Below are 56,252 nucleotides of genomic sequence, written 5' to 3' on the forward strand. Positions count from 1 at the left end.
ATCCACCCAATCTGTCTGGGTGGCCTCGTTTTCGCCCGTCGCTATGGCCTCGTTTTCAAGCGTCGCCGACACAACGTAGACGCCGTCTGGCGGTAGTGCGCGCAGGATCGTCCGGCGTGCTCAGAGGTTGGCTCGTCACGCGTGTCTGTTCGGCCGCCGTGGGAGGCCGCTCCTCGCTTGGCCGTCCTTGCGCGCCCCACGGGCGTCGGGTCCGCACCAGCACCGCCGGGGTCATGAGACCCGGGCGGTGCCTTCTGGAAGCTGCCGCGCGGCTCGGGGAGTTGCCGCGTCGGCAGGGATCAGCGCAGCGTAGTTCTGCGCCGAGGATCAAGAGGACGTCTCGTGCGGGAGGTTCGCCCTCGGCAGTGGAGACTTCAGGGTCGTGGCGACGACGTCGAAGGCTTGCTCGATCGCAGTCCCGGCCGCAACCAATGGTCGTAGTCGGTTCGCCAACTTGGCCGATCCGAGCGTGACGGCGGCACTCAAGCGGCCTTCAGCGCTGGCGTAGACGGTGACGTGAGCCTCGTTCCCAGTCGACCCTAGAGCAATCTCTCGGTCTTGATATGGGTGTGCAGACCCGAGAACGCTAATGGCTTTGCCATAGAGCCAGGTCGAGTAGCCCCCGTTGGGTTCGCAGGGACCAGGGTCGCCGGACAGCTGGAGGTCGTAACTGATGGAGCGAGCGGCGTGAGCTCCCTGCGCCAAGGCGTGGCCCCAGTGCTCGATGCGCGGGTGACCGTTGATACGGGCTAAGTCCCCCGCGGCGTAGACTCCCGCAGCGCCCACACTGCGCAGACGATTGTCGACTAGGACGCCGTCATCCAGATTCAGCGAAGTTCGGCGCAGCCAACCCACCTCGGGTTCAACTCCCAGAGCTTCGATCACGAGGTCCACCGCCAACTTGGTACCGTCGCTCAGTGCGAGAGCGATGCCATCGCCTGATGCCTCGAGTGCGTCGATGCGAGCTTCGAAGACGCCGGCGAGTTGTTCCTTGTGTCGCGCCTGTACCCAGGCTGCAATGGTGGTGCCGAAGTGCCGAGACATGGGGTTCGCCGCCGCGCCTATCAAGAAGACGTCGTGCCCCGAGGCCTTGAGTGCATCGGCGGTTTCGGAACCAAGCAGGCTCGCGCCAGCGATGCCCACTCGAGCGCGACGCGCGTGCTTGTTGCCGACCGTAGCCAAGATTCGTCGGACCCGTTCCGAGTCTTCGTAAGTGCGGAGGGGAGTGACGCGGTCGCACAGATCGACGTCGTCGATGTTCAGTTCGCGGCCCGGCAGTTGACGCGGACGCGCTCCTGTGGCGATGAGAACAGCGTTGTAAGACAGGTGGGTGCCGCCTCGGAGGACCACGGTGCGGCGTTCGGTGTCAAGTCGTTCGGCGCGGCCGTTGAGCAGGCTGGTGCGGGGATCGCTAGGCAGCGCGGAACGCACTGAGTCGAGCGTGGCGTCTCCTTGCAGCAGGCTCTTGTTCACCGTGGTCCGGTTGTACGGAACTGTGTCCTCACCATGCACGAGCGTCAGATCGCCGTCGAAGCCGAGCCTTCGCAGCTCGGTCGCGGCAGCCGTGCCTGCTGCGCCAGCGCCTACGATGACGACCGATAGTGCGCTCACGAGACTGCTCGTTCGCAAAAGGTGTGGGCCGCGCGCACAAGGATCGTCGGTAGCGCGGATCGTGTGCACGGCTGGGGTGCGGAGGTCATGGGGTTTCCTTAGATCGGTGCCTTGGGAGGGGCCGGTCCCTTCCTGTGCAAACGGCAGAAAGGGACCGGCGGGCGTGCTCAGCTAGCGGCCAACTGATAGCCGGCTTCCTCGATGGCATCCTTGATCAGCGCCGGGTCGATGTTCCCGTCTGAGGTGACGGTGAGGTGGCCCGTTGCGAGCTCGACGTCGACGTCCTGGACGCCGGAAACCTGGCGGACTTCCTCAGTTACCGTCATCGCGCAGCTGTTGCACGTCATGCCGACCACGGTGAAGTTGCTGTTGATCATGAATTCTTCCTGTTCTATTGCGGGATGGATGGGCTTGCGCGGGTACGGCCTGCGCCGAACGCGGCGTTGTAAACGCTGCTGTTGTCCCAGGGACTTGCGGACCCCGACTTGCTGTCGGCCGAGATCTTGACCGTGCCTAATGTGATGGCTCACCGTCACCGGTCGGACTCGTGGGCCGGTCGGCTACTGGCGTAAAAGCAACGGTCAAGGGCGCTACTGTCCTGGCGCTGTCCGAGGGCTGTCGTGATGCGGGAGTGCGGGGCGGTTGGATACCTGGCCATCAGAGAGCCACGACGCTCGTTCCATACGCTCCACGGTCAGCTCCACCACCACGTGCGCTCCACCCCGACGGGGCATCGCTGGTGCACAACGTGCGCTATTGAGCGCGACAGCGGCGGGACAGGAGCCGGAAAGGCTGCCCGGGCAACCTCGCAGGATCGGCTGCATCATCGCGCCGCCAAACACTGAAAGAGAGGAAACCCATGTCTTCCACCGCAAAAGCCGCGGGAATCATTGGCAACAGGCGCTGGCTAGCGCTGGGGCTAATTGCCGCGGCTCAGTTCATGGTCATCATGGACACGTCCATCATCGGGGTGGCGCTGCCAGAAATGCAGCAAGACCTCGGCTTCGACCCGCAAAACCTCAGCTGGGTCTTCAACGCATATGTCGTCGCCTTCGGCGGCCTTCTGCTGCTCGGCGGACGTCTCTCCGACCTACTTGGAGCTCGCCGCATCTTCAACATCGGTTGGGTCATCCTCGCCGTTGGTTCACTGGTTGCCGGCCTAGCTGACACCGCCACCGTCGAGATCGTCGGCCGGGCCGTGCAGGGTGCCGGCGCAGCGCTGATCGCACCGTCGGCGCTAACCCTGCTGTTCACCATCTTTGGTGCCAACCCCAAGGAGCTCACCAAGGCCTTAGCCCTCTACGGGGCAGCCGCACCCGCCGGAGGAACCGCTGGCGTCTTCCTCGGCGGTGTCCTCACCGAGTACGCCAGTTGGCCGTGGGTCTTCTTCATCAATGTGCCATTGGCGATCGGAGTGCTGGTCATGTCTTCGGCAGTCATGCCCGCTGGTGCCAGAAGCCGGGGCAGCATCGACTTCGTGGGTGCCGGCACGGTAACAGCCGGAATCGCGGCCGTGGTCTATGCCGTCGTGCAGGCACCGGAGGCAGGCTGGACGGCCCCGTCCACCCTGATCCCCGCCGTCGCCGGAGTCGCGCTGCTCGGAGCCTTCGTGGCTCGGCAGGCTCGCCTGCGGGAGCCGCTGATGCGCTTGGGGATCTTCCGTGCCCCCGACCTGGCCGCGGCCAACGTGGCGCAACTCCTGCTCGGCGCTGCGTGGATCCCGATGTTCTTCTTCATCAATTTGTATCTGCAGCAGGTGTTGGGGCTCGGCGCTTTCGCTAGCGGCGCGGCGCTGCTTCCACTCACGCTTACCATCATGGTCGGCATGATCGCGGTCGCTCCGCGTCTCATGGCGAACTTTGGCAGCAAAGCAACGACTGTCGCGGGCTTGGCCACACTCACTGTTGGTCTGGTGTGGCTCGCCTTCATCAGTCCCGACGGCTCATTTTCCGTCGACGTGCTCCCCGCCACCCTGGTCACGGCAGCCGGCATGGCGATGGCGTTCATCCCTTCCCTAGGCACTGCGCTCTCAGCGGCTGCTCCTGCAGAAGGTGGGCTTGCTGCGGGCATCGTCAATACCAGCTACCAGATTGGGTCCGCGCTCGGCTTGGCCGCCATGACCGCGGTCGCCGCCGCGTACGGGGCGGATCAGATCGGCAACCCCGCCGCTCTCACCAACGGTTTCTCCGCCGGCCTGTGGGGAGCCGCTGCCATCGCGGGTGCCGGAGCGCTCATTGCGGCGCTGACGCTGCGGTCTACCAACCCCGCGGCTTCTGCCGCCGAGGAAGTGAGCGTGGCAGCGAATTGACCCGCGTCGAGCCCCGTCTGCCCACTGTGGCGGTCGGGGCTCGAGGCGTGGATGCCCAAATTCGACCGTCGCAGAGGTGCGCACTCTGATCCTCTTCGTCGACGGTATGCGCTGTGAATGATGCGTGAGCCAGGCCACTGTGTTGGTCCGAGATGTCGAAAGTGTCTAGGCAGCAACGGCCAACGCCACGTCCGGGCTTTTCACAGTCCGCGGCACGATGGGCGACACAGAAATCGTGGTGTCGCTGCGCAATAGCACCTTCACCCCCGACTCATCGCCGAGAATCCCAGGCCAAAGTTCTGAACTCGACGCCAGCCCTGTTGGGCCCTGGGCGATCCGGTCGTGAGGACTCGCGCTTCTTGGGTCGTGGCGGTGCGCAAGCAATCCGTCCCCCCAGTATCTCGACCGCAGCCGATGCGAGGAAAGTCAACCCGACCTCTGCGAACTCGAAGTCCGGACAGTGCCCGGACAGCCGTCAGCAAGCCGAGGTGCGCAGAGTCAGTACAACAACCAATCGCACCGGGCGAACCCGTGACACCCGCCTCGAAGGAAGACCAATGCCAGTCCCCCTCATCGTTGGCTACGGCAGCGACCCGGGCCGCGCGTCTCCGTAGTGATCCGCACGCCCCACGGAACCACCCCATCCCCGGCGCAAGCTGTTCGAGCCGAGCAGCAGCGCCAACTCTGGCTCCCTGCCGCTCGCGACTAGGCACCCTGATCCCGACGGGCTGAACGACGCGGGGTCACGACTCCGCTCAGAACACGGGATACCTCAAACCCCACGCAGCATCTCTAGTAGAAGGAGGACGTCATGAGCGTCCGAAGCAGCCTCGTCACCGCACAACCGCTCGGTGCTCCTCCCACGAACCCCAAACGGATCGCTCGCGTCGCGGGTCTCTTCTACCTAGCCGTGGCGATCACAGGTGGGTTTTCCGAGGGCTACTTGGGGCCCTCTCTCTACGTCCGCGGAGATGCCGCCGCCACCGCAGGGAATCTGGCAGCCGACCCCGGGCTGGTCAGCCTTGGGGTAGTCGCTCATCTTGCGGATGCGGTCTTCTTCGTTCTGACTGCTGTCACTCTCTACGTGCTGCTCAGCCACGTCGGCAAGTACGCGGCACGCCTCATGGTGCTTCCTGTGGTGATTGCGGCCGGCCTGAAGGCGATGAGTACCGTCTTTATGTTCGTTGCCCTGCAAGTCGCAACCACCGACACCTACATGGTGGCATTCGGTGACGGCGAGACGGACGCACTTGCGCTGCTCCTGTTGGAGATCGAGCACTACGGCATCCGCGCCGCCCAGGTCTTCTTCGCGTTGTGGTTGACGCCCCTGGGTTATCTCGCCTACCGATCTCGACTATTCCCCAAGCCGCTCGGAATCCTCCTTATCGCAGCGACGGTCAGCTACCTGGCAGACGTCGTCATCGCTTTCCTGTCCCCCGAACTGGCCGAGCAGATCCACGTGTTCTTCACAATCGTCCCTGCCATTGCGGAGATCTGGATGCTCCTCTACCTGCTGACCATCGGGGTCCGCAGCAAGCGAACTACGTCGCACCGGCAAGTCCGAGATGCGGATCCGATACCAAAGTGAGGTGAGCTGGTCCTTCTTGACCTTCGTTCCTTGGTGGTTGTGAGCCATGACGCGCACGGCCATGTCGACGGTTGGGCCTGGAGGCGACGGCCAGGGATGTTGGATCCGGTACCGAAGGCAAACCCGCCACTCAGGTTGGACGAAGCGCCACTAGATCAATGCCTAGCAATTAGCGCGCGACCAGGCCATAACTACAGGCCAAGCGCTCCGGCAACCAAGCGGTAGCCGCCTCCGGCTACCGTGTAAACATCCTGTTAAATGGCCATAAAGCGGATGAGCTGGCCGATACGCCGGGTTCTGTCTTGTGCGCCGCGTTGCCGCTGCGCACCGTGCGGCCATCCATCTAGGCCCTGGATTGCTCCAGGGCTCCAGCAGCCTACCCAGATGCTCGGACGGGCCGCCCTCAAACGCATCCTGTTCGGCCTTGCTCCGGGTGGGGTTTACCGTGCCGCTCCTGTCACCAGTCGCGCGGTGAGCTCTTACCTCACCCTTTCACCCTTACCGCCCGACGCCTTGCGACGCCGGGAGGCGGTTTGCTTTCTGTGGCACTTTCCCGCGGGTCACCCCGGGTGGCCGTTAGCCATCACCCTGCCCTGCGGAGCCCGGACGTTCCTCGGCGCCCCGAGGGGCGACGCGGCCGCCTGGCCAGCTCATCCGCGGCTCCAGACTACCCTCACGGTGGCCGCGAGCCCCGCCGCACTCGATTGCTCTCCGACGGACCGGACCAACTGAGCGCGCGCTCCGCACATTCCGTTCGCTCGCGGGGGCCGGGCTCAGTTGATCCGGCCACTAGACGCAGCGCGGCGCGCGCCGCCCCCGTACCCTGGTGCGCGTGCTGATCCTGCTTCCTCCCTCCGAAGGCAAGACCGCGCCCGCGCAGGGCTCCCCCGTCGATCTGGAGGCGCTCGCCCACCCCGCCCTCGCATCGGCCAGGCGGCGCGTGGGCGACACGCTCGCCAAGGTGAGCGATCAGCGCAACGGGCTCGACGTGCTCGGCGTGGGGCCCGGACTCGCCGACGACGTCGCGCGCAACCGCACCCTCTGGGTGAACCCGGCCGATGCAGCCGCACGGGTGTACTCGGGAGTGCTCTACGACGCCGCCGACATGGGCGCGTGGGGAGACGCCGAGCTGAGCCGGGCCGCGGAGCGCGTGCGCATCATCTCCGCACTGTGGGGCGCGGTCTCCCCCGCCGACCCGATACCCGCTTACCGGCTGTCGATGTCGACGAGCCTGGGGCGCATCGGCCCGCTCGCGTCCTACTGGCGCAAGCACCTCGCGGAGGAGCTCTCCCACCTGGCAGACGGGCGGCTCGTAGTCGACTGCCGCAGCTCCTCGTACGTCGCGGCATGGCGGCCCACCGGCGCAGAGCACGTCGCGGTGCGTGTGGAGCGCGAACTGGGCGGACAGCGGACCGTGGTCAGCCACATGGCCAAGCACACACGTGGGCTTCTCGCTGGAGCGCTGGCGACGGCCGATGCGGTCCCCGAGTCCGCGGCGGACCTCGCCGATGCGGCGCGCGCCATCGACGGGGTTGTCGACGTGACGCTCGGCGTGCGGGAGATCACGCTCGTCGTCGCTGGTTGAGCGCCGCACGTGTCACTCTTGGTCCTATGACGGATCAGAGCCAGCTGTTCCCCGGCAAGCACTTCATCTCGACCACGCTCGACGCGCTCGAGACCAAGACCGCGATGAGCGGCGGTCTCGCCCGCGTCTACGTGATGCGCGCCGCCATGGCCGGCATGCTGATCGGCGTCATGTACCTCACGTACTACGCGGTCATCGCGGCATTCGAGGGCATCGGCGACGGCGACCTCGTGATGGTGGGACGGATGGTCGGGGCGTTCGTGTTCGGCTTCGCACTCATCTTCATCTACTACAGCAAGTCCGAGCTGCTCACCTCGAACATGATGATCGTGTCGATCGGCGCGTACTACCGCCGCACCACGGCCATGAAATCGATTCGCATCCTGGCGCTGTGCTACGCCGGCAACATCATCGGCGGGCTCGCGATCGCCCTCATGGTGGCGGGATCGAGCATCGCCAGCGGCGCCGTCGGCACGGAGATGTCCAACTCCGTCGATCACAAGCTCGACTACGTCGCCGGCGGCATCGCGGGCTGGGGCGACCTGTTCTTCCGTGCGGTGCTCTGCAACTTCATGATCAACCTCGCGATGCTGATGGTCTACAACGGCCGCATCAAGGATGACCTCACGCAGTCCCTAGCGATGATCATGAGCGTGTTCGTGTTCGCATTCGTGGGGTTCGAGCACTCGGTCGCTAACACCGTCCTGTTCTCGATCGTGGCGCTCCAGGGCGGCATCGACATGGGGCTCGCGCTCGGCAACCTCGGGATAGTGCTGTTGGGCAACTTCATCGGCGGTGGCGTGCTGATCGGCTGGTACTACGCGTATGCGAACGACGATCGCAAGTTCCTGAGCAAGCACCCGCAGGGCGGCGGCGCCCCCACCTGATCAGTCGGTGGGCACCCCGATGGCCAGCACGTGCCGTGAGGAAATGGTGCCATCCGGGAGCACGCGCAGCTGCAGGAGCGTGATGGACGCGGGCGACGGCCACAGGTGCATCCAGGAATCGGCAGGGACGCCGAGGGACAGCGCGACCGCGGACTTGATCGCGACGGCGTGAGAGGTCACCGCCCATGCGCGCGGCACGTCCTTGCCCTCCGCACACTGACGCGCATGATCGGCGGCGGCCTCGACCAGGAACTCGTCGAACCGCGCGCCTACCTGCGGGATCGCCTCGCCGCCAGGCGCAGGGATCTCGCCGGACATCCAGCGGTGGAGGGCCTCCCCTTCGTGGTCCTCGATCTCGTCGGCGCTCAAGCCCTCCCACTCGCCGAAGTCGATCTCGCGGACGCGGACCTCGGTCTCGACGTGCGCGCCGATGCGCCTGCCAATCGCGGCAGCGGTCTCTTGGGTTCGCGCCATCGGCGAGGCCAGCACGCGGGTCACCTGGGGCACGCGCTCCCACGAGCGACGGCCGATGCGGTAGACGGCATCGGCCGCCTTCGCGGCCTGGATGCGGCCCTGGGAGTTCAGTGGCGGACCCTCCTGACTGGAGCCCGACAGCGCGTGGGACGCCGTCATGTCGGTCACGCCGTGGCGCACCAGCACCAGTGTCAGGGGGCTGACGAGCCCGTCCGGCGTGATCTCGAACAGCGACTTCCCGCTGGTCGCCTCCGCCGTCACTGGGCCGCCTTGCGCACCAGAATCGTGCCGCACTCCTCGCAGCGAACCACCTGATCGGGCGCTGCACGCTCGATGACCTTGATGTCGCTGGGATTGAGGCTCATGTGGCAGCCGCCGCACGTCGTTCCGGTCAGCACCGCAGCGCCGATGCCGCCGTTGTGCGCGCGGACCCTCTCGTAGAGCGTCACGAGCGCCGGGTCCAGACCCTCGGCCGCGGCTGCACGTTCGGCCTCCGCCTCCGCGATCTCCGCGTCGAGCGCCCGCACCGCGACGTTGCGTTCATGCTCGAGTTCGCGCACACGCTTGGTGAGGTCCTCGCGTTCGGCCTTCACCCGGGAGTGGGCCTCCTCAGCGACCTCGAGTCGCTCCATTGCCTCGAGCTCGACGTCCTCGAGATCCGACTGTCGCCGCCCGAGCAGCTCAAGCTCCCCCTGCAGTGCCTGCAGGTCCTTCGCGTTCGAACTTCCGGACTCCAGCCGCGCGCGGTCACGATCGGCGCGGCCACGCACCGCCTGGACGTCGTCCTCGGCCTTGGTGACCTCGCGCCGCAGGTCCGTGACCTCGGCGCCGCGAGCGATGGCCTCGTCGTCGAGAACCGTGTCCCTCGCGGATAGCTCGGCCAGCTGGGCGTGGACGGGCAGGTGGTCGCGCTTGTGGCGAGCCTGCTGAATGCGCAGATCAGCGTCTTGAACGTCGAGCAGTCGCTGTTGGTCGGCGACGGGTGCGGTGGGCACGAAGGGTCCTCCGGAAAGGGTCAGGCGCCGTAGCGCGCGGTCCATGGGTCGGTGTTCAGGGTGCTCACCACGGTGTCGACCGCGGCGGCATCGGCGACGTGCTCGGCAGCGCTCTTGAGCCACGCCCACTCTGACGCGTAATGCGACACGTCGATCAGGTAGGGGCGGCCGTCGCCGAGTTCGGCGAGCTCTCGCGCATCCGATGCGGGGTGGTGGCGCAGGTCCGCCGTGACGTAGGCGTCGGCACCTGAGGCGCGGGCCGCTTCGAGGAAAGAATCTCCCGAACCGCCGACGACGGCGACCGTCGTCACGATCCCTGCGGGATCTCCCGCAACACGCACGCCGTGTTGGGTGGGAGGCAGGGATTCGGCCACCTGCTGAGCGAACTCGGACAGCGTGGTGGGCCCAGGAAGCATGCCGATGCGCCCGGTGCCCTGCGCCGCGTCGCCTGCCGAGGGCAACAGCGGCACCGACGAGTCGATGCCAAGCGCCTCCGCCAGCGCATCGCACACGCCCCCGGCTGCCGCATCGGCGTTGGTGTGGGCGTTGTAGAGCGCGATGCCGCTGCTGATCAGCCGGTGCACCACAGCGCCCTTAGTGCTCGTCGTGGGGACGCCGGTGACCCCGCGCAGCAACAACGGGTGGTGGGTGACGAGCAGCTGCGCTCCCACCTCGATCGCCTCGTCGACCACCGCGAGGGTGGGGTCGACGGCGAACAGCACGCGGGTCACCTCGGCGCCCGGGTCGCCCACGGACAGTCCGTTGACGTCCCAGTCCTCGGCGAGTGCGAGCGGAAAACGCAGTTCCAGGATCTCGGCGATCTCGGCCACAGTGGTCATGGGGACACGGTACCGGGCAGTGGGGCGTGGGGCGCACGTGAAAGCCGCGTCAAGCCTTCCGCCCCGCTACGTGGCACCGTGCTGAGTGGCACCATCGCCTCGAGGGGCGTGACCGGTGCGCGAATCGGCGGCCGAGAGCGCATCGATCTTGGCCTCCAGCCGTGCGATGCGCTCGGTGAGCTCATCGTGTCGACCCTCGTCCTGCCGCTCCTGCTCACGCTCTTCCTCGCCCGTGGTCTTGGAGACAAACCACGCTGCGACAGAGGCCGTCACCACTCCGATCAGCGCGATCCCCACGAGCATCATCGCTACCGCGACCACGCGGCCCGTGACGCTGACGGGCGACAGATCGCCGTAACCCACTGTCGTCACCGTGACGATGGCCCACCACAGTGCGTCGCCGAACGTGTTGATGGCGGAGTCCGCCTCGCGTTCGGCCGCGAGTACAGCGACCGAGCCGATCCACAGCAGCAGCACGACGGAGATCACCACCGCCTGCATGGTCTTCACCCGTCCGCGAGCGCTGGAGAACGCGGCGCCCTGAGTGAACGCTGTCAGGACCTTGAGCGGCCGCGCCGCCGGGACCAACACCGCGATCACATCGAGCGGGTGCGTCCACAGATACCGCCACGACTTCTTGGAGATCACCGTGCGGATCACGATGTCCACGATGAACACCAGCCAGATCCACCACTGCACTGCCAGCAGAGCATTCTCAACTGCGGATGGCAGGGAGTACTCGAAGATGATGCGACCCGACCACACCAGCAGGAAGGCCATGGCCAGCGCCGCCATCCAGCTGTCGGTCCGCTTGGCGTACGCGTCGTACCTCGCGCCCATCGGCTCGGCCATGGAGTCGGTCCCCTCTGTGGACTAATCGGTGGGCCCAGTCGGCCTCGACCGGTGCCACCTGGGCCGGCGGCATGGGTGGTGCGACACCGCCCCTGCGCGGGACACATCATCCCAGCACGCCACGATCGTACAGCGGGTGCCTCCGTCCACTGCGGGTCTCCTGTTGCGACCGCTTCGTCCCGATTTTAGGGTGAGAGAGGCACCGCCCTGGGCAGTGCCTCCAGGCCCGCGCCGCCGGCGCCGGGCGTCACTACGAAAGGAGACTCGACATGGCAACCGGTGAAACTGGATTCGACGACGTCACCTTCGACCTCATCTCCGTGCAGTACCACTCCCTCAAGGCTGGCCACGACTACGGCCAGTACGTCCGCGACGCTCGCAACGCGGGCAAAGAGGAGATCGCGAAATTCTTCGAGCAGGTGATGGCGCAGGACTCCGAGCGCGCCCACCAGTGCCACGAGTTCCTGCAGGAGTTGGGCGGCACGGACAACACGGCGCCGCAGGGCGGCTGACCGCAGCGCCACCGGCTCCCGTCGGGAACCGCCGCGGAGACGGCCTGTCGAATTCGCCCGTCATCCTGTGGTGGGCCCTGCCGGACTCGAACCGACGACACCTGCGGTGTAAACGCAGTGCTCTAACCAACTGAGCTAAGGGCCCGCGCCCCCATTGTGGCGCATCGGCGCGCGGAGGGGTTCAGCCCGTCCGCGCACTGCTTCTTCTACTTCAGGTCGGCGATGGCGGCACGGTAGTCGTCGACATCGCGTGCCTCCCCCGTGGAGTTCACCACGGACCAGGCTACGGTGCCCGATCCATCGATCAAGAAGGTGCCTCGCGTCGCCAGGCCCTTCGAGTCGTTGAACACGCCGTAAGCGGTCGCTGCCTGGCCGTGCGGCCAGAAGTCGCTCAGCAGCGGTGCCGTGTATCCATGCGAGTCGGCCCACGCCTTGAGCGTGTAGATCGAGTCGCACGAGACCACGACGACCGCGAGGTCGCGGCCCTCGGTGAGATCTGGCGCGTCCCTGAGGTCCACGAGCTCGTTGGTGCAGACGTCGGAGAACGCGAATGGGACGAACACCAGCAGCACCGGAGTGCCGCGGTAGTCGCTGAGCGTCACCCGGCGGCCATGTTGGTCGGTGAGCGTGAAGTCGGGGGCCTCGCTGCCAGCGAGGGGACCTGTCACTTGGACCGGCCCTTCTCCACCAGTTGCGTGCACGACCACCCTTCGCCCGCCATGAAGGTCGAGGTTGCATGCAGTCCTGCTACGGAGGACGACTCTTGAATGTCCCCGGGCAGCACGTGCCCTGTCGTCCCGGCCTTGGGGGTCAGCAGCCAGACCGTGCCCCCGTCGTCCAGGAGTGCCTGGACGTCCATGAGCAGGTCGGCGAGGTCGTCGTCCCCGTCTCGGAACCACAGGAGGACGCCGTCGGTGACGTCGCCGAAGTCTTCGTCGACGAGCTCCTCGCCCGTCGCGTCCGAGATGGCGGCGCGCAGAGCTTCGTCCGCATCGTCGTCGTAGCCGAACTCCTGTAGGACCGTGCCGCGCTCGAGTCCGAATCGGTCAATGATCCCAGTGTCCACGGTGCGTGCACCGTCTTCTGTCGCCACGGTGGCGATGCTCCCTTCAGTTGCTGCTGCGCGCGAACACGCGCTCACGGCTCACAGTACGGCCCGCCGACAGATGGTGGCAACGCCTGGTAGCCGGAGCACCGCCGCGAGCGGCAGGGAGCCAGCGTGACATTCGGTCAAGAAATGACCAGAATGGCGGGAGCGGCGGCACACCCGCCCTCACCCATGCGGCATCGGCGCACTACCCCGCGCCCAACAGAAAGGTCACCGGTGGCATCACACGGCGAGCTTGACAACGACCCCAGCGAGACCGGCGAATGGCTCGAGTCTCTCGATGGACTCATCGAGACTGGGGGTGAGTCGCGCGCCGAGTACATGCTCGACCGAATGGTGGAGCACGCGGCGGCCAAGCAGCTGTCCGTGCCGCTCAGCCTGAACACGCCGTATGTCAACACGATTCACGTCGCGAACGAGCCCGAGTTCCCCGGCGATGAGGACACCGAGCGCCGCTACCGCGGATGGATTCGCTGGAACGCCGCCGTCATGGTCACTCGTGCGCAGGCGGGCGATAAGGGCGTGGGCGGACACATCTCCTCCTATGCGTCCGTCGCGACGCTGTACGAGGTTGGCCTCAACCACTTCTTCCGCGGCAAGGACCACCCGGGCGGCGGAGACCATGTGTACTTCCAGGGCCACGCCGCTCCCGGCGTCTACGCCCGCGGGTACCTGGAGGGCCGGCTGTCCGAGGAGGACCTGGACTCGTTCCGCCAGGAGAAGTCCGCCGCCGGCCGCGGCCTCCCGTCCTATCCCCACCCGCGCCTCATGCCCGAGCTGTGGGAGTTCCCCACCGTGTCGATGGGCCTCGGCCCCGCATCGGCCATCTATCAGGCGTGGACGAACCGTTACCTCGACCTGCGCGGCATCAAGGACACCTCTCAGCAGCACGTGTGGGCATATCTCGGCGACGGTGAGATGGACGAGCCCGAATCTCGCGGCATGCTCCAGCTCGCCGCCAACCAGGGGCTCGACAACCTCACCTTCGTGGTCAACTGCAACCTGCAGCGCCTCGACGGACCGGTGCGGGGCAATGGCAAGATCATCCAGGAGCTCGAAGCGTACTTCCGCGGAGCGGGCTGGAACGTCCTCAAGGTGGTGTGGGGCCGCAACTGGGACCCGCTGCTCACCCGCGACGAGGACGGCGCCCTCGTCAACCTCATGAACACCGTCCCCGACGGCGACTTCCAGACCTTCCGCGCCGAGTCCGGCGCCTTCATCCGCGACCAGTTCTTTGGCGGCGACCCGCGCGCCAAGGAGCTCGTCAAGGACATGACGGATGACGAGATCTGGGCGCTCAAGCGCGGCGGACACGACTACCGCAAGCTCTACGCCGCCTACCTCAAGGCCACCGCCGGCGCGAACGGCAAGCCCACCGTCATCCTCGCGAAGACCATCAAGGGTTACGGCCTGGGCGCGAACTTCGCCTCTCGCAACTCGACGCACCAGATGAAGAAGCTGGCCGCCGCAGACCTCAAGGTGCTGCGCGACACGTTCGATATCCCGTTCACGGACGAGCAGCTCGAGGAAGACCCGTACCAGCCCCCGTACTACCACCCCGGAATGGACGACCCGGCGATCAAGTACATGCTGGGTCGCCGCAAGGAACTGGGCGGGTTCGTGCCCGAGCGGCGCGACCCCAAGAAGCAGATCGACATGCCGGACGACAAGGCGTACGAGCTGCTCGCGAAGGGCTCGGGCAAGCAGCAGATCGCCACCACCATGGCGTTCGTGCGGCTGTTCAAGGACCTGGTCAAGGACAAGAACTTCGGGCACCGGCTCGTGCCGATCATCCCCGACGAGGCGCGCACGTTCGGCCTCGACTCGATCTTCCCGTCAGCGAAGATCTTCAACACCCGGGGACAAAACTACCTGCCCGTCGACCGTGAGCTCATGCTCAGCTACAAGGAGTCCGAGTCCGGGCAGATCATGCACACGGGCATCAACGAGGCCGGCTCCGCAGCGGCCTTCCAGGCGGTAGGCACGTCCTACGCCACGCACGGTGAGCCGCTGATCCCGTTCTACGTCTTCTACTCGATGTTCGGCTTCCAGCGCACGGGAGACCAGTTCTGGGCCGCGGGCGACCAGATGACCCGCGGGTTCATCATCGGCGCTACGGCAGGCCGCACCACGCTGGCTGGCGAGGGCCTCCAGCATGGGGACGGGCACTCCCCGATCCTGGCCGCGACGAACACCGCGGTGGTGCAGTACGACCCCGCCTTCGGCTACGAGATTCGCCACATCGTCAAGGACGGCATCGAGCGGATGTACGGCCCCGACACCAGCCGGGACCCGAACGTCATGTACTACCTCACGGTGTACAACGAGCCGATCCAGCACCCGAAGGAGCCCGAGAACCTGGACGTGGAGGGCCTGCTCAAGGGCATCTACAAGTTCGCGGAGGCGCCCGAGGGCGACGGGCCCGAGGCGCAGATTCTCGCCTCCGGCGTGGCCGTGCCGTGGGCGCTCGAGGCGCAGGAGTTGCTCGCAGCCCACTACGGCGTGCGCGCCACCGTGTGGTCGGTGACGTCGTGGAACGAGCTTCGCCGCGACGCGTTGGACGCGGACCAGCGCGAGTTCCTCTACCCCGACGAGGAGCCGCGCGTGCCGTACATCACGAGCAAGCTCCAGGATTCGAAGGGTCCGTTCGTCGCGACCACGGACTTCGACCACCTCATCCCGGATCAGATCCGGGCGTGGGTGCCCGGGGACTACGCGACGCTCGGTGCCGACGGGTTCGGCTTCTCGGACACGCGTGCCGCTGCCCGCCGCTTCTACAAGATCGACGGGCCGTCCACGGCGGTGCGCGTTCTCCAGCAGCTCGCGAAGCGGGGCGAGATCGATCGCGGCCTCGTGAAGGACGCGATCGACCGCTATGAGCTCCACGACGTCACCAAGGGGACGTCCGGCAACGCTGGCGGAGACGCTTAAGCCAAGAGGCGACTGAACACATCAGGTGACGGCCGATGCGCGGGTGAACCGCGCATCGGCCGTCGCCTTGTCACTGCGGGTCAAGTAGCGCGCGGGCCGTCGGGCTCGTCCTCACCGCTCGCGTCCGCGGATCCCGCGGGGTCCTCCGGGTCCGCGGGCTCGCCCGTCTGCACGGGCTCATCGGCGGGCACGGGCTCATCCGCCGGTGCCGGCGCGTCAGGTGCTGACTCCCCCTCCACCTGGTCGACGCCCTCACGTTCCTCGAGCGGCGTCTCATCCTCGACCACCGCATCGTCTTGGGCGGGAGCCTCGGCGGGATCGGCGGCGTCGTGACCCTCCACTGCGGTCGATTCGTCGGTGCTCGGCGCCGCGTACGGCGAGCGCGCGAGCCCGTCCTGCTCATGGGGCGGCTCGCCGGTCTCCGAGGGCCGTGCCGCCTGCGCGGCTTGGTCGCGCCCGGCACTCGCGTGATCGGATGAGGCCGCAGAGCGCTCGCCAGGTGAGCGTTCTGCGGGTGCCGTCCGCTCGCGACCACCATCGGTGCCCGCGGAACCGGCACGGCTGCCGTCCTTGTCCTCGGCTTTGGCGCCGCCACCGGCGGACGCCTCGGAGTCGGGCGCCGCTTGCCGGCGTGGCTGGGACGGCGGCGAGGTCGATGTGCCGCCCGGGATGGCCGAGGTACCGACCATTGCCAGCGTGGCATCCGAATCGCTGATGGAGCGGCGCACGACAGCGGCGAGCACGATGATCGTCAGCAGCACCAGGGTGAGCAGGACCCACAGAAGGATCAACAGCAGCCCGTCGAACGTGCCGGTGGGCTCGACCCGCACGTACGCATCGCCCGTGCACTCCCCCGCGTCGGTGTCGACCGTGGCGGCAAGGTGGTACGTACCGGTGAGGAGCATGCCAGAGGCGTCCTCGATCTGTTCCAGCTGGCTCTCCACGGAGGTCTCGCCGCTCCACTCGGTGAGTTCGGGCGCCTCGGCGAACGTGGCGTTGCGCAGCGGGATCGCAAATCCTCCCACCATCATCGACAGTTGCGCGTCCGCGCTGGTGACCGCGCCCTCGGTGGTGGTGGTCCACGCGACGGTGTCCGTGGTCGTGACCCGGAACGGATCGATCGTGGTGGTGTCCTCGGGACCTACCGCCTCCGTCTCGAGCGAGGACGTCGCGGTGGCAAGGCAGCCCGACGTCACCGAGCCGCCTCGCATGACCTCCGGAATCCCCGTCAGCGCGACGCCGCCGAGCACAGCGCCGATCACGATGACGGTCACCAATCGCGCCTTGGCGATCGCCATGCGCTGTGTGAGCAGCGCCGCCACCAGAATGATCGACAAGCCGACGATTCCGAGCAGCGGGAGCCGGTCGGGCGCCACCACCCCCAACGCCGTCAGCAACGCCATGGAGATGAGGCCGAGGAGCAGCCCCAGCAAGGCGCCCACCAGGGGCTTCGGTCTGGCTTCTGTCATGGTGACGCTCCTTTACGGGTCTGGTCTCACGCTAACGCCAACCCCGACGCGGGGCCACTGTTCGCGGCCGCAGTGTCGCAGCTTGGCTGACAACCTTGGTAGCAATTCACAACGCACCGACCGATTGACGGCAATCTCAAGGCCCGGATGCAGGCGAAGAGCGCGCCGGCCTTGTGCCTGGCCCACAAAGCCGCTCTATGCTGGCGGGATGTCAACCACGCAGGCCCGTGCCGAGACCTTGCGCCGGCTCAGGGCCGCGACGGGGCGCCTCGCGACCGCGGCGCTGACCACCCTCGACTCCGACTACGCATGGTTCAGATCGCTGCCCGCCCAAGAACGGTCGTGGGTCGGCACCGTGGCACAGGCCGGAATCGACTCCTTCGTGTCCTGGTACGCGGATCCCCAGCACAGCCAGCGCAGCGCGACCGAGGTGTTCGCCGCGGCCCCGACGGAGCTCACCAGGTCGGTGTCGTTGCAGCACACCCTGAGCGTGGTCCGCACCGTGGTGCGCGTGGTCGAGAGTCACTCGGACGAGTTCGCCTCTCCAGGTGCCGAGCGCGACGTCCGGGAGGCGATCCTCATCTACTCCAGGGAGATCGCCTTCAGCGCGGCCGAGGTCTACGCCCGCGCTGCGGAGACACGTGGGGCTTGGGACGCGCGGCTCGAGGCGTTGGTCGTGGACGCGCTGGTGCGGGGCGAGGTCGATGAGGGGCTGCCGTCCCGCGCGGCGGCGCTCGGCTGGAAGCCCGGTCCCACCCTGGTCATGGTGGGGCTGACTGACGGCACGCTCGGCGAGGTCCAGTCCGCGGAGCTCAGGCGCACCATCCGCCGCGCGGCCCCCGGCGCGCTCGTCGGCATCCATGGTGACGACCTCGTGGTGATTGCGCGTTCGGATGACGATCATGGCGCCCTCACCGCTCATCTCATCGGCAGCTTCGGCCCCGGCCCCGTCGTCATCGGGCCTGCTGCTATCACCCTCGTCGAGGTCGCTCGCGCGACGCGCGCGGCGCTCGCGGGCGTCGTGGCCGCCCCCGCCTGGTCGATCGCACCGCGCCCGGTCAGCGCGGACGACCTGCTGCCCGAGCGGGTACTCGTGGGAGACACGATGGCGCGAGAACGGCTCGTCGCCATTGCGTATGACCCCATCGTCCGCGCCGGCGGTGCGCTCGCCGATACGATCGCGACGTATCTGGACTGTGGGCGTTCGCTCGAGCTCGCCGCACGCACCATGTTCGTCCACCCCAACACCGTCCGCTACCGTCTCAAGAAGGTCGCGCAGATTACCGGGTGGGACGTGCTCTCCACTCGCGACGCCCACGTGCTCGACACCGCGTTCGCTCTGGGCCGGCTTCGGGACTCGACCCACAAACCTTTGTAGCAAACCTACAAATCCCGGACCCCGAAACGGTGACTCACACCCCCGTGCCGACCGGTCGGATAGGAGATGCTAGACACATGATCGCCGTTCTCTTCCCCGGACAAGGCGCCCAAACGCCCGGGATGCTCACGCCCTGGCTCGCTCTTCCCGGCGTGGCCTCACACCTGCGCGAATTGTCGAATGCCACAGACACGGACCTCATCGCGCACGGCACCAGCTCGGATGCGGACACCATTCGCGACACTGCCATCGCGCAGCCCCTGCTGGTCGCCGCGGGCCTCGCCACCGCACGCGAGGCCTTGGGAGACACCATCCCGGGCCTGGTGGCCGGCCACAGCGTCGGCGAGCTGGGCGCTGCTGCCCTCGCCGGTGTGATCGACGACGCCGAGGCGATGCGGCTCGTCGCAGTGCGCGGCCGCGCCATGGCCGCGGCCGCTGCCGCCGCCGAGCCGACCTCGATGGCCGCCGTGCTCGGCGGAGTCGAGGAGGACGTCCTGGACCGGCTCGACCAGCTGGGCCTCACTCCCGCGAACATCAACGGCGGCGGACAGATCGTCGCTGCGGGTGCGCGAGCCGGCATCGAGGCGCTCGTCGCCGACCCTCCCGCCCGGACACGCGTGATCGCGCTGCAGGTCGCCGGCGCCTTCCACACCTCCTATATGCAGCCCGCCGTGGCCGCGCTTGCCGAGGCCACCGCATTCGCCGAACCGCGGGACCCTAAACTCAAGCTCCTCACCAACGCGGACGGGACCGAGGTCACGACCGGGCACGACGCCCTCGACCGCATCGTCGCTCAGGTCGCCAATCCAGTCCGGTGGGACCTCTGCCAGGCGCGTATGCTCGAACTCGGCGTGACCGCGATACTGGAGGTCGCGCCTGGCGGCGTCCTCACGGGCCTTGCGAAGCGCTCTCTCAAGGGAGTGCCCGCGGTCGCGCTCAAGACGCCCGACGACCTCCCCGCCGCACGAGAGCTCTTGGAGCAGCACGCGTGACAACACTGAACATTCGCCGTGGACCCGAGTTCACGCGCATCCTCGGGCTAGGCGTCGCGCGCGGCGAGACAGCCGTCCCCAACGAAGACATCATCGAGCCGATCAACTCCTCCGACGAGTGGATCCGCAAAATGACCGGGATCGTCACCCGCGTGCGCGCGAACCGCGAGACCTCCGTGATCGACCTGTCCGAACGTGCCGCGCGAGATGCGATCGCTCAAGCAGGGCTCGAGCCAGGCGACGTCGACACGATCATCCTGTCGACAATCACTCACCCGTACATGACGCCCGGCGGTGCGCCCGTGCTGGCGGACCGGCTCGGGTCCACCGGCGCCGCCTTCGACATCTCCGCCGCCTGCGCCGGCTACTGCTACGGCATCGGCCAGGCGGACGCGCTGGTCCGGGCCGGCAACGCACGGCACGTGCTCGTCGTGGGCGCCGAGAAGATGAGCGACTACGTCGACCCGGCCGACCGCTCCATCTCCTACCTGCTGGGAGACGCGGCGGGCGCGGTGGTGATCGGCGCCTCCGACACCGCGGGCATCGGCCCCACCGTGTGGGGCTCAGACGGTTCCGGAGCGCCGCTCATCGGCCAGACGTCCTCGTGGCTCGACGTGCGCGACGACCCCGCCACGGCGTTCCCGACGCTTTACCAGGAGGGACCGAGCGTCTTCAAGTGGGCGTCCTTCAAGATGGCACCGGTGGCCCTCGAGGCGATCGCCGCCGCGGGACTGACCCCCGACGACATCAAGGCCTTCATCCCCCACCAGGCCAATGTCCGGATCATCGATCAGCTCGTGAAGCAGATCGGCCTGCCAGACCATGTCGCGGTCGGCAAGGACATCGTGGACAGCGGCAACACGTCTGCCGCCTCCATCCCGCTCGCCACCGAGCGACTGCTGCGCGACGGAGACGCCCAGTCCGGCGACCTCGCGCTCCAGATCGGCTTCGGCGCCGGCCTGGTCTACGCCGCGCAGGTCGTGGTCCTGCCGTAACGGCGGGCACCCCACTAGGCTTCTCACCGTTCAATACGAAACCGATGCGAACGCATCACCATCACAAGGAGAGACACATGGCAGACAAGAACGAGATTCTCGAAGGCCTTGCAGAGATCGTCGCCGAGGAGACCGGCCTCGACACCGCCGACGTCCAGCTGGACAAGTCCTTCACGGACGACCTCGACATCGACTCGCTGTCGATGATGACCATCGTCACGCTGGCCGAGGAGAAGTTCGACGTCCGCATCCCGGACGAGAAGGTCAAGGACCTCACCACGGTCGGCGACGCCGTCGACTTCATCGCCGCAGCGCAGGCCTGACAAGAACCACATCCCCGATCCCCACTGGAGCAACACCATGACTGTCGTCGTCACTGGACTCGGAGCGACCTCGCCTCTCGGCGGGGACGTCGCCACGACCTGGGAAGGTGCTCTCGCCGGCAGATCCGGCGTGCGCACTCTCGACAACGACTGGGCGGAGACGTACGGCATGGCCGTCAACTTCGCCGGTCAGCTCGCGGTGTCGCCTCTGGAGGTGCTGTCGCGGCCTGAGGCCAAGCGCATGGACCCGAGCGCCCAGATGGCGATCGTGGCGACGCGTGAGGCGTGGGCGCATGCCGGATCGCCCGAGGTGGACCCGGAGCGCCTCGGCGCCGTGGTCTCCTCGGGCATCGGCGGTGTGTGGACCCTGCTGAGCGCGTGGGACACCATGAAGGAGAAGGGCGCCGCGCGCGTGCTTCCCCTCACGGTGCCGATGCTCATGCCGAACTCCCCTGCCGCATACGTGTCGCTTGAGCTCAAGGCGCGCGCCGGCTCGCACTCGCCCGTGTCGGCCTGCGCGTCGGGCGCCGAGGCGATTGCCATGGGATTCGAGATGATCGAGTCCGGCCGCGCGGACATCGTGGTGGCCGGCGGCACCGAGGCCGCGATCCACCCCCTGCCGATCAGCGCGTTCGCCGCGATGGCGGCGCTGTCCAAGCGCAACGACGACCCCGCGGGCGCCTCGCGCCCCTACGACACCAGCCGCGACGGCTTCGTCCTGGGCGAGGGATCCGGAATCGTGGTGCTCGAGTCCGAGAGCCACGCCAAGGCTCGCGGCGCCCACATCTACGCGCGGGTGTTGGGCGTGGGAATGACGTCCGACGGTCACCACATCGCCGCACCCGAGCCCGATGGCAAGGGACAGACGCGCGCGATGGAGCTCAGCCTCCAGCGTGCCGGTCTCACCGCAGCGGACGTGTCGCACGTCAACGCGCATGCGACGTCCACCCCCGTCGGGGACATGATCGAGGCGCGCGGCATCCGGGCGCTGCTGGGCTCTCACGCCGACCAGGTGGCGCTCAGCGCCACCAAGTCGATGACGGGTCACCTGCTCGGCGGCGCGGGAGCGCTCGAGTCCGTGTTCACCATCAAGGCACTCGAGACGCGCACCGCTCCCCCCACGATCAACGTCACGTCGCCCGACCCCGAGCTCGAACTGGACCTCGTGCGCGACACGCCGCGCGAGTTGCCGGAGGGTCAGCTGGCCGCGATCAACAACTCGTTCGGGTTCGGCGGCCACAACGTGGCGCTGGTGTTCGGCACCGCGTAAGCCGCACTGTCCCACGCGCGAACCGTCCCGAACATCCTGTTGGCGGGCGCGCCTCTCAACAGGTCCCGTAGAGGCTGGCCAACGGAGTGTCGCGGTCGGGGATGTTGGGGACGGACCGGTGCTACAAGTGCGTGAGCGTCGCCTGGTGAAAGCGCAGGCGCCAGCGGCCGTCGTTGACCCACACCGACGTGCGGTGCGCCTCGCCGCGAGACGCCTTGGCCGGCATCGACGTGTAGCGCACCAGCGCCACGTCCTCGCAGATGGCCACGGCCGTGAACCCCGTCAGCGGGAGCTCGACGTCGATCTCCGTCGACTGCAACGCCAGGACCTCGTCCCGTGTGTACGTGCGTCCCGAGCGGCCCACTTCGGTGAACCCGTCGGCGAGCACAGCGTCCATGAACCGCATGTCGAACCGGGTCTCGGCGCGCCACATGGCCTCCTCCATCGCCTGGAGAGTGAGGACTTCTTCGTGAGTGAGTTCCTGCATGTGCCGGGAGTCAGCCAACGCCGTGCATGCCCAACGCGGAGCTATCCCACACGGTGCAGCCACCGCACCGGAGCACCGGAGCCCGCGTAGCGGAACGGCTCGAGCTCCTCGTCCCACGCGGCACCGAGCGCGAGGTCCATTGCGCGCTTGAACTCCGACACGGACGCTCCGGCCTCGAGCACCGCGCGGATGCGATCCTCGGGCACCACGATGTTGCCGTGCACGTCCGTGACGGCGTGGAAGATTCCAAGCGAGGGGGTGTGCGACCAGCGGCCGCCGTCCGAGCCGAAGGACGGGTCCTCGGTCACCTCGTAGCGGACGTGCTCCCAGCCGCGCAGTGCCGAGGCGAGGCGCGCGCCGGTGCCAGGCGTGCCCTGCCAAGCGACCTCGGCACGGTACAGCGAGGAGCCGGCCGGTTGATCCGTCCACTCGAACGAGGCGCGTGCGCCCAGCACAGACTGAGCGGCCCACTCGATGTGCGGGCACATCGCTCGAGTCGCCGAATGCACGAAAAGGACACCTCGGGTAATCGCAGCCATGACCCATCCTTCCTAGTGAGGTACGTCTTCCCCTACGACCTCGAAGGACAACCCGGCTGCACCAGGTGTGTGTGCTCCTATCGTGCCCCATGTGCGCCGATAACTCCAGCGGCCGCGCGCGGCGTATGGAACGCTGGTCGCATGACCGTCCCGCCGACGCCTCCTTCCGTGATGACCGCACAGCAGGTGCGTGACGCCGAGAAGGCTGCTATGCGGACAGTCTCCGAGTCCACGCTGATGGCGCGGGCGGCCGATGCGGTCGCGGCTGAGTGCGAGTCTCTCCTGGCACAGCGGCTCGGGCGGACGTGGGGCGCCCACGTGGTCGTGCTCGCCGGCAGCGGCAACAACGGCGGCGATGCCCTGCTCGCCGGGGCCCGGCTGCACTACCGGGGCGCGCAGACCACGGCCGTGCTCGTGGGGTCCACCGCCCACAAGATGGGGCGCGGCGAGTGCGAGGCCGCCGGTGCTCGGGTGATCGAGGCCAGTAGCGGTGAGGACTCTGCTGCGCTTGAGGCGATCGGTCGGGCGGACCTGGTGATCGACGGCATCGTCGGCGTCGGCGCGAAGCCGGGGCTGCGCGCTCCCGCAGATGCTCTGGTCGCCGCCATCCCCGCAAGCGCAGCCGTGGTCGCGGTGGACCTTCCGAGCGGTCTCGACGTCGATTCAGGCAGTGCCGATGCTCCTCACGTGCACGCCGACGTCACCGTCACCTTCACCGCACCCAAGCCGTGCCTGGTCGAGCAGCCCGCAGCCGCATCGGCCGGGCGCGTGGTCGTGGCACAGGTGGGCGTGCCCCGCCGCTGAGTCCGGCTAGGCCTCGAGCGACTCGCGCAACTCGCGCATGGCGCGCTTGCGCACGTCCTTCGCGAGGCGGTCGAGGTAGAGCTTGCCATCGAGATGGTCCACCTCGTGGTTGATGAGCCGCGCCCAGATCTCCTCACCCTCGATCACGACCTCCGCGCCATCCAGGTCGGTGCCCACCGCCTTGGTGTAGGCGGGGCGCTCGCATGGGTACCACAGGCCCGGCACGGACAGGCAGCCCTCGTCGCCGATCTCCTGCAGGTCGCTGCTGCGCTCCACAATCTCCGGGTTGAGGATGTAGCCCACCTCATCGTCGATGTTCCACGAGAACGCCCGCAGGCTGACGCCGATCTGGTTCGCCGCCAGACCCGCCCGGCCCTCGTGATCGACGGTCTCGAGGAGATCCTCGACCAGCGTGCGCACGCGGTCGTCGATGTCTGTGATGGGTTCGCACACAGTGCGCAGGACGGGGTCGCCGGTCACCCGGATGTCACGCATAGCCATGCCGCGTATTCTCTCACGGGCTCGTCGCACGCCGGGAGTCGTCCCCTGCTTCTACCGCCGGCCGGGCATCATGTGCCAGTCTGGATGCGTGAGCACTCCGGGCGAATGGGGCGCGGACCAGGTCCGCGAACGCTGGCCGGTGCCCGGCGCCGATGCGGACAAGTACTCCCGCGGTGTCGTCGGCCTGGTCGCCGGTTCGGATGCGTACCCGGGGGCGGCGGTGCTGGTCGCCTCGGGTGCGGCCCGGGCCGGCGCCGGGATGATTCGCTACGTGGGTCCCCGTCGCGCACAGGACCTGGTGCTGGCACACCGTCCCGAGTGCGTGATGCACGACCCCGGCGACGCGTCTGAGTCCCTGCCGCGGGCGCAGGCCTGGGTCGTGGGCCCGGGGGTCGCCGACCACCCCGAGCAGGACGCGGCCATCGGCGCAGTGATGGCCTCAGGGCTGCCAATGGTGGTGGACGCGGGGGCTCTCGAGGCCGTCGCGCGGTCCCGTGCCTCGGGCTCGCGGGAGGCGCCTGCGGACCGTGTGCTGCTGACCCCCCATGCCGAGGAGCTGATGCGCACTCTGAATGTGCTGCGCCACGACGCGACGATTATGGACATCGCCGCCGACCGTGCCGGCCACGCCCGGCTGCTCGCGGAGACCGCGCGAGCCACCGTGCTGCTCAAGGGCGCGCGGACGCTCGTCGCATCGCCCGGCGGAGTCGTGATCGAGCTTCCCGTCGCACCCCCGTGGCTCGCGACCGCCGGCAGCGGCGACGTCCTCGCGGGCATCGCTGGCATGCTGCTTGCTGCAGGCCTGACGGCATCCGATGCGGGGGCGTGCGCGGCCTGGGTTCACGCGCGGGCCGCGGAGACGGCGTGTCCGGGAGGACCGGTGGTCGCTCTTGACGTGGCCGACGCCCTGCCGTCCAGCATCGCGGCGCTGCTGAGAGGCTCGGGCTCGGAATAGCGCGGTCGGGCCCCACTGTTGACCATGGCGAAGCACGACACCGGAGACAAGACAAGGAGCATCGCCATGAGTGGAACCGACCGACTCAGCAACGCAGCCGAGGACGCCAAGGGAAAGTTCAAGGAAGGCGCGGGCAAGGCGACCGACGACGAGCAGCTCGAGGCCGAGGGCAAGACGGACCAAGGCAAGGCCTCCGCCAAGGACAAGGTGGAGGACGGCAAGGACAAGGTGGCCGAGAAGTACAACGACGCGACTGATCGCAACGACGACGGCAAGTCCTGACGCATCCTTCTCGGCAAAGCGGCGGGGGCCCGGGGCTCCCGCCGCTTTGCTGTGTCTCAAGTGGGGACGGTGTCTCAGACGGGCACGGTGTCTCAGACGGGCACCGTGGCCCGGCGGCTCACGGGCGTACCCGCGTGGCCTTCAGCCCGTAGCGGCGCATCAGATCCCCCATCAGTGGCGATGGCTCCCCATGCACGCTGAGGTGCTCCGAACCCAGGCGATCCGAGCCGGGATCGGGCGTCGCCCACACGGACCAGCCTGAACCGTCGCGCATGACCGATCCAATGTGGATGTCGGTGCGCGCCACGCCGCCTGTGCGCCAGTCGATGATGGTGCGGTCCACGGCGACCATCGAGCCGTCACCGCGTACCCGCCAGCTCGTGCACTCGACGCCGTTGCGCGCGCCGGCGGGAATCTCCGAGTCCTCCCTGTAGCTGGTCTGCCAGTCCTCGTCGATCTCGACATCACCGCTGCCCAGTTCAATCGCGAAGTCAGGCAATGCACGTCGCAGCACCCGCTCCCACTCGCCGATCCGCATCGTCCCCGCGAGTTGACCGCGAATCTCCACGCCGGTGTCGGACTCCCGCAGCAGCGTGAGCCCTCTTTCGATGTCGCACCGAGTCGCGAGCAGGAGGCCGCACTCGACGTGGCGACCGCATAGCCACGCAGCGTCGGGAGCCTCTCCAAGCGGCGGGCCCACGCTGGGCGGGGAGTCACCGTCACACCACTGCAGGTGCCACGCGAGGTCGACCTCGCGCGGGAGGAAGTCCACCAGCGCGCCGGTCTCGGTCACGCCGGCCCCACAGATGTCGCATCGTGGAGTACTCATGTCGCCCACGCTAGAGCGTGGCACCGACATGCGCCCGGCGCGCGCCACCGTAGTGAGCAGGCGGCGCGCACCGGGATGAGGCATAGTCTCAGCTGACGTCGTCGTCCACCCAATCCATGGTCTTGGTGACCGCCTTCTTCCAGTTGCGCATCAGCCGCGAGCGCTCGTCATCGGCGAGGTCGGGGTTCCACCGCTTGTCCTCATCCCAGTTGTCGATGACGTCTTGCTCGCCCTCCCAGTACCCCACCGCGATGCCCGCCGCGTAGGCAGCCCCGAGCGCGGTCGTCTCGGCGACCTTGGGACGCACCACCTCGACGTCCAGGATGTCGGCCTGGAACTGCATGAGGACCTCGTTCACCACCATGCCGCCGTCGACCTTGAGCTCGGTAAGTTCGACTCCCGAGTCGGCCCGCATCGCGTCGACGACCTCGGCTGTCTGGTAAGCCGTCGCCTCCAGTGCGGCGCGCGCGATGTGCCCGGCGGTCACGTACCTGGTGAGCCCGACCAGCGCTCCCCTGGCGTCCGAGCGCCAGTACGGAGCGAAGAGCCCGGAGAATGCAGGCACGAAGTACGCGCCGCCGTTGTCGTCGACCTTCGCCGCAAGATCCTCGATCTCGGCGGCCGACTTGATCAGTCCCACGTTGTCGCGCAGCCACTGCACCAGTGACCCCGTCACCGCGATCGACCCCTCAAGCGCATACACCGCCGGCTGGTCCCCGATCTTGTAGCAGACCGTGGTGAGCAGCCCATTCTTCGACGGCACGAGTTCGGTGCCCGTGTTCATCAGCATGAAGTTGCCGGTGCCGTAGGTGTTCTTCGCCATGCCGACCTCGAAGCAGGCCTGCCCGAAGGTAGCGGCCTGCTGATCGCCCAAGATGCCTGCGATCGGCACTCCCGGGAGGAGTCCGCCACGCCTGCCCTCTCCGTACACCTCCGCCGACGAGCGGATCTCCGGCAGCATCGACAGCGGTATGCCCATGTCGGCCGCGATCGACTCGTCCCACGACAGGGTCTTCAGGTCCATCAGCATGGTGCGGGACGCGTTGGTCACGTCCGTCACGTGTACCCCGCCGTTCTTGCCCCCGGTCATGTTCCACAGCACCCACGAGTCGATGGTGCCCATGAGCAGGTCCCCGGCCTGCGCCTTCTCACGCGCGCCCTCGACGTTCTCGAGTATCCACATCACCTTGGGCCCCGCGAAGTAGGTCGCGAGTGGCAGACCGACGCGAACTTTGTACTTGTCGGCGCCCTCCTCGCCGCCGAGCTTGTCGATGATCTTCTGAGTGCGCGTGTCCTGCCACACGATCGCGTTGTACACGGCCTTGCCGGTGGTCTTGTCCCACACCACCGCGGTCTCACGCTGGTTGGTGATGCCCACCGCTTTGATGTTCTCGTGCGTGAGGTCCGCCTTGGTGAGCGCGAGGCCCACGACTTCGCGGACGTTGGTCCAGATCTCGTGCGGATCATGCTCCACCCAGCCTGCTTGCGGGAAGAACTGCTCGTGCTCCTTCTGCCCCGTGGAGACGATGGAACCGTCGTGGTCGAACACGATGGCCCGCGAACTCGTGGTGCCCTGATCGATAGCGAGAATGTAGTCACTCATCATGCTGTCCTTATCCGTAGAGGTGTGTGCGTGTGATGACCGCGCCATGGCGCGGCATGTGCCTAGTAGAGAGCGCCCGCGAGCAGACCACCCGCGATGCCGCCGATGATGGGTCCCACGATCGGCACCCAGGAGTACCCCCAGTCCGAGCCGCCCTTGCCGCGGATGGGAAGCAACGCGTGAGCGATGCGTGGCCCCAGATCACGTGCCGGGTTGATGGCATAGCCGGTGGGTCCGCCAAGGCTCGCGCCGATGCCGGTCACCAGCAAGGCAGCCGCGAGCGGGCCCAGGTCGCCGGGCCAGTTCCCGAAGCTGAGCACCACGAAGACCAGCACGAAGGTGCCGATCACCTCGGTGAGGGTGTTCCATCCGTATGACCGGATCGCCGGGCCCGTGGAGAAGATGGCGAGCTTCGCGCCCGCATCCGGGGTCTCGTCGAAGTGCTTCTTATAGGCCAGGTAGACCAGCACGGCGCCGATGAACGCGCCCACCAACTGGGCAGCGACGTAGGTGAGGAAGTTGCCGGCGCTGACCTCGATATCGGGACCGAACTCTTCTGCTCCGGAGGCCCAGATTCCCACCGTCACGGCGGGGTTGATGTGGCCGCCCGTCGAGAAGGCGACGAAGACGCCGGAGAACACAGCCAGGCCCCACCCGAAGTTGATGAGCAGCCAGCCACCGTCAAAACCCTTGGACTGGGTGAGGAGGACATTCGCTACCACGCCACCTCCGAGGAGGATGAGCATTCCTGTCCCCAGCATCTCTGAGAGGAAGATGTCGATCATGCATTTTTCCTTTCGTTCACGCCATTGTGAGAAGGAGGCGACGGAAGTCGCCATGGATGCCCCGACGGGGCACCAGATCTAGGTGGAGGGGTCGGTCCCCTCCGACGCCGCAAGCTCGACCATGGGCGAGATGTCCGCCGCGACGGAACGGGCGGCGATGGCGTCACTGTCGCTCGACTCGCGCGCGGCGGCGGCATCCGCCTCCACCCGATCCCGATAGGAGGCGATCTCCCGGCCGGTGCGGTCGTCGTCCCAGCCCTGTGCCGCGGCGACGATCGCCGCAATCTCGGGCGCTGCCGCGATGCCTCCGTCTGCGACCTCGTACACGAGCCGCGTGCGGTGCATCATGACGTCCTCGAGGTGCATCACCTGCTCGTGTGTCGCCGCGAAGTGGATCTCGGCACGCAGGTACGCGGGTGCGTGCTCCAGGGGGAGCGCCAGGTCCGGCTGTGCTCTGATGGCGTCGAGCAGCTGGAAGATTCCAGAGCCGTAGCGGTGCGTGAGGTGGTCGAAGGTCGCACGGGTCCATCCGTGCTTCGCGCTGAGCGCGGGACCCTGCCGCTTCACCGCCTTGAGGCCCTCGGCGCCCCACAGCGGGATCCGGTCCGTGATCGAGGGGATGGCCCTAGCGCGGGAACCGAGCGCGAAGTCGACTGCGTCCTTGGCCATCACTCGATATGTCGTGAGCTTGCCCCCAGCGATCACCGTCATCCCGGGCACCGGGGAGGCGACCGTGTGCTCGCGCGAGACCTTCGCGGATGAGGTGCCTTCTTTGGTACCTGGTTGCAGCAACGGGCGCAGGCCCGCCCACGTGCCGATCACATCGTCGTGCGTGAGTGGACGGCCCAACACGGCGTTGGCGTGCTCGAGCACGTAGTCGATGTCAGTCCGCGTCGCGACCGGATGGGTGGGGTCGAAGTCGTAGGGAGTATCCGTGGTGCCGATGATCCAGTAGCGCGACCACGGGATGACGAACAGCACGGACTTCTCAGTTTGCAGGATCAGCCCCACGTCGCCCCGGATCGCCTCCCGCGGAACGACGATGTGGACGCCCTTCGAGGCGAGCACCTGCAAACCGCCCTCGGACCGGGCGAGCGACTCGGTCTCCTCGGTCCACACCCCCGTCGCGGTGATGACGTGGCGCGCCTTGATGGTGTGCCGGGTGCCCGTTTCGAGGTCCTCCACCACGGCGCCAGTGACGGCACCGACCGACGAGTGCGTCAACGACACCACCTGCGTGCGGTTCGCAGCCAGCGCTCCGTACGACGCCGCGGTACGCACGAGCGTCAGCACGAGCCTGGCATCGTCGACCGAGGCGTCCCAGTAGCGGATCCCGCCAATCGCGGCGTCGTGCCGCAGGTCGGGAAACTGCTTGGACATCCCCGTGCGGCTCAAGTGACGGTGGACCGGCAGAGCGCGACGACGGCGACCGTTGACGGACGCGAGGGTGTCATACAGGGCGACCCCCGCACCCACGTAGGCGCGTTCCCATACCCGATTCTCGAGCGGGTACAGAAAGGAGACGGGCTCGACGAGGTGCGGGGCGAGCTCCGTGATCAGGAGGTCGCGTTCCGTCAGCGCCTCGTGCACCAGGTGGAAGTCCAGCATCTGTAGGTAGCGAAGGCCGCCATGGACCAGCTTGGAGGACCGCGACGAGGTGCCTGAGGCCCAATCCTGCGCCTCGACGATGCCGGTCCGCAGGCCGCGCGTCACGGCATCGAGCGCGACACCGGCGCCCGTCACACCGCCTCCAATGACGAGCACGTCGAGACCGTGCTCGTCGCTCATCGACTCGAGGTCGGCGATCCTGCTCTCCGGGGTAAGCATGCTTCTCATGTGAGTGTGGTCTCCATTCGTCTTGACTCATGGGAACGTAAACTGAACGGATGCGCAACAGAAGTGCACAAATGTGCAGCGGGACGAGGGGGCCATGAGCACAAGTGACAGAGCGGGACGAATGGGTGCGGGCGCGCGGGACGACCTGATGCGCGAGGCCGCGCGCTTGTACTACCTCGAGGACGAGACGATGGAGGCTGTCGCGAGGCGCATGGGTCAGTCGCGCTCGACGGTGTCCCGGATGCTGAAGGCTGCGCGAGAGGCGGGCATCGTGCGCATCCAGGTGAGGGATGCCGATACGACTAGTGGCATCGCACAGGAGCTCACGGATCGCTTCGGTGTCCGCGCTCATGTGGTGCGCGTGCAGGAGCCCCTGAGCGATGCCGAGCGCCTTGATCGCGTGGCCCGGTTCGCCGCGATGACCTTGCCCGACTGGTTCGGCGACGGGATGACCCTCGGTGTGGCCTGGGGCACGACGGTGTCCGGGATCATCGCGCACCTCGCAAACCATCCGCTGGAGAGCGCGACTGTGGTGCAGCTCAACGGATCTGTCTCGCCCAGCACCACCGGGCTTGCCTTCGGCGCCGAGCAGATGAGCGCGATCGCGCGGTCCTTCAACGCCGCGCTGCTGCCGTTTCCCGTACCGGCGTTCTTCGACTTCCCCCGGACGCGCGAGATGATGTGGCAGGAGCGGTCCGTGCGCCAGGTGCTCGACTCCCAGGCCAAGGCGGACGTCGCGCTGTTCGGGGTGGGCTCCATCCACTCCCCCATGCCGTCACACGTGTACGCATCCGGCTATCTGGACGAGGTGGACCGGCGCTCCCTCGCGACCCACGCCGTCGTGGGCGACGTGTGCACCGTGTTCATGCGTGCCGATGGCTCGTGGCGAGACATCTCGATCAACATGCGCGCGAGCGGCCCCACTCCGCTGCAGCTGCGAAGAATTCCGCGTCGCATCGCAGTGGTCGCTGCGCCTGCCAAAGCAATCGCACTGCTCGCCGCGCTCCGGGCACGCACCATCACGGAGCTCGTCCTCGACTCGGGCACTGCCCAGGCGCTCATGCGCCAGGCAGACCGGGGCCCCTCGCCGGCGCGCGGGCACCAAGGCTTGGCCTAGGCCTCCCCACCAGGCACAGGTCCGCCTCAGTGCGCCGACGGACCGGGGTCCTTCGGGACGGGCAGCTGAGTCTCACGCGGCCCCTCTTCCACCCGTGGGGTCTGCGCCGCGCGCTCCCCTTCAGCGACCCGGGGCTCCTGTGCCAGCCTCGGCTCCTGAGCCTCGCGCGCCTCTTGCGCCTGACGGGCGGTATCCACCTCGTCGACCACGACATTCGGCGCACGCACCAGTGGGTTGTCGTCGTTGCGACCATCGATCTCGCGATTGCGCTGGCGCTTGTGCTCGCGCACGAACGTGTCCCAGCGCCTCAGGTTGGTGCGCACCGCGGACGTCGTGTGCTCGAACTCGTAGCGTTTGTCCTGGTTGCGATACCGCTTGTACATCGTGCGGTACAAGAACCAGCCCACTACGAAAGGCAACAGCAGCAGCGCGATTCCGACCCAGCCGGCACCGTCGCCGTCGCCCGAGCTCGCGAGCGTGACGCCAGGGAGTGACAGGAGCAGGTCCATCATCATGCCCCCGTCGCCATCGCCACGATCGCGAGCGGCCACGAGATCGCGGCGGTCGCTGCGGAGACGGCGAGCGTGACGCCCCACAGCCGCCGCTTGTTCACAGGAACGCTGCCCATGCACGCCCCCGTGCGGCCGTTCACGGCGATGTAGTGGACCATGACCTGGCCGTCGTCCATCTTCTGCGCGTAACTGTAGAGCCACACGGGCAGGAACACTGAGGCCCACCTGCTGCCGTGCACCGTCAGCTGCTCATGCGTCCAGCGGACGCCGCGGTCGTAGCCGGCGACGTCGTCGCGGATCGACTCCCGAGCCATCGTGAGGAACTGCGTATGTGCGCGGCCTGCCACGTCATCGATGTTCAGGTCGCGCTTCTCGGCCGAGAAGTCGCCCAGATAGTTGCTGTCGAAAGCGACCATCTCCTTCACGTCGAACGGCAGCAGCGAGTTGATGATGTTGTTGGTGTTGGCGCGGTTGTCGATGTTCGACCTCGTGGCGGACGATTCGACGATGAGATCGTCGATGTGGAGGTCGAAGTCGCGCACCACATCGAAGACGTTCGCGTCGTAGTACGTGGTCGAGTTGTTCTTGCCGTGCTGCACGGTGTAGCGCCGCGTGAGCACCTCACCCTGGCCGTGGAACCTCGCGCCCACGTTTCCGTCGACAGTCATGTAGGGCATGTACACCCCCATCACGTTGGCCGGGGTGAACTCCTCCTTGAACTTCTTGAGCGCGAAGAACTGGCGCTTGTCCACGAATGTGGCGATGCGTCTGACCGCCTCGTCCTTGGAGATGCTGAATGGCAGCACACCGTCCGGAACGGCACCGTTGGGGATCTTGTCGTTGATCGACAGGATCGACCGGCACCAGTGGCAGCGCGACTCGAGCGAGTGCGCGGTGTCGACCACTACCTCGGACCCGCAGCCCGTGCACTTGATGGTCACGAGGGACTCGTCGCTCGTGATGTCGGCTGCGCCGGACGTGTACACCCGCCCCGAGAGTTCGTCGATGCCCTCGCCCAGTCCGTGGGTGTCCTCGAGTTTGCTGCCCACCCACTCGTAGCGGCAGAACTGGCAGATCAAGCTCAGGGTGTTGCCCTTGCGGGTGACCTCGGTGGAGCCGCACTGCGGGCAGTCGTCGTGCCCGTGGGCCTTGCCCGTTGTCGTGTCGATGATGGTGGCGTCGGGCGTGCCTTCGTTGGGTACGCCATCGGCATCGTTGCTCTGTGTCACCGCACGCTCCTCCTCGGCCCGCTAGAGGCCCAGGGCCTTGCGCTTGAGAGCGTCGAAGTCCTCCTGGTTGATGAGGCCCTCGTCGAGCATCGCCTTGGCCTCGCGGATCTTGTCCGCCGGACCCGGCTCGGCCTGCTGCGCGGGCTGCGCCTGCTGGCCGACCCCTTGCGGCGCCTGCTGCTGGCCGGGCTGGTTCTGCATCAGGCCCCCGACAGACCCACCAGCGGCATTCATGCCCATGCCCATGAAGGCCAGACCCTCGCCGCCGCCGTTCTCGCCCGCGGACTGGATGCCGCGTGCTGCCGATTGCCGCAGGAACGAGTCGCCCCGCCCTCCAGAGAGAGCATCGGCCTTCTGGACGTCCTCGAGCAGCGTGGCGGTGGGAGTGTCGTACTCGATGGCGAGCAGGACGGCCGCGTGAATGGTGATGCCGCGCTGCTCGGTCCAGTGGTAGTGCTCCTCGACCACGTCGGAGAGCGTCTTGGCGAAGCCCAGCGCATCTCCCTGGATCTTCGAGATCCGGTTGCCGCGCTCGCCGTCATTCGTGTAGCGGGAGAACGCTGCGGAGAGCGATCCCACGACCTCGTTGAACAGCTGCTCGGACACCGGGTTGTTGACCTCGGTGAGGTCGAAGATGCCGGCGTTGGCCGTGATGTAGGTGGCGGGCACGATGCTCTTGACGAACAGGATCGGGTCGACGACCTTCAACGTGTAGGAGCCGCGAGTGACGGCGCCAGCTTGCGTGTTGAGGTAGTGGTCGTCCCAGTAGATGGGACCCTGAGTGCCGAACCTGTTGTTCGGGATCTCCTTCAGGTTCACGTAGAAGGCCAGATGCTGGACGCCGGGCCGGCCTCCGTACTTGAAGCGCTCCCACGAGCTCTCGACGGTCGAGGACAGGAAGCCGCCGCCGGTGAACACCGACTTCGCCTGCTGGTCGTCATCCGAGAAGATGTAGGCACCTGCCTCCGCGACGAACGTGGTGATGGCACCGTCGTGGAAGGTCAGCAGTCCGTATCCCTCGGGCACGATGATCTTCGAGCCATTGGTGATGATGTTCTCGGAGTGGCTGACGTTGGAGCCGCGACCCGCGTTCTGACCCTTCAGGACGGCGGGAAACACCACCGCCGTCGCCGGCACGTTGTCCGGCGGTTGAAGAAAGTCGATCCACTGGTCTGCAAGCGTTCCTGAGATCGCTCCTGCGGCGGCCTGAATGAAGCCCATGCGTGCCCCTCCTCGCTGTGTGGCGGGACCAGGCTATCGCACGGACGGTAGGCCCGCGCGGGCCAGTTCGCCGATGCCCGGGCCGGGGGCGTCGCCCCTGCTAGCCCAGGAAGACGTAGAAGGTGAAAACCACCACGGCGATGACCGCGATGACCATCAGCACGATCACTGCGGACCTCAGCGCGGAGTAGCGGTCGACGAAGGGCAACAGCGCCCTCGTGGCTCCGGAGGACACTGTGGATGGCACCAGCACCAGCACGAGGGCTGCCACGGTGGCCGCCCACGCGTCCTCCTGCCCTACGGCGATGAACACCACCGGGACCACCGCGAGCACGGCACCCATCACCGCGAACACCACGGCGGCCTTGCCAACGGGCGTGTCGCGGGTGCGTGTGAAGACGATCCTGCCGATGGTGTGAGCGATGGCGGCGATGCCCACCAACACCACCAGGATGTTGACAGTCGCGATCGCACTGAGTGTCGGGTCCTCCACCGTCGGAGTGCCCTCTGCGTCGGCAAGCGATCCAAACAACTGGACGCCTGGGCCCCACATGATCGCCCACACCAAGACATAGATGGGGATGCCGGTGGCCGTCGCGAGCCATGCGGCACGGGTGCTGCCGCCGTAGGGCTTGGTGTCGTGAGTATCGTCGCTCATCTCTCCACCCTAGGTCGGTTCCGCCCATGTGACCACAATCGCGGCCCCATCGCCCCGATGTGGATCACGCCTGGACAAGAGCGATATGTGCGTTCACCGCGCTGCCGACCACGATGCGCTCCGCCGTGCGCACCGCTGCCTTGAGCGGCAGAATGTAGGAGCTGTGCTCGGTGGACGGGAACATCGAGGTCTCCCACGTGGTGGTGCCGATAGTGACCCGCACGCGCACGGCCCCGAACCCCCGGCCCTGACCGGTCTGGAGCGACTCGACCTCGTCGGCAATGTCCTCGGGGATGGTGACGAACACCCACTGGGCGCCATTGCCCGTCCACCGCCACGGCTCGGCCTCGAACTCGTACTCGGTCATGGCGACACAGTATTGCGAGTGAGGGAGGTGGGCCAGGCGGGGCTCGAACCCGCGACCGACGGATTATGAGTCCGCTGCTCTAACCGGCTGAGCTACTGGCCCTGAGCCGCCCCGAGGGCGGCCGCGCGCCAGTCTATCCGCGACCCGCGCATCGGCCTTCCCGGTGGCGTGACCGGGCAACGGGATCATGTAAACTCGCTGACTGCGATCCTCCATAGCTCAATTGGCAGAGCAGCCGACTGTTAATCGGCAGGTTGTTGGTTCGAGTCCAACTGGAGGAGCCACCTCGAGGCCGGTCCGCAAGCGCGGGCCGGCCTTTCGCATGTCTGGCGTACTTTCTCACTCGGCACCTCACAGCGACCGTCGACAACCGCTCTCACGCCATTGCGAAGGCGCAAGACCACCGCGTCTGGCCTTGCGTCGACCCATTTGCTCCTTGCTTGCAGGCAAGGCGCAATGTCGAATACGCACCGCCGACGACCCGCTGACCGTCGGGTCCGAGATTGCGCAGCGCGGGTCCCAGTTCGTCGAAGGACGTGACTGTCGTCCCAATGTCCGCGTCCGTCGCCACGTGGAGGACGCGCCACGACAGTGCGCCCATGTCTCCAGACAGCGACCATGTCTCGGTGACGAGGTCGCCAAGCGCCTCACTGTACGCGCACGTCACGGCGGCGGCGCCGTACTCCGCACGCTGGGCGTTGACCGCCGCACACGCGAGTTCCGTCGCGCTGGGCGGGTCAGGGTCCGATGGCACCGGTGCCGGGTCCGCCGACTTGGGCTCCCCGCCCGGCTCTGGAGCTGACTCTTGCGCTGGATCGGGGTCAGGGCCGCGCTCAGGTTCCGGCTCCGGCGAGCGGGAAACGGTCACGGCCGGCGAGTCGGCTGCAGCGGCATCGACGACCGGCGCGCCCAATGCCTGCACAACGTCGTCGACGGCCTCGACGCCCTCCACACTCGGAGACGGCTCCGTGCTCACCGCGACCGAGGGCTCGGGTGGGACGCCGCAGCCAGCAGTTGTCCCAGCGGCTATCACCGCCATGACCACGACAACCCTCAGCCTCATGACCAAGCATCGTGCCAGACGCATCGGTGCTGTCAAGCACCGAGACGCCCGGCAACCCGGGAGAAACATGGACGTCGGCCCGCGCACCTGCCAGGCACTGCTAGAGCGCGGCCTCGACCTTCTCCTCTTGAGTGGCTGACGAGCCAGACCCGGCAATGATGCGGTGACGAATGGCACCCGAGATCGCGTCGACCGCGATCGTGACGAGGATGATCACCACCAGCGTGATGCCGATCTGGTCCCAGTCCCGCTTGCTGAACAGCTGACTCAGCAGCTGGCCGATTCCGCCGGCACCGATGATGCCGAGCACCGCCGATGCCCGGATGTTGACCTCGAATCGGTACAGCCAGAATGCGAGCACCTCGGGCAGCACCTGCGTCCAGTAGCCCCATCGCAAGATCGCCCACCGAGAGGCACCGGAGGCCTGACCGGCCTCGACCGGTCCGGGATCGATGCCCTCCAGCGCCTCCGCGGTCAGCTTGCCCAGGGTGCCGACGGCGCCCACGCCGAGCGCGACGGCGCCAGCCACGGGTCCGAACCCGAAGATGGGAAGCATGATCACGATGACGAACACGAGCTCTGGGACGGCGCGGATCGCGTTCAGCACTACTCGCGTGACCTGCACTGTGAGCGGACCGGCCACGTTGCGGGCGGCGAGGAAGCCGAACGGGATCGAGATGACGGCGCCCAGCATGGTGCCGACCCACGCCATGTAGACCGACTCCATCATCTTCTCGAGGGCCAGCACCCAGTACTCGTTGTACGGCTCGGACAGCGGGTTCTGCAGGAGGCCTTCGCCCATCAGCCGGAAGTAGCGCGCGCCGTCCGTGAAGATGCCGGTGATATGGCTCCAGCGCGCATTCGACAGGAACGCGCCTCCGGCGAAGATCACGGCAAGGGCGACCCACGCGATCGTCGCGCGCGCCTTGGAGGGCTCCTTGGGCCGGGGCGTGCGCGCGGCGGGAGCGGGCGTCGTGTCCGTGCGTGTCGCGGTCGCGGGCGTCGGCCCGTCCCCGGCACTCACACGAACCTCCGACGCAGGTGCTGAGACAGCTGGTCGATCAACAGCACGATGACGAAGATCGCGATCATGACCGCGGAGACGTTCTCGTAGTTGAAGCGAGAGAACTGCACGTTGATCACCGATCCGATGCCTCCACCGCCCGCGATGCCGATGACCACGGACGCGCGGATGTTCAGCTCGAAGATGTAGAGGCAGTACGAGAGGTAGTTGGGCATGATCTGCGGCAGGACCGCCCAGCGTGCACGAGAGAACGTGCCGGATCCACCGGCGTCGGCGGCCTCCAGCGGGCCCACGTCGACGGCGTCAATGGTCTCCGCAGTCAACTTGGCGGCAATGCCGATGTTGAACATGATGAGGGCGAGGATCCCGGCGAGGGAGCCGATCCCGACCAGTGCCACGAAGATCAGCACATAGGCCACGTCGGGCAGCGAGCGAATCACCGCCGTGACCGTCTTCACCGAGCGGTACAGACCACCGTTGCGGTTGGTGATGCGGGAGGCGCCGAAGGCGAAGATCAGCCCCACGAGCACACCGACTGCGCTTGCCACGACCGCGATCGCGATGGTCTCCACCCAGGCGTCCCACACCCGCCACACGAACGACCAGTTGGGGCTCAGGAACTGGCTGATGATCTCCCAGCCGTTCGCGAAGTTGCGCCACAGCGGCGCGAGGGTGAAGTCGATCTCCAGCGCGGCCCACACCGTGAAGGCGGCAGCGATGATCAGTCCCGCAATGATCCCTGGCGACGGCGGCGGCTTGCGCGGTCGGGTGGTGGCGGCCGATGCGGGGGGCGCCTCGACGCTCATGCCTGCCCTGAGAGCGCGTCGTCTGCGGTAAGCGAGCGGCCGTAGATGGACTCGAAGACAGCATCGTCCGCATCCGCACCCGGACCGTCGAACACGACCTTGCCGTCGCGCATGCCGATCACGCGCTCGCCGAACTGGCGCGCGAGGTCCAGAAAGTGAAGGTTCACGAGCGTGGTGATGCCGAGGTCGCGGTTGATGCGCTGCAGGTCCTTCATCACGCGCTGCGCGGTCGGCGGGTCAAGCGAGGCGATGGGCTCATCGGCCAGCATCACAGTCGGGTCCTGGGCAAGGGCACGCGCGATCGCGACCCGCTGCTGCTGCCCTCCCGAGAGCTGAGAGGCGCGGGTCCACGCTTTCTCGACGATCCCGACGCGTTCGAGCGCCTGGAACGAGCGCTCCTTCTCCTCGTGGGTCCACGCGCCGAACATCGAGCGGTAGGCGGGGATCGCGTGCAGCTGGCCCATCATCACGTTGTTCATGACGGTGGTGCGCTTCACAAGATTGAAGGACTGGAAGATCATCCCGATGCGCGAACGGATTACGCGCATCTCGCGCTTCGAGGCGCCGGAGACCTCCTTGTCGTCGATCATCAAGGAGCCGGAGGTGACGGGAACCAGCCCGTTGATGGTCCGGATGAGGGTCGACTTGCCCGCTCCCGACAGCCCGACCACCACGACGAACTGGCCGTCCGGGATCTCCAGGTCCACGCCGTCGAGGCCAACCACGCCGTTCGGGTAGCGAACGGTCACGTTGCTGAGTCTGATCATGGTTTCACTGTTCCATAGAACGGATCTGCGGTGGCCGCCTCGGTCGAGGCGGCCACCGCGAGATCTGTGTGTGTCGAGTTAGCCCTGCTCGCCGAAGCTTTCCTCGACGGGACGCACGGTGTTGTCGAACGCCTCCTGGTTGGCGGGGTCGAGACCATCGATCTCGTACACCGCGGCGAGCGCCGCGGCACCCTCCTCGGTCTCGGCGATCGCCATGAGACCGTCCGTGATCATCTGCTGTGCCTCGTCGCTCAGGTCACCGGAGACCACCACGCCGTCGTTCGGGATGTTGGCGGTGTACGCGAACACCACGACCTCTTCGCCGACGTCCGGGAACTCCTCGGCGAGGTCGCCACGTGCGTCGTTGTACGAGATGCCGATGGTGGCGTCGCCGTCGTAGACCGCCTGCACCGCCTGCGGGTGGCCGCCTGCGAACTGGGTGTTGGTCAGGTCGACCAGCGGGTCGATGTCCAGGATGCTCGCGAGCTGCGTGGCGGGGAAGTAGTAGCCAGAGGCGGAGGACTCATCCACGAACGCGATGTCCGTGGCGGGGTCGATCATCGCGAGGGCGTCCTCGCCGGCCGGACCGGAGCCGCCGGTCGCACCGTTGCAGTACGAGTAGTTGACGCCGTCCTCGTCCGCCTCGGTGGTGACGTCGTCCATGCAGTAGGTGTCGGGGTCGTTGGTCAGCCACTGGCCCACGTACTCCGAGGAGCCGTAGCGCACGGCCTGCAGCACGATCTCCGCGCCGGCCTCGTTCTCGGCCTGGACCATCGCGATCGGGCCGAGGAAGCCGATGTCGGCCTGCCCGGTCTGCAGCGCGACGACGACGGCCGAGTAGGACTCGGGGACGAACACCTCGACGGGGATGCCGAGTTCGTCGGAGAGCGACGATGCCAGTGCCTCGCCGTCGGTCGTGATCTGGTCGACCTCGTCGGACGGGACCAGAGCCAGCGTGAGCGACTCGGGGAGACCCTCGCCCTCCATCGCGTCGGCCGTGGCCTCAGCGGTGGGCGTGCCCTCGGTCGTGGCGTCGTCCTCGGACTCGTCGGAGCTTGCGCAGCCCGCGAGCGTCAGGGCGAATGCGCCCATCAGGGCGGTCGCAGCCAGGGGGTTGAACTTGATTCTCACAGTCGCACCTTTCGGTTCTTCGAGGCGCCGGCACCGGGTGGTGTCGCGGCCTTCCTGGGAACCTACCCGCCACCTTCGGGCCTCGATCACCGAGACTCGAAGATTTTTCACGCTCGTCACATGGCGTTCACATGCCCTTTGCCCTATCGCGACGAAACTGTGATGTAGGGGTGTCAGGGCTCGCGAAGAGAGCGCCGGCGGGTCTCCAGTGCGATCAGCTCCGCGAAGCCGGACTGATGATCGTCGGTGCCCTCCCCCGCGCGCTGCATCCGCCCGCGAACCTCGGCGATCCGGCGCGTCAGGCTGAGGTCCATGACCCGAGCGAGCACCGTCCCCGCCCAGTGCCCGAGCGCATCGGGCCTGTCGTGGGGAAGGGGCGTGACCGCGAGCTCCGACACCACACCGGCGAGCGTCTCCCCCGCCTGCTCAGCCACCGCGTTCGCCCAGTCACCCCCAGCACTTCCCGGCCCACCCGCCGCGACGATCGCGTCGAAGACAGCGCGGTACTGAGGCACCGTGAACGCGGATGACTCCAGCTCCTTGAGCACCACGCCGCCGAGCGGGTCGGAGGCCGCCTCGCGCGGGGCCTGAAGCAGCACTCCCAAGGACATCGCCTCTGCCCGCACCACCGGGTCACGAGGGTTCGGGCGCGAGGGCCCGTCGCGGTCCTGCACCGGGATCGCACCCGTCGTGGGCGGCGCCTCACCCGGTCCGGGCTGACGTGACCGTCCCGCATCGGCCACCGCGCGGGAGATGGTCTGCGTATCCATGCCGAGCCACCCGGCCAGGCGCCGGCTGTACTCGGGCTGCAAGGCACGGTCCTTGATCCCCGCGACGACCGGCGCGGCGGCGCGCAGGGCAGCGACACGGCCCTCCGCGGTGTCGAGGTCGTGCGAGCGGAGCGCGGTGCGGATGACGAACTCGAACAGGGGCACCCGCCTTGCCAGGAGTTCCGTCACACCACGATCGCCGCGCTGCTGGCGCAGGTCGCAAGGGTCGAGCCCGTCGGGGTCCACAGCCACGAACGTCTGCGCAAGGAATTGATGGTCGAGCTGGAAGGACTTGAGCGCGGCGTTCTGTCCAGCCTCGTCGCCGTCGAACGTGAAGACCACCTTGGCCCCCGACTCCCCCACCTTCGTCTGCGGGCCTCCCGTGTCGCCCATGAGCCTGCGCACCACCTTGACGTGGTCGGAGCCGAACGCCGTGCCGCAGGTCGCGACCGCATTGGTCACTCCCGCCAGGTGGCACGCCATGACGTCCGTGTATCCCTCGACGACGATCGCGGTGCGCTCGGAGCGCACAGCGGACTTCGCAAGGTCCAGTCCATAGAGGACCTGCGCCTTCTTGTACAGGGCGGTCTCGGGCGTGTTCAGGTACTTGGGGCCCTGGTCGTCCTCGTGAAGCCGGCGGGCTCCGAACCCGATCACCTCTCCCGTCACGTCGCGGATGGGCCACACCAGTCGCCCACGGAAACGGTCGTACAGCCCGCGCGACCCCTCGGACATCATCCCGGTGGCGCGCAGTTCCTCCTCGGTGAAGCCCTTGCCGCGCAGGTACTCGGCCAGGTGCGACCAGCCCTGCGGCGCGTATCCCACGCCGAAGATCTCCGCCGCGCCGCGGTCGAATCCGCGTTCGCGCAGGAAGTCACGGCCGATGCGGGCCTCGGGTGAGGCGAGCTGCTCAGCGAAGTAGGCGGCGGCGATGCGGTGGGCTTCGAGCAGCCGCTTGCGCAGCCCAGTGGTGCCCTCACGTCGGGAGGAGCCGCCGGCCTCGTAGCGCAGTTCCACGCCGGCACGATCAGCCAGGTACTCCACCGCCTCGGCGAAGGGAAGCCCGTCCATGCGCATCACGAACTCGATGACGTCGCCGCCCTCGCCGCAGCCGAAGCAGTGCCAACGGCCCACGCCGGGTCGCACGTGGAACGACGGTGAGCGCTCGTCGTGGAAGGGACACAGCCCCTTGAGGGATCCCACGCCCGCACTCTTCAACGCGACGTGCTGGCCGACGATGTCCTCGATCGGCGCGCGCTCGCGGACCGCCGCGATGTCGTCCCGATTGATGGTGCCTGCCACGGCATCACCCTACTCGCGCACGCGCGTGTCCTCGCTCCGCGCCGGGTGGCCCGCACTACGAACTGGCGCGGGGTCGGTAGGCTGGTCGAGAAGACCATCCACGAAAGGAATACCTGTGAGAGTCGACGCCTTCCTCGCTGACTCGGCCGAGGTCGTCCAGGGCAAGATCTACGCCCTTGGCGCCGGATGGAACACCATCTACGTCCGACAGTTCCCGGCCGCGCACCGTCGCCTGGCCGTCGCCGCCACGGTGCATGTTCCGTTCACCGCGACCAACTCCTCCCACAAGTTCGAGCTCAAGCTCGTCACCGAGGACGGCAAGGAGTACCCCATCGGTCTGCGCGCCGACGCCGACGGCAAGGCACAGCCCGTGCGCGCCATGGGCGGCGACTTCACGCTGGGCCGCCCCCCGCACCTCGTCGACGGCGACGAGCAGGTCGCGTGCTTCGCGTTCACCATCGACGGCCTGCGCTTCGCCGAGGCCGGCATGTTCGCCTGGGCCATCTCGATCGACGGTGAAGAGGTGTCGCGCCTGCCCATGCGCGTGCAGCAGTCCCAGCAGAAGTAGATGGGGGTCTACGGCGGGGTGATCTACCCCGCGGTGCTCGCGGCGTGCGCAATTCTCGCTCTCGTCGGCCTCGCCACCATCATCCAGGTCCGCCTTCACCGTGTTCTCGAATGGACCGTGACCGGGTTCTGGATCGTCACCGCCGTGCAGGTGGTCTCCGTGCTGGTCGTGCTGGTCAGTGGCAATGACGCGGGACTCGTGCTGACGCTGGGGTACCTGCTCGCCGCGATCGTGCTGCTGCCCCTGCTGGGCATCGGTCGGCTCGGCGCCCCCGACGCGGCCGCGGCAGACCCCGATCCCGGCCGGCCGGTGCTGCAGCCGGACCAGATCGCGCGCGTGGACGGCGGCGCGGCCGTGATCGTCGCGGTCGCCGCAGCCGTGCTGGCATGGCGCGTGCTCATCATCCTGGGGACCTGATGTCCCCCATCGGGCGGCTGCTGCTCATGGTCGCGTACGCCGTGCTGGGCCTCGCCGCCACCGGCCGCTCCGTCGTGCAAATCTCTACCAAACTCGCCGAGGCACCGGTCCCGTACCTGGTCTCGGGCGCATCGGCCGCCTTGTATGTCCTGATCGCCGTCGCGCTGTGGCGCGGCTGGCGCGCCGTCGCGATCTGGGGCACCGGCATCGAGCTCGCGGGCGTGCTCGTCGTGGGGACGCTCGGCTACGTGGTCCCCGAATGGTGGCCTGACGAGACCGTGTGGACGGGATACGGCTCCGCGTACGGGTGGGTCCCGCTGGTGTTGCCGGTCGTGGCGCTCGTGGTGCTGCTACGAGCTCGGCGACGTACCGAACCTGCCACCGATTGACGGCCTAGGCGCCGGCGCGCTTGCTCTCGCAGTACTTGTGGTGCCAGTTGTACGCCGACGTGTCCGTGAGCGACGCCACCTGGTCGAGGGCGACGCGCAGCCGCTCGCCGTCGCCCGACGCCTCGCGGTAGTCCGCTGCGAACTGGGGCTCCATCGCATCCTCACCCCGCTCCGCGACGGCGCCTACGAGCTCCTTGAGCACCCGGCGCTGCTTGGCGTACATGGGGCTCATCTCCCGCGGCGCCATGAGGAAGTGCACGGCAATCCCCTTCAGCACCAGGATCTCATCGAGAGTGTCCTGCGGCACCACGAGCGAGGCGCGGTGACGGGTCAGCGCGCCCGGACCGTGCTGCTCTCGGGTGGCCTCGATGATCGAGTGCGCGAACCGCCCGATGATCTGGCTGGTCATGTCCTTGAGGGCCGCCAGCGACCGGCGGGACCCGTCGTAGTCCTCGGCCCACCACTGGAAGGTCTGCAGGCGACCTAGCGCCGCGACCAAGGGCTCGTCCTCTCCCGATCCGTACCACTCGCGCACGTGCGCCATCACCGCGCGCGCCTGCCCCGGATCCCGCAGGGTCGAGAGCTTGACGGCACGGTAGACGATCGCGTCCTCGACGTCGTGCACCGAGTACGAGATGTCGTCGGCCAGGTCCATCACCTGCGCCTCGAAGCTCTGCTGAGTGCCGACGGAGCCGTCCCGCAACCACTCGAACACGGCCAAGTCCTGGTCGTAGACTCCGAACTTGCGGGAGGGCACGCCGTCGGCACGCATCGGCGCGGACGGCTCTCGCCACGGGTACTTGACCACGGCGTCGAGCCCGGCGCGGGTCAGGTTCAGGCCCACGCAGCGGCCGGTCGCGGGGTCGATCGACTTGGGCTCCAGGCGCGTGAGCAGGCGCAACGTCTGCGCGTTGCCCTCGAAGCCGCCGATGTCGCGGCTGATGTCGTCGAGTGCGCGCTCACCGTTGTGCCCGAACGGCGGGTGACCCAGGTCGTGAGCGAGGCACGCGGCGTCCACGATGTCCGGAGAGCAACCCAGCGCCTTGCCCAGCTCGCGCCCCACCTGCGCCACCTCGAGCGAGTGCGTGAGCCGTGTGCGCACGAAGTCGCCGGAGCCCAGTCCCAGCAGCTGCGTCTTGGCGCCGAGTCGCCGCAGCGCGCTCGAGTGCACGATCCGCGCGCGATCGCGTTCGAACGGGGTGCGCTGGGCGGCCTTGGGGGGCTCGGTGATCCAGCGCTCGGCGTCTGCGGGCTCGTAGCCGTCGGGGAGGTCACTCACCGTTCGATGCTAGCGGGCTGGGGTCGGCCGCTCGACGAGGCATCCACCGCCGGGCTCAGGAGGACGGCGGCCCGGACTGGAACCGCCTCATCTCACCCGCCAAGGACGGGTTCTTGCGGTCGATCTCCTCGGCGACGCGCTCGACGATCTGCGGCTCCTGGTTCTGGCTCAGCTTGGCCCGAGCCTGGAAGCGCGTGACGCGGATGCGGAAGCCCTTCGTCCCCTTGGCCATCGACCTCGTGCCCGCCTCGTCCTCGGAGAGGCTGCGCCCGTGGGCGTGGTGCTGCTCGAAGTGGTCCGTGAGGCGGGACAGCATCGCGTAGTTGCTCTCCTCCGACAGGATCTCGGGCACGCCGTACAGGTGCGCGGTGACGTGGTTCCACGTCGGGACCACCTCGCCGGGGTCATACCAGCTCGCGGACACGTAGTCGTGGGGACCCTGGATGACCACGAGCACCTCGTGTTCGCCGAGCTCGTGCAGCTCGTCGTCAGGACGCCCCACGTGGCTGATCAGCACGATGTCGTCCGTCGACTCATCCAGCAGGACGGGATAGTGCGAGGCGACCAGGCCATGCGACGTCGACGACACCAGCGTCGCCCAGGGGTGCCGGCGGATCAGACGCTTGACCTCGTCGGCGTCGGTGAGGCGATAACGCGGCGTGTCGAGCATGGCACCGTCTCCTTCCGTGCGCGTGGGCGCACCTGCGGGTTCGGCCACGCTATCAGCGGCGGCACCGGGGCGACCCGCAGGCAGGGCCTCCTGGGCGGCGGCCGCGACCTCACCGACGAGGCCGCCGGTCGCGGGTCGCCGGGCGAGAGCGCTCACCGCGACGTAGCGTATGAGCATGGGACGAGTACGCGCCTACATCGCAGCCTCGCTGGACGGCTTCATCGCCGGGCCACGCGACGACATCGACTGGCTCGAGGCGCCCCGGCCACCATGGGCGCCCATGGCGAGCGGCCCGTGGTCCGAGCACCCTGACGATGCGGTGGGCTACGAGACTTTCATCGCCGATGTGGGCGCGATCCTCATGGGGCGGCGCACGTACGACGTGGCGTCGGGCCTCGACATCGACTGGCCCTACGGGGACCTGCCGGTCATCGTCGCGACCGGTCGGCCCGTGAGCGACGCGCCCGCCACGGTCCGGCCCGCCTCCGCGCCGATCGCGAACCTCGTCGCCGAAGCGAAGGATGCCGCCGGAGACCAGGACGTCTATATCGACGGCGGCAGCGTCATTCGCCAAGCGCTCGACGAAGGTCTGATCGACGAGCTGATCGTGACGCTCCACCCGACCGTGCTCGGCGCGGGTCATCCGCTGTTCGCGGGCGCGGAGCACCGCCACCACATCACGGTGACGGAAGTGCGGCGCTACGGAGACGGGATGGTGCAGCTCACGCTGGTCCCCGCACGCGAGCCGCGCGACGAGTCCCCGGTGCCCGAGGGCGGCGGTCCGGCGGCCGATGCGGTGGCTGAGCCACCACTCGGGCTCGCCTGAGCCTTCGCGTCAGAGGCGACCACGTGGCGCCTCAGATGCTGGGGGGAGTCGCAGACGTGAGCCACCTTCCGGCTAGCCGCCCGAGACGCTGAGCTCCGCCTCGCGCAGGCGGGCCTCGAGATCGGGAGTGATGTCCTGAGTGTCGAGCCACCCCTCGGGGCACGCGGGCCGCTTAGGAGTTCCCTGGCGTCCCCGCGCGCCCTCAGCAGCCTCGCCTGGATACGGGGTGTCGAGCGGAAGCTCATCCAGTAGCGAGCGCAGGCTGTCGAGGGTGTTGACCAGGCCCAGGGACCGGCGGAGCTCGCCGCCCACCGGATATCCCTTGAGATACCAGGCCATATGCTTGCGCATCTCGCGCACGGCCTTGTTCTCGTCACCGTCGTAGAACGCCACCATCAACTCGCTGTGGCGGTAGATGGTGTCCGCGACGTCACGCAGACCGGGCCGGGCGCGCTCCGGCCGTCCCTCGAAGGCGGCCTGCAGGTCGCCGAACAGCCAGGGCCTACCCTGGCATCCGCGACCCACGACCACGCCGTCGCAGCCGGTCTCCTCGACCATGCGCAGCGCGTCCTCGGCTGACCAGATGTCTCCATTGCCCAGCACCGGGATCGACGTCACCGCCTCCTTGAGCCGTGCGATCGCGGTCCAGTCGGCCGTGCCGGAGTAGAAGTCAGCGGCGGTGCGCGCGTGCAGCGCGACGGCGGCCGCCCCCTCGCGTTCCGCCATCCGTCCCGCGTCCAGGTATGTCAGGTGATCGTCGTCGATGCCCTTGCGCATCTTCACGGTGACGGGGATGCCGTGCGGCGCGGCCTCGCGGACCGCCGCGCGCACGATGTCGCGGAACAGGTCTCTCTTCCACGGCAGCACCGCTCCCCCGCCCTTACGCGTCACCTTGGGCACCGGGCAACCGAAGTTCATGTCGATGTGGTCCGCGCGGTCCTCCTCGGCGAGCATGCGCACCGCCGCGCCAATCGTCGCCGGATCAACGCCGTAGACCTGCACCGAGCGCGGCTTCTCGTCGGGGTCGTGATGGATGATGCGCATGCTCTCGCGGGTGCGCTCGACGAGTGCACGGGACGTCACCATCTCCGCGACGTACAGGCCGCCGCCGTGCTCGCGGCACAGCCGGCGGAAGGCGGCGTTGGTGATGCCCGCCATGGGCGCCAGCACCACCGGCGTCTGGACCTCGAGGGGGCCGATGCGCAGCGGCGGCAGCACGCGGGCGGCGGCGTTCACGGTAGACGACATTTCACTATTGTCTCAAAGGCCTGGGTGCGCTCATGCGCCATGTCCTCAGCGGCAGTCCACGTTCGCGAGCCCCTCGCCGGCACCCGTAGCGGTGTTGTCACACGCCACGATGTTGCCGCGCACGGGCGTGAGCGAGAACCCGAACCCGGGGCCGTCGACGATCGCGTGGTTGCCGCGGAACACGTTGTCGGTCCCCCACCCGTCGACGAGCTCGTGCGTCTGGAAGCCGTCCTGTGGGCTGTGGCGACCCAGGTTGCCCTCGATCACCCACCCGTTGCCCTTCACGTCGACCCACGAATCGGCGCCAGCGACCTGGATGCTCGAACCGTCGAACTCGTTGCCGCGGATCACCCCGTTCGAGGTGCCTTCCTTGATATCCACTGCCTCCGCTGTGACGTCGATGATCGTATTGTTCTCGATGACGTTCCGGTCCGAACGGTCGGGAGCGTCGCCGGTGAGCGTGTCCCAGTTGTTGACCGAGGAGCCCACGTAGACCCCCTCGCCGAACTTGACGTTGCGGTTGCCCGTGTCGCGGATCAGCGAGTTCCTGATCACATTGTCCGAGCTGAAGGTGCGCAGGTGAACGGCCTCGTCGCCGATGTGCTCGACCGTCACGCCGTCGATGACGACGTGGTCCGACTCATCGAGCATGATCCCCTTCATGCCGTTGCGGACGGTGACGCCCTTCACGACCCAGTGATCCGCGCCGTCGAGATGCAGCACGTAGCCGCTGCTGACCGACCCGCCGTCGAGGATCGCCCCCGGGGTGCCGCACAGCGTGATCCGACTCGCGGGACTGCCATTGCGTGTCGCCGCCCAGTTTCCCGGGTAGCGGCCATCGGCGAGCACGATGACGTCGCCAGGGGACGCACTGTCGAGCGCGTCCTCGAGCTGCGCCCCCGTCGCAACGTTCACCGTGGCTGCGGGGCAGCCAGGCACCGCAGCATCCTCGTCAGTCGCTCCCTCGTCGATCGGTGGCGCGATTCGCTCCTGCAGACGGTAGAGGAACGCAGCCATCGCATCGCGCGTGATCTTGTGGAAGGGGCGGTACTCCTTGCCTGCTCGCACGTCCCAGCCGGTGGACACCTCCATGCCGGACAGCCAGCTGATCTCGGCGTAGAACGCGCTTGACCTGCTGGTGACGTCAGTGAACGGAGACGCCCGTGGCGCGCTCCAGGCGGGGCTCCCCGCATATCGGTACAGGAAGGCCGCCATCGCATCCCGCGTGATCGGCTCGAAGGGCCGGAACTCCTTGCCGCGCACCGTCTGCCATCCCCCGGAGATGCCCGAGTCGGCCAGCCACACGATTTCCTTGTAGAACTGCGTCGAGGTGGGGGTCACGTCCTCGAACGGTGACTGGGGCGGCAACGTCACCGCAGGCGACCCTGCCAAGCGATACAGGAACGCCGCCATGGCATCACGGGTGATCGATTCATACGGGCGGTACTGACGGGTGGCGCCGGAACCCCACCCGGTCGACACCCCCTCGTTCGCCAACCAGGTCATCTCTCGCGCGAACGGCATGCCCTCGGGAACATCGGTGAACTCGATCGCCGACTCCACGGTCACATCGCCCTCAGCGGCGCGCGCCGCGCTCGGCTCCAGCACGACGAGCGCCAGCAAAGCCAGCAACAGCGCCACCACCGCAGACGCCTCGTTGCTCATCCGGATGGTGTGTCGTGACATCGACAAGTTCGCCCTTTCGCGGCAGTGGGCGCGAGGGCACGCACCCTGGGTTCGTCAGTCGGAGAGTGCATGCGGGGCGCCGGAACCAGCCGGCGGCGCATGCACGCGAGGCGGCAAACCGTTGAGATCGCTTGCGCTCATCCCGCTCGGCGGCACCCAGCGGTCGCACGACCATACGGGACGAATCGCCCACGCAAGAAGCGAGTGTGATGGGGATCACGCTCTGCCACGACTCTGCGGCAGTCAGGTCCTGAGGACGGCCACGACTACTCGTCCGCCCGGCCGCGGAACTCCGGCTCCAGGACGGGCGGCGGAGCGTCGGCAAGCGCGGCGGCGCCTGCCGTGGGGGCGGCTGCTCGCGCGACCTGGGGTCCCGCAACTGCGCCTTCCTGGCTCGGCTCGCGCGCGATGGCGTCCGTGCCGACCACCAGAGCAGCGATGCCGGTGGTGAGCGGCACGGCGAGCACCAGACCGATCGAGCTCACCAGGGTGCGCACGGCCTCTTCGGCGATCTCCGCCGTGGTGAGGGTCGAGCCGACGGAGGTGTCGTAGAGGCTGATGAGCATGATCGCCGGCAGCGCCGCTCCGACGTACGCAAAGGCGATCGTGTAGACCGTCGAGGCGATATGGTCCCGGCCGATCCGCATGCCGCGGCGGAACAGGTTCCAGCGAGAGATGTCAGGACGGGCCGCCCGCAGCTCCCACACGGCGGACGACTGCGTCACGGTGACGTCATTCAGCACGCCGAGGCCCGCGATCACGATCCCGCACAGCACCAGACCCTGAAGATCCACGGAGCGGCCGGACAGCTCGAGATGCGCCCCCTCCTCCGACCAGATCCCCGTCAGGCTCGAGGCGTCAACGGCCCACCAGGCGAGCAGTGCCGTGATCGTCAGGCCTGCGAGCGTGCCCAAATACGCCGTGGTCGTCCGGGAGTTGAAGCCATGGGCGAGGTACAGCAGCATCGCCAAGGCGCCAGACCCCGTCACCAGTCCCGTTACCAGGGGATTCGCCCCATCGAACAGCGCGGGCACGGTGAAGAATACGATGATGCCGAACGCGGCAGCCAGGCCCAGCAGAGCCCCCACGCCGCGCCACCACGCGATTCCCGCCACCAGCAGCACGTAGGCGATGAGCAGCACCAGCATGGGACCCGCGCGCTCGAAGTCGCCGAAGATCAACTCCCCGGTGTCGAGCTGGAGCGCTCGGATGCGGTCGCCCTCCTCGTAGTCGAACGTCCCGAGGTCCGCGGGCGGCAGCTCCTGCGCACCTGTGTCCTCCTGGCCCGACACGGTGACCAGTGCGACGCCGGTGTCCGGGTCCACAGACTCGACGGTCGCGGACTCCCACGTTGCGCCCTCGTACGTGGTCGGCACGGAGCGGAGCATCGACCAGTCGGACGGCCACACCGCTACCGCGCCGATCGTGGTCAGGAACAGCACGGCAGCCACGATGACCGACAGGATCAGCGTGGTCCGCTCGGACGCGCGCGGCGGCCGTTCGAGCGAGTGTGAGTGTCCCGCGCCCACCGTCCGTCCTACGCGCCGACGAGGCGGGTCGCGAGGTAGGACTGGACCTGGCTGAGGGCGACGCGCTCCTGCTGCATGGTGTCGCGATCGCGGATGGTCACCGCCTGGTCGTCCTTGGTCTCGAAGTCGACTGTGATGCAGTACGGAGTACCGATCTCGTCCTGACGGCGGTACCGCTTGCCGATGGCCTGCGTCACGTCGAGGTCGACGTTCCATAGCCCGCGCAGCTCCTGCGCCAACGCCGATGCGGTGGGCAGCAACTCCTCGGACTTCGACAGCGGCAGCACCGCAGCCTTCACGGGCGCCAGGCGCGGGTCCAGGTGCAGCACGGTGCGCTTGTCGACGCCGCCCTTGGTGTTGGGGGCCTCGTCCTCGTCGTAGGCCTCGACCAGGAAGGCCATCAGTGAGCGGGTAAGGCCCGCCGCAGGCTCGATCACGTACGGCGTGTATCGCTCGTTCGTGGCGGGATCCAGGTAGCTGAGGTCCTTGCCGGAGTGCTGCGAGTGAGTCGTCAGGTCGAAATCGGTGCGGTTGGCGACGCCCTCGAGCTCGCCCCACTCCGATCCGGTGAAGCCGAACCGGTACTCGATGTCCACAGTGCGCTTGGAGTAGTGCGACAGCTTCTCTGCCGGGTGCTCGAAGTGGCGCAGGTTGTCGCGGTCGATTCCCAGTCCCGTGTACCAGTCAGTGCGGGCATCGATCCAGTACTGGTGCCACTCCTCGTCCGAGCCAGGCTTGACGAAGAACTCCATCTCCATCTGCTCGAACTCACGCGTGCGGAAGATGAAGTTGCCGGGTGTGATCTCGTTGCGGAACGACTTGCCGATCTGGCCGATGCCGAACGGCACCTTCATGCGCGACGTGCGCTGGACGTTCTCGAAGTTTACGAAGATGCCCTGCGCGGTCTCCGGGCGCAGGTAGTGCAGCCCCGACTCGTCCTCGGTGACGCCCAGGTGGGTCTTCAGCAGGCCGTTGAACATCTTGGGCTCGGTCCACTGGCCACGGTTGCCGCAGTTGGCGCACGCGACCTCCGCCAGTCCGCCCTCGGGTGCGCGGCCCTTCTTCTCCTCGAACTCCTCGAGCAGGTGATCCTCGCGGTACCGCTTGTGGCAGCTCAGGCACTCGACCAGCGGGTCGACAAAGGCGCCGATGTGGCCGGAGGCCTCCCACACCTTGGGGGGCAGGATCACGGAGGAGTCGAGCCCGACGATGTCGTCACGGCTGGCGACCACGTTGCGCCACCACTGCCGCTTGATGTTCTCCTTGAGCTCTACACCCAGCGGCCCGTAGTCCCACGCGGAACGCGTACCGCCGTAGATCTCTCCGCACGGGAACACGAAGCCACGGCGCTTCGCGAGCGAGATCACGTTGTCGAGGCGGGACGGCTGTGCCACTGAGTGCTCCTTGAGGGGTCGTCGGGAATGCCTCGACAGTCTAGCGGCGCGCGCTCACGCCCGATGCGGGGGTTCCTTGCGCTGCGAGAGCGGCAGTGCGCGGGCAGGCGCGGCGCGGTGCCTGCCCGCGCGGCGGCTCAGGCCATCGCCGCTACCTGGTCCTTGACGTCCTCGACGAGGCGCACCGTCTGCGGTTGAGCCGGACGGCCGAGTGCCCGGTACTCCCAACCTGCGGAGCGGTAGGCATCTGCGTCGAGGGCATGCCTGCCGTCGACCATCGCTCGGTGGCGCACCAGCTCGCCCATCATCTCGGGATCGGCCTCTCGGAACCGTGCCCACTCCGTGAGCAGCACCACTACATCCGCCCCCTTGACGCACTCGGCGAACGTGGGCGCGTAGTCAAGCTGGGGGTACGCCTCACGCGCGTTACCCATGGCTTCCGGGTCGTACACCACGACGTCCGCGGCCTGGGCGCGCAGCATGTCCGCCACGTCCAGGGCCGGCGCGTCGCGGATGTCGTCCGAGTTGGGCTTGAAGGCGGCGCCGAGACACGCGATCCTCATGCCGCGCAGGTCGCCGCCCGCCAGCTCGCGCACCAGATCCACGGTGCGACGGCGGCGGCGAGCATTGATCTCGTCGACCTCGTGGAGGAACTCCACCGCATGGCCCACCCCGAGCTCCTCCGCCCGGTGCATGAAGGCCCGGATGTCCTTCGGGAGGCAGCCTCCGCCGAAGCCGAGACCGGGCTTGAGGAACCGTGCGCCGATCCGGTCGTCGTAGCTCAACGCCGAGGCCAGCAGGTTGACGTCGGCACCGGTCACCTCGCAGATCTCAGCCATCGCGTTGATGTAGGAGATCTTGGTCGCGAGGAACGAGTTGGCCGCCACCTTGACCAGTTCGGCAGTCTTCATGTCGGCCACCACGAGTGGCGTGCCCGCCTCGAGGACCGGCTCGAACGCCGCTCGCAGGCTCGTCTCGGCGCGCTCCGATGACACGCCGAACACCAGTCGGTCGGGGTGCAAGGTGTCCTGGACTGCATAGCCCTCGCGCAAGAACTCGGGATTCCAGGCGACCTCCACCAAGTCGGGATCGGGAGCGGCTGCCGCGACCATGTCCGCGAGGCGCTCGGCTGTGCCGACCGGAACCGTCGACTTGCCCACGATCAGCGTGGACTTGCGGACCCGCTGCGCGATCGCGGTGAACGCGGCCTCGACGTAGGCGAGATTCGCGGCATGCGACCCGTGCAGCTGCGGCGTACCAACGCACACGAAGTGCACGTCGCCGAACTCGGCTGCCTCGTCGAACGACGTCGTGAAGCGCAAGTTGCCGCTGGCAAGGGCCTCGTCGAGCATCTCGGGCAGGCCCGGCTCGTGAAACGGCACTTCACCGCGCGTGAGCCGATCGATCTTCGCCTGATCGACGTCCACGCCCAGCACCTCGTAGCCCAGGGAGGCCATCGAGACGGCGTGCGTGGCCCCGAGGTAGCCGGTGCCGACGACGGTGAGGCGCGGTCGTGGCGTGGCCATGGGCTGGTCGATGATGTCGGTCATGTTCTCTCCTGATCGCGTTCGTCTCGAGTGTGCAAACGGGTGCGTGAGCACCCTTGATCACTGGCAGTCGGTATTGCTGTACCCCTCCCCCGCTTCCTCGACGGTGTTGGAGCACATGACGACGTTGTCCCGCTCCGGGGTGAGAGAGAATCCATAGCCGGGGCCCCGCACGACAGCGGTGTTGTCTGCAAAGACGTTCCCGGTGCCCCAGCCGTCCAGGATCTCGTGTGTCTGGAAGCCATCGTTGTTGGAGCGAATGCCCGAGTTGCCGACGATCTCGTAGTCGTTGCCCTTGATGTCGACCCAGGAGTCGCCTCCGTCCTCGATGAGCTCGGCACCATCAAAGGCGTTTCCGCGCAGAACGCCGTCGACGGTGCCCTCCTTGACGTCCACGGCCTCGGCCGTGACGTCGAACACGATGTTGCCCTCCACGACGTTGCGGTCGGAGCGATCCGGCTCGCAGTCGGTGAGGTCGCACCAGTTCGACTCCGCGCTGCCGATGTAGATGCCCTCACCGAACTTCTCGCGGCGGTTTCCCGTGTCGTAGACGGTGGAACCGCGCACGACGGAGTCGATGGTTCCGGTGCGCAGGTGGATGCCCTCGTCGCCGATGCCGTGAACAGTGACGGAGTCGATCACGACGTCTTCGCCACCGTCGACCATGATGCCCTTCTGCGCCTGTGTCACGGTGAGCCCGACGATGCGTACGTGCTGGGCTCCGTCGACGTGCAGTCCGTAGCCCCCGTCGTACCCTTCACCGACGATTGCCGCGGCGGACTCACCGCAGACCCATAGGGGTTCTTCGGCGGTGCCCGATGCCGTCAGCGAGAACTCGCCCTCGTAGCGCCCCTCAGCGAGACCGATGACGTCCCCTGGGCCGGCGGCAGAGAGCGCTTGCGCCAACTCATCGCCATCCTCGACGGTGATCGTCGCCGCGCCGCACTCCAGTAAGTCCCCGTCGACGTGCGCCGAGGGCATGTCATCGGGCGGCGCTGTGATCGCGGAGGGGTCGACCGCGACTCCCCTCCCGGGGTTGGCTGATTCCGAGGGCGAATTCGTCGGAGACGGCGACGGCGCGTCCGAAGCGTCCCCCGTCGCCGTCGGTGTGGGCTCCACGGACTGTGCGTCCTGCGAGCTCGCAGGATCCCCCACCAGGGTTGCCCCGACGAGTCCGCCGGCCAGAGCAGCGACGAGCACTGCTGCGGCGAAGAGGATCCCCTGTCGACGTTCCATTCTCATACGTGCCGTCCTTCCGCGCGAGAGCGCCTGCTCGGCAGGCCTGACTCGGTGCGTTCGTTCGGTCGTTCAGCGGGCGGGTGGACCACGCCATCGACGGTCGCCGGGTCCACCGGCCCTCCGGTGAATGCTGCGAGCGGCGTGCGGTCGCCGTAGGGCATGGATGGCTCGCGTCGGTGGCGGATTCCCATGAGTGCCGTGAACACGAGGAGCGCGCCGAGGCTCAGCCATAGGAGGCTCAGGGGCGACAGGAGGTTTGCGCGCAGCGACTCCCCAAAGGACCTCTCCGCCCATGCCGACGCATCGTTGCCGCCCACCCGGATGTCGCCGTCGGCGCGGGCCACGTCAATGGGTGTTCCCCCTTCTCCGCCCACGACGTTGTCGAGCACCTGCGTTCCCTCCGAGGCACCGACCACAGTGACGCCGTGACTGCTCGCTCCGCTCACGCGGTTCGACGAGACCTCGGCGACGGCATCGCGCACGTAGAGGCCGGTGAGAGCATCATTGACCTCGTTCGACGACAACAGCGCAGTGCTGCCGTCGCGCACCACGATGCCGTGCATCTCGGTCGCCTCAACCACGGACGAGGTGACGCGTATGCCTTGAGTGCCCTCCCGGAGGACCATGCCGAACCGCCCTCCCGAGACGGCATTGCCTTCGAGCACGATGTCCTGGCCACTCAGTACCTCGACTCCCACGTCCCCGTTGTTCCTGAAGGTGCTGTCGCGGATGGTGTGATCGCCGTACGACTCGAC

Annotated in this window: 55 protein-coding genes, 3 tRNA genes and 1 other RNA gene (1 of these 59 running past the window's edge); 20 read left to right on the forward strand and 39 right to left on the reverse strand. The window is 67.7% G+C overall.

The window, feature by feature from the left end; all coding sequences use genetic code 11:
- Positions 1–327: 327 nt before the first annotated feature.
- Complete coding sequence (locus tag ACNI3K_RS12065; protein WP_419392156.1) at positions 328–1,611, reverse strand: NAD(P)/FAD-dependent oxidoreductase; 1,284 nt, start codon at positions 1,609–1,611, stop codon at positions 328–330.
- Positions 1,612–1,778: 167 nt separating this feature from the next.
- Entirely contained in the window at positions 1,779–1,988 is a 210-nt protein-coding gene (locus ACNI3K_RS12070; protein WP_419392157.1) for a heavy-metal-associated domain-containing protein, read from the reverse strand.
- A 482-nt stretch (positions 1,989–2,470) separates the two neighbouring features.
- Between ACNI3K_RS12070 and ACNI3K_RS12075 the strand changes: the two genes are divergently transcribed.
- Positions 2,471–3,919, forward strand: a complete 1,449-nt coding sequence (locus ACNI3K_RS12075; RefSeq protein WP_419392158.1) for an MFS transporter — start codon at positions 2,471–2,473, stop codon at positions 3,917–3,919.
- 811 nt (positions 3,920–4,730) lie between these two features.
- A complete protein-coding gene (locus ACNI3K_RS12080) occupies positions 4,731–5,507 on the forward strand; it encodes a DUF4386 domain-containing protein (RefSeq protein WP_419392159.1) in 777 nt (258 codons plus the stop codon).
- Positions 5,508–5,777: 270 nt separating this feature from the next.
- Here ACNI3K_RS12080 and rnpB read toward each other — a convergent pair.
- An RNA gene (rnpB, locus tag ACNI3K_RS12085) (RNase P RNA component class A) lies at positions 5,778–6,160 on the reverse strand.
- Positions 6,161–6,339: 179 nt separating this feature from the next.
- Here rnpB and ACNI3K_RS12090 point away from each other — a divergent pair.
- Together ACNI3K_RS12090 and ACNI3K_RS12095 are read left to right on the forward strand one after the other, a co-directional pair.
- On the forward strand, positions 6,340–7,092 hold the full coding sequence (locus ACNI3K_RS12090; RefSeq protein ID WP_419392160.1) for a YaaA family protein: 753 nt from the start codon (positions 6,340–6,342) through the stop codon (positions 7,090–7,092).
- Between the two features lie 26 nt (positions 7,093–7,118).
- On the forward strand, positions 7,119–7,979 hold the full coding sequence (locus ACNI3K_RS12095; RefSeq protein ID WP_419392161.1) for a formate/nitrite transporter family protein: 861 nt from the start codon (positions 7,119–7,121) through the stop codon (positions 7,977–7,979).
- On the opposite strand, the gene ACNI3K_RS12100 is transcribed toward ACNI3K_RS12095, so the two are convergent.
- The 4 genes from ACNI3K_RS12100 to ACNI3K_RS12115 form a co-directional block, all read right to left on the reverse strand.
- Positions 7,980–8,714, reverse strand: coding sequence for a histidine phosphatase family protein (locus tag ACNI3K_RS12100; RefSeq protein ID WP_419392162.1), 735 nt, complete (start codon positions 8,712–8,714; stop codon positions 7,980–7,982).
- Entirely contained in the window at positions 8,711–9,448 is a 738-nt protein-coding gene (locus ACNI3K_RS12105) for a zinc ribbon domain-containing protein (RefSeq protein ID WP_419392163.1), read from the reverse strand. The genes ACNI3K_RS12100 and ACNI3K_RS12105 overlap by 4 nt, the downstream gene beginning before the upstream one ends.
- A 20-nt stretch (positions 9,449–9,468) precedes the next feature.
- Positions 9,469–10,287: a Nif3-like dinuclear metal center hexameric protein gene (locus ACNI3K_RS12110; RefSeq protein ID WP_419392164.1), complete on the reverse strand. Its 819-nt coding sequence runs from the start codon at positions 10,285–10,287 to the stop codon at positions 9,469–9,471.
- Positions 10,288–10,353: 66 nt separating this feature from the next.
- On the reverse strand, positions 10,354–11,139 hold the full coding sequence (locus ACNI3K_RS12115; RefSeq protein WP_419392165.1) for a potassium channel family protein: 786 nt from the start codon (positions 11,137–11,139) through the stop codon (positions 10,354–10,356).
- Between the two features lie 269 nt (positions 11,140–11,408).
- Here ACNI3K_RS12115 and ACNI3K_RS12120 point away from each other — a divergent pair, with 269 nt between their 5' ends.
- The gene (locus tag ACNI3K_RS12120) at positions 11,409–11,651 is read left to right on the forward strand and encodes an acyl carrier protein (RefSeq protein WP_419392166.1); all 243 of its coding nucleotides are present in this window, start codon (positions 11,409–11,411) and stop codon (positions 11,649–11,651) included.
- 68 nt (positions 11,652–11,719) lie between these two features.
- Here the strand turns inward: ACNI3K_RS12120 and ACNI3K_RS12125 are convergent.
- The 3 genes from ACNI3K_RS12125 to ACNI3K_RS12135 form a co-directional block, all read right to left on the reverse strand.
- Positions 11,720–11,796, reverse strand: a tRNA-Val gene (locus ACNI3K_RS12125).
- Positions 11,797–11,857: 61 nt separating this feature from the next.
- Positions 11,858–12,319 carry a peroxiredoxin gene (locus ACNI3K_RS12130; RefSeq protein WP_419392167.1) on the reverse strand — a complete coding sequence of 154 codons (462 nt, stop codon included), beginning with the start codon at positions 12,317–12,319 and terminating at the stop codon, positions 11,858–11,860.
- Entirely contained in the window at positions 12,316–12,744 is a 429-nt protein-coding gene (locus tag ACNI3K_RS12135) for a DUF3052 domain-containing protein (RefSeq protein WP_419392168.1), read from the reverse strand. Before ACNI3K_RS12135 ends, ACNI3K_RS12130 begins: the two co-directional genes overlap by 4 nt.
- A gap of 186 nt (positions 12,745–12,930) precedes the next feature.
- On the opposite strand from ACNI3K_RS12135, the gene aceE reads away from it, so the two are divergent.
- The gene (aceE, locus tag ACNI3K_RS12140; protein WP_419392313.1) at positions 12,931–15,690 is read left to right on the forward strand and encodes a pyruvate dehydrogenase (acetyl-transferring), homodimeric type; all 2,760 of its coding nucleotides are present in this window, start codon (positions 12,931–12,933) and stop codon (positions 15,688–15,690) included.
- A gap of 80 nt (positions 15,691–15,770) precedes the next feature.
- Here aceE and ACNI3K_RS12145 read toward each other — a convergent pair whose 3' ends face one another.
- Positions 15,771–17,159: a hypothetical protein gene (locus ACNI3K_RS12145; RefSeq protein ID WP_419392169.1), complete on the reverse strand. Its 1,389-nt coding sequence runs from the start codon at positions 17,157–17,159 to the stop codon at positions 15,771–15,773.
- Positions 17,160–17,367: 208 nt separating this feature from the next.
- On the opposite strand from ACNI3K_RS12145, the gene ACNI3K_RS12150 reads away from it, so the two are divergent.
- The 5 genes from ACNI3K_RS12150 to ACNI3K_RS12170 all read left to right on the forward strand — a co-directional run bounded on the left by ACNI3K_RS12150 (position 17,368) and on the right by ACNI3K_RS12170 (position 22,117).
- Positions 17,368–18,537, forward strand: coding sequence for a PucR family transcriptional regulator (locus ACNI3K_RS12150; protein ID WP_419392170.1), 1,170 nt, complete (start codon positions 17,368–17,370; stop codon positions 18,535–18,537).
- A 77-nt stretch (positions 18,538–18,614) separates the two neighbouring features.
- Positions 18,615–19,529 carry an ACP S-malonyltransferase gene (locus ACNI3K_RS12155; RefSeq protein WP_419392171.1) on the forward strand — a complete coding sequence of 305 codons (915 nt, stop codon included), beginning with the start codon at positions 18,615–18,617 and terminating at the stop codon, positions 19,527–19,529.
- Positions 19,526–20,524: a beta-ketoacyl-ACP synthase III gene (locus tag ACNI3K_RS12160; protein WP_419392172.1), complete on the forward strand. Its 999-nt coding sequence runs from the start codon at positions 19,526–19,528 to the stop codon at positions 20,522–20,524. Before ACNI3K_RS12155 ends, ACNI3K_RS12160 begins: the two co-directional genes overlap by 4 nt.
- A 77-nt stretch (positions 20,525–20,601) precedes the next feature.
- Complete coding sequence (locus tag ACNI3K_RS12165; RefSeq protein ID WP_419392173.1) at positions 20,602–20,847, forward strand: acyl carrier protein; 246 nt, start codon at positions 20,602–20,604, stop codon at positions 20,845–20,847.
- 37 nt (positions 20,848–20,884) lie between these two features.
- On the forward strand, positions 20,885–22,117 hold the full coding sequence (locus ACNI3K_RS12170; protein WP_419392174.1) for a beta-ketoacyl-[acyl-carrier-protein] synthase family protein: 1,233 nt from the start codon (positions 20,885–20,887) through the stop codon (positions 22,115–22,117).
- Between the two features lie 121 nt (positions 22,118–22,238).
- On the opposite strand, the gene ACNI3K_RS12175 is transcribed toward ACNI3K_RS12170, so the two are convergent.
- A complete protein-coding gene (locus ACNI3K_RS12175; protein WP_419392175.1) occupies positions 22,239–22,604 on the reverse strand; it encodes a nuclear transport factor 2 family protein in 366 nt (121 codons plus the stop codon).
- A 41-nt stretch (positions 22,605–22,645) separates the two neighbouring features.
- Positions 22,646–23,143 carry a DUF3145 domain-containing protein gene (locus ACNI3K_RS12180; protein WP_419392176.1) on the reverse strand — a complete coding sequence of 166 codons (498 nt, stop codon included), beginning with the start codon at positions 23,141–23,143 and terminating at the stop codon, positions 22,646–22,648.
- Between the two features lie 141 nt (positions 23,144–23,284).
- Here ACNI3K_RS12180 and ACNI3K_RS12185 point away from each other — a divergent pair, with 141 nt between their 5' ends.
- Positions 23,285–23,947 (forward strand): NAD(P)H-hydrate epimerase, encoded by a 663-nt coding sequence (locus ACNI3K_RS12185; RefSeq protein ID WP_419392177.1) that lies wholly within the window; start codon positions 23,285–23,287, stop codon positions 23,945–23,947.
- Positions 23,948–23,953: 6 nt separating this feature from the next.
- Here ACNI3K_RS12185 and def read toward each other — a convergent pair whose 3' ends face one another.
- Positions 23,954–24,448, reverse strand: a complete 495-nt coding sequence (gene def, locus ACNI3K_RS12190) for a peptide deformylase (RefSeq protein WP_419392178.1) — start codon at positions 24,446–24,448, stop codon at positions 23,954–23,956.
- An 88-nt stretch (positions 24,449–24,536) separates the two neighbouring features.
- Between def and ACNI3K_RS12195 the strand changes: the two genes are divergently transcribed.
- Positions 24,537–25,403: an NAD(P)H-hydrate dehydratase gene (locus ACNI3K_RS12195; RefSeq protein ID WP_419392179.1), complete on the forward strand. Its 867-nt coding sequence runs from the start codon at positions 24,537–24,539 to the stop codon at positions 25,401–25,403.
- 66 nt (positions 25,404–25,469) lie between these two features.
- Complete coding sequence (locus ACNI3K_RS12200) at positions 25,470–25,685, forward strand: CsbD family protein (protein WP_419392180.1); 216 nt, start codon at positions 25,470–25,472, stop codon at positions 25,683–25,685.
- Positions 25,686–25,803: 118 nt separating this feature from the next.
- Here ACNI3K_RS12200 and ACNI3K_RS12205 read toward each other — a convergent pair whose 3' ends face one another.
- From ACNI3K_RS12205 to ACNI3K_RS12220, 4 genes are all read right to left on the reverse strand, one after another.
- Positions 25,804–26,514: a hypothetical protein gene (locus ACNI3K_RS12205; protein WP_419392181.1), complete on the reverse strand. Its 711-nt coding sequence runs from the start codon at positions 26,512–26,514 to the stop codon at positions 25,804–25,806.
- A gap of 88 nt (positions 26,515–26,602) precedes the next feature.
- Positions 26,603–28,117 carry a glycerol kinase GlpK gene (gene glpK, locus ACNI3K_RS12210; RefSeq protein ID WP_419392182.1) on the reverse strand — a complete coding sequence of 505 codons (1,515 nt, stop codon included), beginning with the start codon at positions 28,115–28,117 and terminating at the stop codon, positions 26,603–26,605.
- 62 nt (positions 28,118–28,179) lie between these two features.
- Complete coding sequence (locus ACNI3K_RS12215; RefSeq protein WP_419392183.1) at positions 28,180–28,902, reverse strand: MIP/aquaporin family protein; 723 nt, start codon at positions 28,900–28,902, stop codon at positions 28,180–28,182.
- Positions 28,903–28,980: 78 nt separating this feature from the next.
- The gene (locus ACNI3K_RS12220) at positions 28,981–30,738 is read right to left on the reverse strand and encodes a glycerol-3-phosphate dehydrogenase/oxidase (RefSeq protein WP_419392184.1); all 1,758 of its coding nucleotides are present in this window, start codon (positions 30,736–30,738) and stop codon (positions 28,981–28,983) included.
- 94 nt (positions 30,739–30,832) lie between these two features.
- On the opposite strand from ACNI3K_RS12220, the gene ACNI3K_RS12225 reads away from it, so the two are divergent.
- Positions 30,833–31,855 carry a sugar-binding transcriptional regulator gene (locus ACNI3K_RS12225; protein ID WP_419392185.1) on the forward strand — a complete coding sequence of 341 codons (1,023 nt, stop codon included), beginning with the start codon at positions 30,833–30,835 and terminating at the stop codon, positions 31,853–31,855.
- Positions 31,856–31,881: 26 nt separating this feature from the next.
- Here the strand turns inward: ACNI3K_RS12225 and ACNI3K_RS12230 are convergent, their stop codons facing one another.
- From ACNI3K_RS12230 to ACNI3K_RS12255, 6 genes are all read right to left on the reverse strand, one after another.
- Positions 31,882–32,367 (reverse strand): hypothetical protein, encoded by a 486-nt coding sequence (locus tag ACNI3K_RS12230; RefSeq protein ID WP_419392186.1) that lies wholly within the window; start codon positions 32,365–32,367, stop codon positions 31,882–31,884.
- Positions 32,367–33,596: a TFIIB-type zinc ribbon-containing protein gene (locus ACNI3K_RS12235; protein ID WP_419392187.1), complete on the reverse strand. Its 1,230-nt coding sequence runs from the start codon at positions 33,594–33,596 to the stop codon at positions 32,367–32,369. Before ACNI3K_RS12235 ends, ACNI3K_RS12230 begins: the two co-directional genes overlap by 1 nt.
- Positions 33,597–33,617: 21 nt before the next feature.
- Entirely contained in the window at positions 33,618–34,817 is a 1,200-nt protein-coding gene (locus ACNI3K_RS12240) for an SPFH domain-containing protein (protein ID WP_419392188.1), read from the reverse strand.
- A 100-nt stretch (positions 34,818–34,917) separates the two neighbouring features.
- Positions 34,918–35,475: a hypothetical protein gene (locus ACNI3K_RS12245; protein WP_419392189.1), complete on the reverse strand. Its 558-nt coding sequence runs from the start codon at positions 35,473–35,475 to the stop codon at positions 34,918–34,920.
- Between the two features lie 64 nt (positions 35,476–35,539).
- A complete protein-coding gene (locus tag ACNI3K_RS12250) occupies positions 35,540–35,842 on the reverse strand; it encodes a DUF1905 domain-containing protein (RefSeq protein WP_419392190.1) in 303 nt (100 codons plus the stop codon).
- Positions 35,843–35,870: 28 nt separating this feature from the next.
- Positions 35,871–35,944, reverse strand: a tRNA-Ile gene (locus ACNI3K_RS12255).
- Positions 35,945–36,050: 106 nt separating this feature from the next.
- On the opposite strand from ACNI3K_RS12255, the gene ACNI3K_RS12260 reads away from it, so the two are divergent.
- Positions 36,051–36,126 (forward strand) — tRNA-Asn (locus ACNI3K_RS12260).
- Positions 36,127–36,218: 92 nt separating this feature from the next.
- Here ACNI3K_RS12260 and ACNI3K_RS12265 read toward each other — a convergent pair.
- The 6 genes from ACNI3K_RS12265 to dnaG all read right to left on the reverse strand — a co-directional run bounded on the left by ACNI3K_RS12265 (position 36,219) and on the right by dnaG (position 42,705).
- Complete coding sequence (locus ACNI3K_RS12265; RefSeq protein WP_419392191.1) at positions 36,219–36,905, reverse strand: hypothetical protein; 687 nt, start codon at positions 36,903–36,905, stop codon at positions 36,219–36,221.
- A gap of 100 nt (positions 36,906–37,005) precedes the next feature.
- The gene (gene phnE / locus ACNI3K_RS12270) at positions 37,006–37,929 is read right to left on the reverse strand and encodes a phosphonate ABC transporter, permease protein PhnE (RefSeq protein WP_419392192.1); all 924 of its coding nucleotides are present in this window, start codon (positions 37,927–37,929) and stop codon (positions 37,006–37,008) included.
- The gene (phnE, locus tag ACNI3K_RS12275) at positions 37,926–38,735 is read right to left on the reverse strand and encodes a phosphonate ABC transporter, permease protein PhnE (RefSeq protein WP_419392193.1); all 810 of its coding nucleotides are present in this window, start codon (positions 38,733–38,735) and stop codon (positions 37,926–37,928) included. Before phnE (ACNI3K_RS12275) ends, phnE (ACNI3K_RS12270) begins: the two co-directional genes overlap by 4 nt.
- Positions 38,732–39,502 carry a phosphonate ABC transporter ATP-binding protein gene (gene phnC / locus ACNI3K_RS12280; protein ID WP_419392194.1) on the reverse strand — a complete coding sequence of 257 codons (771 nt, stop codon included), beginning with the start codon at positions 39,500–39,502 and terminating at the stop codon, positions 38,732–38,734. Before phnC ends, phnE (ACNI3K_RS12275) begins: the two co-directional genes overlap by 4 nt.
- A gap of 78 nt (positions 39,503–39,580) precedes the next feature.
- Complete coding sequence (gene phnD, locus ACNI3K_RS12285; RefSeq protein WP_419392195.1) at positions 39,581–40,633, reverse strand: phosphate/phosphite/phosphonate ABC transporter substrate-binding protein; 1,053 nt, start codon at positions 40,631–40,633, stop codon at positions 39,581–39,583.
- Positions 40,634–40,806: 173 nt separating this feature from the next.
- Positions 40,807–42,705, reverse strand: a complete 1,899-nt coding sequence (gene dnaG / locus ACNI3K_RS12290; protein ID WP_419392196.1) for a DNA primase — start codon at positions 42,703–42,705, stop codon at positions 40,807–40,809.
- A gap of 115 nt (positions 42,706–42,820) precedes the next feature.
- Between dnaG and ACNI3K_RS12295 the strand changes: the two genes are divergently transcribed.
- From ACNI3K_RS12295 to ACNI3K_RS12305, 3 genes are read left to right on the forward strand one after another with little or no spacing between them, the layout of a single operon-like run.
- Complete coding sequence (locus ACNI3K_RS12295; RefSeq protein ID WP_419392197.1) at positions 42,821–43,273, forward strand: DUF6941 family protein; 453 nt, start codon at positions 42,821–42,823, stop codon at positions 43,271–43,273.
- Entirely contained in the window at positions 43,274–43,690 is a 417-nt protein-coding gene (locus ACNI3K_RS12300; RefSeq protein ID WP_419392198.1) for a hypothetical protein, read from the forward strand.
- Positions 43,690–44,079 carry a hypothetical protein gene (locus ACNI3K_RS12305; RefSeq protein WP_419392199.1) on the forward strand — a complete coding sequence of 130 codons (390 nt, stop codon included), beginning with the start codon at positions 43,690–43,692 and terminating at the stop codon, positions 44,077–44,079. The genes ACNI3K_RS12300 and ACNI3K_RS12305 overlap by 1 nt, the downstream gene beginning before the upstream one ends.
- Positions 44,080–44,083: 4 nt before the next feature.
- Here the strand turns inward: ACNI3K_RS12305 and ACNI3K_RS12310 are convergent, their stop codons facing one another.
- Together ACNI3K_RS12310 and ACNI3K_RS12315 are read right to left on the reverse strand one after the other, a co-directional pair.
- Entirely contained in the window at positions 44,084–45,358 is a 1,275-nt protein-coding gene (locus ACNI3K_RS12310; protein ID WP_419392200.1) for a deoxyguanosinetriphosphate triphosphohydrolase, read from the reverse strand.
- A 55-nt stretch (positions 45,359–45,413) separates the two neighbouring features.
- Positions 45,414–46,205, reverse strand: coding sequence for an FMN-binding negative transcriptional regulator (locus ACNI3K_RS12315; RefSeq protein ID WP_419392201.1), 792 nt, complete (start codon positions 46,203–46,205; stop codon positions 45,414–45,416).
- Between ACNI3K_RS12315 and ACNI3K_RS12320 the strand changes: the two genes are divergently transcribed.
- Positions 46,204–46,854 (forward strand): dihydrofolate reductase family protein, encoded by a 651-nt coding sequence (locus tag ACNI3K_RS12320; protein WP_419392202.1) that lies wholly within the window; start codon positions 46,204–46,206, stop codon positions 46,852–46,854. The two genes, ACNI3K_RS12315 and ACNI3K_RS12320, sit on opposite strands and share 2 nt — an antisense overlap.
- A gap of 72 nt (positions 46,855–46,926) precedes the next feature.
- Here the strand turns inward: ACNI3K_RS12320 and dusB are convergent, their stop codons facing one another.
- From dusB to ACNI3K_RS12355, 7 genes are all read right to left on the reverse strand, one after another.
- A complete protein-coding gene (gene dusB / locus ACNI3K_RS12325) occupies positions 46,927–48,102 on the reverse strand; it encodes a tRNA dihydrouridine synthase DusB (protein ID WP_419392203.1) in 1,176 nt (391 codons plus the stop codon).
- A 45-nt stretch (positions 48,103–48,147) separates the two neighbouring features.
- Positions 48,148–49,767, reverse strand: a complete 1,620-nt coding sequence (locus ACNI3K_RS12330; RefSeq protein WP_419392204.1) for a right-handed parallel beta-helix repeat-containing protein — start codon at positions 49,765–49,767, stop codon at positions 48,148–48,150.
- A gap of 287 nt (positions 49,768–50,054) precedes the next feature.
- Positions 50,055–51,317 carry a YibE/F family protein gene (locus tag ACNI3K_RS12335; protein ID WP_419392205.1) on the reverse strand — a complete coding sequence of 421 codons (1,263 nt, stop codon included), beginning with the start codon at positions 51,315–51,317 and terminating at the stop codon, positions 50,055–50,057.
- 8 nt (positions 51,318–51,325) lie between these two features.
- A complete protein-coding gene (locus tag ACNI3K_RS12340) occupies positions 51,326–52,711 on the reverse strand; it encodes a glycine--tRNA ligase (protein ID WP_419392206.1) in 1,386 nt (461 codons plus the stop codon).
- Positions 52,712–52,848: 137 nt separating this feature from the next.
- Positions 52,849–54,261: a UDP-glucose dehydrogenase family protein gene (locus ACNI3K_RS12345; protein ID WP_419392207.1), complete on the reverse strand. Its 1,413-nt coding sequence runs from the start codon at positions 54,259–54,261 to the stop codon at positions 52,849–52,851.
- A gap of 57 nt (positions 54,262–54,318) precedes the next feature.
- Positions 54,319–55,500 (reverse strand): right-handed parallel beta-helix repeat-containing protein, encoded by a 1,182-nt coding sequence (locus ACNI3K_RS12350; RefSeq protein ID WP_419392208.1) that lies wholly within the window; start codon positions 55,498–55,500, stop codon positions 54,319–54,321.
- Positions 55,497–56,252, reverse strand: partial view of a right-handed parallel beta-helix repeat-containing protein gene (locus ACNI3K_RS12355; RefSeq protein WP_419392209.1) — the 3' end only. The gene runs 1,263 nt beyond the window's last position; the window shows 756 of its 2,019 coding nt (coding positions 1,264–2,019); the start codon falls outside the window, past its right edge; it ends in the stop codon at positions 55,497–55,499. Before ACNI3K_RS12355 ends, ACNI3K_RS12350 begins: the two co-directional genes overlap by 4 nt.

It is taken from the genome of Demequina ureilytica, from assembly GCF_048553575.1.
Lineage (GTDB): Bacteria > Actinomycetota > Actinomycetes > Actinomycetales > Demequinaceae > Demequina.

Coding starts and splice junctions, on each gene's coding strand:
- dusB (WP_419392203.1), bottom strand. CDS start 48,102: ATGTCGTCTACCGTGAACGCCGCCGCCCGCGTGCTGCCGCCGCTGCGC.
- ACNI3K_RS12145 (WP_419392169.1), bottom strand. CDS start 17,159: ATGACAGAAGCCAGACCGAAGCCCCTGGTGGGCGCCTTGCTGGGGCTG.
- phnE (WP_419392193.1), bottom strand. CDS start 38,735: ATGAGCGTCGAGGCGCCCCCCGCATCGGCCGCCACCACCCGACCGCGC.
- ACNI3K_RS12205 (WP_419392181.1), bottom strand. CDS start 26,514: ATGAGTACTCCACGATGCGACATCTGTGGGGCCGGCGTGACCGAGACC.
- ACNI3K_RS12230 (WP_419392186.1), bottom strand. CDS start 32,367: ATGATGGACCTGCTCCTGTCACTCCCTGGCGTCACGCTCGCGAGCTCG.
- ACNI3K_RS12240 (WP_419392188.1), bottom strand. CDS start 34,817: ATGGGCTTCATTCAGGCCGCCGCAGGAGCGATCTCAGGAACGCTTGCA.
- ACNI3K_RS12225 (WP_419392185.1), top strand. CDS start 30,833: ATGAGCACAAGTGACAGAGCGGGACGAATGGGTGCGGGCGCGCGGGAC.
- ACNI3K_RS12305 (WP_419392199.1), top strand. CDS start 43,690: ATGTCCCCCATCGGGCGGCTGCTGCTCATGGTCGCGTACGCCGTGCTG.
- ACNI3K_RS12165 (WP_419392173.1), top strand. CDS start 20,602: ATGGCAGACAAGAACGAGATTCTCGAAGGCCTTGCAGAGATCGTCGCC.
- ACNI3K_RS12215 (WP_419392183.1), bottom strand. CDS start 28,902: ATGATCGACATCTTCCTCTCAGAGATGCTGGGGACAGGAATGCTCATC.
- ACNI3K_RS12350 (WP_419392208.1), bottom strand. CDS start 55,500: ATGAGAATGGAACGTCGACAGGGGATCCTCTTCGCCGCAGCAGTGCTC.
- ACNI3K_RS12070 (WP_419392157.1), bottom strand. CDS start 1,988: ATGATCAACAGCAACTTCACCGTGGTCGGCATGACGTGCAACAGCTGC.
- ACNI3K_RS12075 (WP_419392158.1), top strand. CDS start 2,471: ATGTCTTCCACCGCAAAAGCCGCGGGAATCATTGGCAACAGGCGCTGG.
- ACNI3K_RS12120 (WP_419392166.1), top strand. CDS start 11,409: ATGGCAACCGGTGAAACTGGATTCGACGACGTCACCTTCGACCTCATC.
- ACNI3K_RS12345 (WP_419392207.1), bottom strand. CDS start 54,261: ATGACCGACATCATCGACCAGCCCATGGCCACGCCACGACCGCGCCTC.
- ACNI3K_RS12180 (WP_419392176.1), bottom strand. CDS start 23,143: ATGGCTGCGATTACCCGAGGTGTCCTTTTCGTGCATTCGGCGACTCGA.
- ACNI3K_RS12330 (WP_419392204.1), bottom strand. CDS start 49,767: ATGAGCAACGAGGCGTCTGCGGTGGTGGCGCTGTTGCTGGCTTTGCTG.
- ACNI3K_RS12315 (WP_419392201.1), bottom strand. CDS start 46,205: ATGCTCATACGCTACGTCGCGGTGAGCGCTCTCGCCCGGCGACCCGCG.
- ACNI3K_RS12170 (WP_419392174.1), top strand. CDS start 20,885: ATGACTGTCGTCGTCACTGGACTCGGAGCGACCTCGCCTCTCGGCGGG.
- def (WP_419392178.1), bottom strand. CDS start 24,448: ATGGCTATGCGTGACATCCGGGTGACCGGCGACCCCGTCCTGCGCACT.
- ACNI3K_RS12320 (WP_419392202.1), top strand. CDS start 46,204: ATGGGACGAGTACGCGCCTACATCGCAGCCTCGCTGGACGGCTTCATC.
- ACNI3K_RS12155 (WP_419392171.1), top strand. CDS start 18,615: ATGATCGCCGTTCTCTTCCCCGGACAAGGCGCCCAAACGCCCGGGATG.
- glpK (WP_419392182.1), bottom strand. CDS start 28,117: ATGAGTGACTACATTCTCGCTATCGATCAGGGCACCACGAGTTCGCGG.
- ACNI3K_RS12175 (WP_419392175.1), bottom strand. CDS start 22,604: ATGCAGGAACTCACTCACGAAGAAGTCCTCACTCTCCAGGCGATGGAG.
- phnC (WP_419392194.1), bottom strand. CDS start 39,502: ATGATCAGACTCAGCAACGTGACCGTTCGCTACCCGAACGGCGTGGTT.
- ACNI3K_RS12115 (WP_419392165.1), bottom strand. CDS start 11,139: ATGGCCGAGCCGATGGGCGCGAGGTACGACGCGTACGCCAAGCGGACC.
- ACNI3K_RS12150 (WP_419392170.1), top strand. CDS start 17,368: ATGTCAACCACGCAGGCCCGTGCCGAGACCTTGCGCCGGCTCAGGGCC.
- ACNI3K_RS12245 (WP_419392189.1), bottom strand. CDS start 35,475: ATGAGCGACGATACTCACGACACCAAGCCCTACGGCGGCAGCACCCGT.
- ACNI3K_RS12300 (WP_419392198.1), top strand. CDS start 43,274: ATGGGGGTCTACGGCGGGGTGATCTACCCCGCGGTGCTCGCGGCGTGC.
- ACNI3K_RS12110 (WP_419392164.1), bottom strand. CDS start 10,287: ATGACCACTGTGGCCGAGATCGCCGAGATCCTGGAACTGCGTTTTCCG.
- ACNI3K_RS12265 (WP_419392191.1), bottom strand. CDS start 36,905: ATGAGGCTGAGGGTTGTCGTGGTCATGGCGGTGATAGCCGCTGGGACA.
- aceE (WP_419392313.1), top strand. CDS start 12,931: ATGCGGCATCGGCGCACTACCCCGCGCCCAACAGAAAGGTCACCGGTG.
- ACNI3K_RS12095 (WP_419392161.1), top strand. CDS start 7,119: ATGACGGATCAGAGCCAGCTGTTCCCCGGCAAGCACTTCATCTCGACC.
- ACNI3K_RS12080 (WP_419392159.1), top strand. CDS start 4,731: ATGAGCGTCCGAAGCAGCCTCGTCACCGCACAACCGCTCGGTGCTCCT.
- ACNI3K_RS12185 (WP_419392177.1), top strand. CDS start 23,285: ATGACCGTCCCGCCGACGCCTCCTTCCGTGATGACCGCACAGCAGGTG.
- ACNI3K_RS12220 (WP_419392184.1), bottom strand. CDS start 30,738: ATGAGAAGCATGCTTACCCCGGAGAGCAGGATCGCCGACCTCGAGTCG.
- ACNI3K_RS12250 (WP_419392190.1), bottom strand. CDS start 35,842: ATGACCGAGTACGAGTTCGAGGCCGAGCCGTGGCGGTGGACGGGCAAT.
- ACNI3K_RS12200 (WP_419392180.1), top strand. CDS start 25,470: ATGAGTGGAACCGACCGACTCAGCAACGCAGCCGAGGACGCCAAGGGA.